Origin of the sequence: Mesorhizobium sp. M1348, from assembly GCF_040317925.1 — a bacterium.
GTDB lineage: Bacteria > Pseudomonadota > Alphaproteobacteria > Rhizobiales > Rhizobiaceae > Mesorhizobium.
The window spans coordinates 223,105-277,856 of record NZ_JAMYLH010000008.1 but is presented as its reverse complement, the minus strand read 5'-3'; the positions used below and the strand labels follow the sequence as shown (position 1 = coordinate 277,856).

Below are 54,752 nucleotides of genomic sequence, written 5' to 3'. Positions count from 1 at the left end.
TTGGTACCTGCCACCCTACTCCCCCGACCTCAACCCGATCGAGCAGGCCTTCGCCAAGATCAAGCATTGGATGCGACAAGCTCAGAAGCGTACCGTCGAGGACGCTTGGCGCCACATCGGCCACCTCGTTGCGACGATCGAACCCGGCGAATGCAAAAACTACTTCGCAAACGCCGGATACGCTTCCGTCAAAACGTGAAAGACTCTAGGCTATTCCCGAAGTGGGGTCGGTTTTGCTGCGATCTCCGGTTCAGATTATGTTGCCTGTCGTCTCGTCGATGGGAACAAGGAAGTCGCGCCATTTGCTGACCTTCGATGCGCCGCGCAAAAGCGGACGTCCGGTAGGAGGCATTCGGGGTTTTTCGTCGGCAGCCTCGATCATGTGCCGGCGCTCACCTGCGTTCGCTCAATCGTTCGGTTTGTCTATCTGACTGGAACAAAAGCGTTCCTGCGTTGTTCTCCAATCGTCCTGATGTTCGACGGGCTGGTTCAAATGCCAGCCAGGGCAGTCCTCGTCGCAGCTACGCGAGGACTAGGGATGGCGAGGCAAATGGATCCTGACGATCTCAACCCGGAACGGATCGTCACCGTGTTCGGCGGAACCGGCTTTCTCGGGCGCAGGATCGTGAAGCGGCTCCTGGAAAGGGGTTTCACGGTCCGTGCCGCATCTCGCCATCCGGCTCGCGTGGCCCTGGTCTTTTCCTCGAGTACAAGGATGCCCGAAGCAGTCGAGGCGGATATATTGGATGCGTCCTCGATCGGGTCGGCCATTACCGGATCACAGGTGATCGTGAATGCTGTCAGTCTTTACGTCGAGCAGGGCGTCCAGACCTTTGAACGCGTCCATGTGAAAGCCGCGGCCGATCTCGCTGCCGCGTCGCGCAACGGCGAGATCGATCAGTTCGTCCAGATTTCAGGGATCGGCTCCGATCCTCAATCGGATTCGAATTATATAAGGGCACGTGGACGCGGAGAAGTTGCCGTGGAAAGCGCATTTCCCGGCGCTTTCATTGTGCGTCCCGCCGTCATGACAGGACCTGACGACGCTTTCCTCACGACCATTGTGAGGATGATACGCCTCCTGCCGGTTTATCCGCTGTTCGGCGATGGTGGCACACGGCTTCAGCCGGTCTATGTGGCAGACGTCGCGGAAGCAGTGAGCCGGCTGATCGACGGGCGGAGCCACATGGGTTCATCCATATTCGAATTCGGTGGCCCGCGTATCTATACCTATAAGGAACTGCTTCGGGAGATCGCCCGACAGCTCGATACGCACGTCAAGCTGATGCCGGTGCCGTTTGCGGTATGGAACGCCTTGGCTGGCGTCGCGGAACTCCTCCCGGCTGCCCCCATAACGCGCAACCAGATCGATCTTATGCGTCAGGATAATGTGGCAGCAAATGACGCGCCGGGCCTGAAGGAACTCGACATCGAGCCGCGGGATATCGACGAGGTGATCCGCGTGATCGAACAGCGCCGTGGCGTAGGCTCGCGCTCGTCTCCGCCTTAGGACGGCCCCCTGATCCCGGCGGGAACCTATCGCCGCGCGACAGGTTGGTCGAGCTTGAAGCCAATGAAAGAAGGAAAAGAACTATGGCCAGATGCGATCAATGCGGGAATGACTACGACAAGGCTTTCAAAGTGACGATGGCCGACGAGACCTACACGTTCGACAGCTTCGAATGCGCGGTCCAGAAACTTGCTCCGACGTGTCCGCATTGCGGATGCCGGATCATCGGACATGGCGTCGAACAGGATGACATCATCTACTGCTGCGCACATTGCGCCGCGGAGGAAGGTGCGAGCGCGCTGACCGATCGCGCGCCTTGATGCACCTCCTTTGGCGTCTCCAGGGCGACCATTCCGAATGACTGCGCCGGCTCACCCCAGATGGCCAGTGCTGTCAGCCCGAAGACGACCAGCCGAGGTCAAGGCGCACCGCACGCTGATGGAGGCAATGGATGCAGTCGGCCGCGAATCGGAGCGCCGCATCGAAGGCGCCGCCGATTTCTGGCTGTCGCGCCAATCCGATTGCGGAAAATTATCGGTGCGCTTCGACAAAGGCAGCGTGCGTCGTCTTGATCGCGCCAGAGCTGTCATGTTCTTGCACGTTCAACAACCCGCGCTCGACGGATCGGTTAGACGTCGTTCCGTGGCAAGTCGGCTCCACCTTGGACAAGTCGCTCCACAACGGCGGCCGCCTCCTCTGGAATGGCTGGTATGGTGCCCGACTTCCGCGTCGATCCGAAATCGAGGCCGGCGAAAAAGAGGCCTGGAACAGCGCTGACGCCATCCTCGTGGACGGGCTGGCCGGCTGCATCGAGCGCGCCGGGAAGCCGAACCCATGAGAAATCGCCGGTGAAGCCCGTGCACCAGACCACCGATCTGATGCCGCTCGCCGTCCAGTCGAGGGAGCGGATCGGCGGATCGGGCAGGCGCGGTTCGATCGTCTCATCCTGATCGTCCTCGGCCAGTGGCGCATCGAGGCCGGCGCGCTCTATGTACTCGTCAACCAGGCGCTTGGCATCCGCCGAAACCTCGTCGGCAAATCGCATATGGTCGTCGAGCTCGTCGCCGAAGACGAGGTTGCCATTCTCCACACCCCTGAAGCGGCCTAGCAGCACCACGCCCTGCGCGCTCAGCGATTGCAGGCTGATCGTGTGGGTCGCGCCGACCAGCGCGCGGGCCTGCAGCTTGCCGGAGGGAAGGACGAGTTCCTTGCGCGGGACGTCGAGAAACCCGGATAGCGTCAGCCATTTAAGTATGTTGCCCCCGCGGTATCGCCGCACCCAACGGCCGTTGCGGCTGGTCGCCAAAAAGACCACACGTCCGGCCAGCGCCAGATCCTCGGCGATCTGGCCGCCCGACTGGCCGCTGCCGACCACCAGCACCGCGCCACTCTCGAACTCGGCCGGGTTGCGATAAGCCGAGGAATCGACTTGGCGAATTGCGGTTGGCAAGTCAGTCGATCCTGGTGGCCGAACCTGCCGATTTTGGTCGCCAGTGGCGATCACCACATTGCGCGCCAGAAACGCCCCGTCCGTCGTGGTGATACGAAAGATCCCATCGTCTCTCGTCAGCTCATGTACTGGATTTTGGGTGCTTACCGGCAGACGGTGCCGCTCGGCATAGCCTTCGAGATACGCGACAAACTCGTGGTGGGTTATCGCGCCCCACGGCTCGGGCCCCTCGTAGGAATCACCGGGTAAGATGGAGCGAATGGTCGGCGAATTCAGTCGAAACGAGTTCCATCGCTGCGTTCGCCACGTTTCGCCGATCCGGCCTCGATCGAGCACACGGTGGTTGCGGCCCCGCCGTTTCAAGAAATAGCTGACGCCGAGCCCCGCCGGCCCGGCGCCAATAACGAGGGCGTCAAGAACTTCGCTCATGCATTCCCCCTGCCAACCATACGTCCACAAGATCGTATGGCTCGGCGTGGGGCAAGAATAGAGTTCCGGCTGGGATTGCGCTATCCGCGCCGGCTCACCCCCAGATGGCCAGCCCCGTCAGGCCGACGATGCCGACGACCAGCCGCCACCAGCCGAACAGCGCATAGCCGTGGCGCGAGACGTAGTCGAGCAGGAAGCGCACGACGATTAGCGCGGTGACGAAGGCGGCGACGAAGCCGACGGCGATTATGGGCAGGTCGGCGCTGCTCAGTACATTGCGGTTCTTGAACAGGTCGAAGGCGAAAGCGCCGACCATCGTCGGGATGGCAAGGAAGAAGGAGAATTCCGCCGCCGCCCGTTTGTCGACGCCGAGCAGCAGCGCGCCGACGATCGTCGAGCCCGAGCGCGACGTGCCGGGGATCAGCGACAAGCACTGAAACAGCCCGATCTGCAGATAAAGCCTGGTCGGAAACCGCTCGACATCGTGGTAATACGGCTTCGGCTTCATGCGATCGACCAGCAACAGGATGACACCGCCGATGATCAGCATGATGCAGATCAGCCGCGGCGATTCGAACAGCACCGTCTTGATGAAATCATGCGCCAGCGCGCCTATGATTGCCGCCGGCAGGAATGCGATGAGGATGCCAAGGACGAAATGCCGCGTCAGCCGGTCGTAGGGCAGCTCGAGCAGCATCTTCCAGAGACGGCGGAAGTAGACGCTGAGGATCGCCAATATGGCGCCGAGCTGGATCAGGATTTCGAAGGCCTTTCCGGTCGAATGAAAGCCGAGGAAATGGCCGGCGAGCAGGATATGACCGGTCGAAGACACCGGAATAAACTCGGTCAGGCCCTCGAGCATGCCGAGCAGCAGCGCTTCGACGACGGTCTGGCTTTCCATGGCTACCTCGGCGTTGGAGTGAGGTCTTGAGAAACGGCTTGCTTGTCACGGCGCGGAACTCCCCCTATAGGTCCCAGCACCCTGACAGCCCCTGAATCGGGCGGCCAAGACTTACCGGCGCAGCCGGCGATTTGCCAGTGCGCTTTATTATCGCGGGACCATGCTGACGCTTTTCCACCATCCGATGTTCGCCAGCTGCCGCTTCGTCCGCCTCGCCTTTGGCGAGTATGGCGAGGAACTGGCGCTGATCGAAGAGAAGCCGTGGACGCGGCGCAAGGAGTTCCTGGCACTGAACCCGGCCGGCACGCTGCCGATCCTGCTCGCCGAAGGCGACGTGCCGATCGTCGGCGCGATGGTCATTGCCGAATATCTCGACGAGACGCGCGGCGTACTCAAGCGCGACAAGCGGCTGTTCGCCGAGGATCCGATGGAGCGCGCCGAAATCCGCCGGCTGACCGACTGGTACCTCAACAAGGCGGAAAGCGAGGTTACCCGGCATCTGGTGCGCGAGCGCGTTCTGAAGCCGGTCATGCCGGAAACGGCAGGCGGCGGCTCGCCCGATTCGGCGGCGATCCGCGCCGCCCGCGCCAATATCCGCCAGCACATGAAATACACCAACTGGCTGGCCGGAACCCGTCATTGGCTGGCCGGCAACAAGGTCACCTATGCCGATCTCGCGGCGGCAGCAGCACTGTCGGTGCTCGACTATCTCGGCGAGATCGACTGGCGCGAACACAGCGCCGCGCGCGAATGGTATACAAGGGTGAAATCACGGCCTTCGTTCCGGCCGCTTCTGTCCGACCGGGTGCGTGGCCTGTCGCCGGTGTCACACTATGCGGACCTCGATTTCTGATACGGCAAAGCTGCGCGCGCTGATCGACCGCGAGGCGCGGAACGCCGGCTTTGACGCCGTTGCCGTCACAACGCCCGATGCGATTCCGCAGGCGCCGAAACGGCTGGCCGAATTCGTTGCCGACGGCTTTCACGGCTCGATGGGCTGGATTGCCGAAACACTCGAGCGGCGAGGCAAACCGACGACGCTTTGGCCGGAGGTCCGCTCGATCATCGTGCTGGCGATGAATTACGGCCCCGACCACGATCCACGCGAGGTGCTGGCGAAGCGCGACCGCGGCGCGATCTCGGCCTATGCGCAGAACCGCGACTACCATGACGTGATGAAAGGCCGACTGAAGGAGATCGCCGGCAAGATCGTGGTGCGCGCCGGCGGTGACGTGAAAGTGTTTGTCGACACCGCGCCGGTGATGGAAAAGCCGCTGGCCGAGGCGGCCGGCCTCGGCTGGCAAGGCAAGCACACCAACCTGGTCAGCCGCGCGCATGGCTCCTGGCTGTTCCTCGGCACCATCTTCACGACGGCCGAACTGGTGCCGGACGCGGCGGAGGACGATCATTGCGGCTCCTGCCGGGCCTGCCTCGACGCCTGCCCGACCGATGCCTTTCCGGCGCCCTATCGGCTCGATGCGCGGCGCTGCATTTCCTACCTCACCATCGAGAACAAAGGGCCGATCCCACATGAGTTCCGGGAAAAGATCGGCAATCGCATCTATGGCTGCGACGACTGCCTGGCCGCCTGTCCGTGGAACAAGTTCGCCCAAGCTGCTTCGGAGGCAAAGCTTGCCGCCCGCGCGGACTTGCGCGAACCGTCGCTCGCCGAGTTGCTGCGCCTCGACGACGCTGCCTTCCGCGCGCTTTTTTCGGGCTCGCCGATCAAGCGCATCGGTCGCGATCGTTTCATCCGCAACGTGCTGATCGCCGCCGGCAATTCTCAGGATTTGTCGCTTGCCGGCGCCGTCCGCGCGCTGCTCGACGACGCCTCGCCCCTGGTTCGCGGAGCCGCGGTATGGGCGCTATCGCGGCTGGTGCCGGGTCGGGAGTTTGCCGAACGTGCCGCAACCGCTTTGCAAGCAGAAGATGACGAGGCTGTGAGAGGCGAATGGCTTCTGGCCCTGCCAAAGCCGATCGAGGCGCATACATGACCAAAAAGCAGGTTTTCATCTTCGGCGCCGGTTATTCGGGCAAGGCCTTCGCCCGCGCCAACAGGGATGCCGACACAACGATCTTCGGTACAACACGGTCGCCGGAAAAATTCGCGGCGCTGCGGCAAGCCGGTATCGTGCCGCTGCGTTTCGATGGCACGCTGACCTCCGAAATCGGCGATGCGCTTGGGAAGACAACCCATCTCGTCGTTTCGGTCGCGCCGGACGAGGCCGGCGACCCGGTGCTGGGCGCGGCTCGCGAGGTGATCGCAGCCAACATGCCGGAGCTCGAATGGATCGCCTATCTCTCCACCGTCGGCGTCTATGGCGACCATGGCGGCAATTGGGTGGACGAGGCCGCCGAATGCCGGCCAGTATCGAAGCGATCAGTGATGAGGGTTGCCGCCGAGCAGGATTGGCTGAAACTGGGCCACGACGTCGGCCGGCCGGTGGCGATCCTGCGGCTTTCCGGCATTTATGGGCCAGGCCGCAACGCCCTGGTCAATCTGGAAAACGGCACCGCCCGGCGGTTGGTCAAGCCGGGCCAGGTGTTCAACCGCATCCATTGCGACGATATTGCCGGCACGCTCTGGCATCTCGCCGAAGGCAATCGCGGCGGCATCTTCAACGTCACCGACGACCTGCCGGCGCCGCCGCAGAACGTCGTCGCCTATGCCGCCAGGTTGATGGGCATCGAGCCGCCACCCGAAATTCCGTTCGAGACCGCCCAACTTTCGCCCATGGCGCGGTCCTTCTATGGCGAAAATAAGCGTGTCGCCAATGCAGCGATCAAGGCGGCCGGCTATGGCTTTCGCTTCCCCGACTACCGCTCGGCTCTCGACGCCATGTGGGCGAGCGGCGACTGGCGCGACGGCGAGGCGCGCAGCCCGATGAAACGGTCGTGATCGATATGTTGCGCGGGGCGTAGTATGATGCGGTTCAAATCGCGGAGGGGTCCAGCTTGGGGAAGACGTTAAAGCGAGCGTTGCCCGGCAAAACGCTGCTGCTTTCGGCAGCACTGGCCGTCGCCGGCTTGACGGCGCTTGCAGCGCAGACGACGAGCGCCGAGGAACGAGCAAAAGACCTGTTCGGCGCCAAAAAGCTGCCGGCACTCGCAGCAGCGCAATCGATCGGCTTTTATTCCAAAGGCTGTTTTTCCGGCGGCGTCGCCCTGCCCCTGGACGGCCGGCATTGGGAGGTGATGCGGCCGTCGCGCAATCGCCGCTGGGGCCATCCGGCAATGATCGCGCTGATCGAGAAACTGTCGCGCGATGCCGCGGCCGACGGCTGGCCGGGCCTGCTGATCGGCGACATCTCGCAACCGCGCGGCGGTCCGATGCTGACCGGCCATGCCTCGCACCAGATCGGCCTCGACGCCGACATCTGGCTGACGCCGATGCCCGACCGCAAGCTTTCTACCGAAGAGCGCGAAAACATCAGCGCTACCTTGATGGTCGATGAAAAGACCCATCTGGTGAAGGACGGGCTGTGGACGCCGATGCATACGCGGCTGTTGAAGCGCGCTGCGAGCTATCCTGAAGTAGAGCGCATCCTGGTCAATCCAGGGATCAAGAAGAAGCTCTGCGACACGGTCAAAGGCGACCGCAGCTGGTTGCGCAAGGTCAGGCCGTTCTGGGGCCACGACTACCACTTCCACATTCGCATCGGCTGCCAGGCTGGATCACCCGACTGCAAGGCGCAGGAAGCGACGGTGCCGGGCGATGGCTGCGACCAGGCGCTGGCGTGGTGGTTCACCGAGGAGCCGTGGCGCCCCAACAAGAACCCGGACAAGCCGAAGGCACGCGACGTGATGACGATGGCGAACCTGCCCAGGCAATGCCAGTTCGTGCTCGACGCGCCGGCTCCGGCCTCGGCGGAAGCAGTCACCTACCATGGCGACGGCGTGCCGATCGCGGCCGTACCTGCTCCCGCGACAGAGCCTTCGCCGCCGCCGACGGTCGCAGCCGGCGCGGCAGCGCTTCCGGCCTCGGCGAACGCCTTTGTGGCGACCCCCGAGATCCGCATTCCACTGCCGCGTCCACGACCGGGGCACTGATGGGGGCGGCGTGCTCGCTGTCTGCATCCGTGCATCTCCACTTCGAAAACCGATTTCCCTTTTTGCGGTCATGCGCTAGTCAACGAGAGAACGGCGATACGCGTCGGGAACGGACGAGAGCATGCCAGGCGTAAGCGACGACGACACTCTGTTGCGATTTCCGATCCTGATCGGCGACATAGGCGGCACCAATGCGCGCTTCTCGATCGTGCTTGACGCGAATTCCGAAGCCGGCGAGCCGACGATCGTCCAGACCGCCAACTTCAATACGATAGACGAGGCGATCCAGTCGGCCGTGCTCGACCGCTCGTCGGTCCGGCCGAATTCGGCTGTGCTGGCGGTAGCCGGTCCTGTCGAAAGCGACGAGATCCCGCTTACCAATTGCCCATGGATCGTCAAGCCGAGACAGATGTTCGCCAGTCTCGGTCTCAGCGACGTCGTCGTGCTCAACGACTTCGAGGCACAGGCGCTGGCTGTCGTCGCGCTCGGCGAAGAGCATATGGAAAAGATCGGCGGTGACGCGCCGGAACCGAATTCCGGGCGGGTGGTGCTCGGCCCGGGAACGGGGCTCGGCGTCGCCGGGCTGGTCTATGCGCTGCATCACTGGATCCCGGTGCCCGGCGAGGGGGGCCATATGGATATTGGGCCGCGCTCGCCGCGCGATTTCCAGGTGTTTCCGCATATCGAGAAGCTCGAGGGCCGCATCTCCGGCGAACAGATCCTGTCCGGGCGCGGCCTGGTCAATGCCTACCGGGCGGTGGCCAAGGCGGACGGCAAGCCGTCGCCCTTTACCACGCCTGCCGAGGTAACCGCCGCGGCGCTGGCAAAGAACGATCCGGTGGCCGAAGAGGCGCTGTCGATCTTCGTCACTTGCCTGGGGCGCACCGCCGGCGACCTAGCTCTGGTGTTCATGAGCCGCGGCGGCGTGTTTCTCACCGGCGGCATCGCGCAAAAAATCCTGCCGGCACTGCGCACCGGCAATTTTCGCGCCGCCTTCGAGGACAAGGCGCCGCACAGCGCCCTGATGCGCAGCATGCCGGTCTATGTCATCACCCATCCGCTGGCGGCGCTTTTAGGACTGGCCGCCTATGCCAGAAATCCGTCGCTGTTCGGCGTGCAGACGGCGGGGCGGCGCTGGCGGGTCTAGGACACAAGCTGCGCCGCGACGAAGTTTCGCCGTCCCCAGCCATAGGCAAGCCGCCATTGGGGCGGTAAGAGGTTGCCGAATTGCAGCCCGGCCGAACCGAAACCACAAAGCGCTCCAACTTGACACTTCCAGCACCAACCAAAGGGAAAGTCCGTCCCAGCGAGATCGTGGCGGTGATCCGCCGCATCATCGCCGAGAACAGCCGCGATTATCGCTGGTACTATGCTCTTGCCGTGCTGTGCCTGGTGACGATCGCGGTGACGACCGCCTTCACAGCCTGGATCATGAAGGATGTCATCGATCAGATCTTCTACCAACAGCGCGGCGATCTTATCGCGCTGATCAGCGTGTCGATCCTGGCCGCCTTCATGCTTCGCGGGCTGGCCAGCTACGGCCAGGCAGTGACGCTGGCCAAAATCGGCAACAATCTGGTGGCGCGCTATCAACGCCGCATCTTCGACCATCTGATGAAGCTCGGCGTCAGCTTCTTCAACGACACCCGTTCGGGCCGGCTCGCCGCGCAGATCAACGAGAACGTCAACGGCATCCGCGATCTCCTGTCGATGACGCTGACATCGCTGGCGCGCGATGCCGTGTCGCTTGTCGCGCTGGTCGGCGTCATGATCTGGCAGGACCCGATGCTCTCGGCGATGTCGCTGCTGATCGGCCCGCCCTTGATCTACAGTGTCACCTATCTGATGCGCCGGGTGCGTCGCATCACCCGTGAATCGGTGCAGATCAACTCGCGGCTGATCGGCGCCATGCAGGAAGCAACCCAGGGCATCGCCATCGTCAAGGCCTTCACCCTGGAAGACGAGCTGTCGCGCCGCATCGGCGGCCTCGTCGCGGGCGCCGAGCAGCGGGCAAACAAGATCGCCCGCGTCTCGGAACGGCTGACGCCGATCTCCGAGATGCTGGCCGGCTTCGCCGTCGCCGGCGTCATCGCCTATTCCGGCTACCGGGCGACCGTCGGCGGCCAGCCGCCGGGCGCGGTGTTTGCCTTCATCACCGCCCTGCTGCTTGCCTATGACCCCGCCAGGCGGCTGGCGCGCATGCAGGTCGGCATGGAAAAGTCGCTGGTCAATGCGCGCATGATTTACGAGCTTCTCGACCTCGAGCCGCAGCAGGGTGACGTGCCGGCAGCCGCCGAGGCGAAATTCACCTCTGGCGAAGTGCGCTTCAACAATGTGTCCTTCCGCTACGTCGAGGAGGCGCCGGTCCTGCAGGATCTGAGCTTTGTCGCCGCCGCCGGCAAGGTGACCGCCATCGTCGGCGCCTCGGGCGCCGGCAAGACGACGCTGGTTGCGCTGCTGCAGCGCTTCTACGACGTCGAGTCGGGGAGCATCGAAATCGACGGCCAGGACATTTCAAAGGTCACCAAGCATTCGCTGCGCGGCTCGATTGCCTATGTATCGCAGCAGCCTTATCTGTTCGAAGGCACCATCCGCGACAACATCCGCTACGGGCGACTGAGCGCCACCGACGCCGAGATTGAACGCGCCGCGCAACAGGCCGCGGCAGACGATTTCATCCGCCAGCAGCCGCAAGGCTATGACACGCCCGTCGGCGAGAACGGCGTGACGCTGTCGGGCGGCCAGCGCCAGCGCGTATCGATTGCCCGCGCCATCGTGCGGCAGGCGCCGATCCTGCTGCTCGATGAAGCCACCTCGGCGCTCGACAACGAGGCCGAGGCCCGCGTCCAGCAGGCGCTGACCCATGTCATGGAAGGGCGCACCACCATCGTCATCGCGCACCGGTTGTCGACGGTGGTCAATGCCGACCATATCATCGTGCTGGAGCAGGGCCGGCTGGTCGAACAGGGCACGCATGCCTCGCTGATGGCCGACCCGCACAGCGTCTATGCGCGGTTCCACCGGGTGCAGGGCAGGAAAGGGCTGGGGCTTGTCGATGACGGCAAGCCAATCCAGACTGCGGCGCAACATGGTCACGCGAAAAAGGCGGCCGGGAGACATTCATGAGTGACACTTCGACCGTTAGTGAAATGGGCCTGGTGGTGGTGGGCGCGGCCGGCCGCATGGGCCAGGCGCTGATCCGCGCCATCCACACGATACCGGGCGCCCGCGTTGCCGGCGCGATCGAGCGGGCCGGTTCGCCCCATATCGGCAAGGATGCCGGCGAGCTGGCCGGCGTCGGCAGGCTCGAGGTGGCGATCGGCGACGATCCGCTGCCGGCCTTCGCCAAGGCCGACGGCGTGCTCGATTTCACCACGCCGGCAGCAACTGTCGAATTCGCCGGCTATGCCGCGCAGGCGCGCATCGTCCATGTCATCGGCACCACCGGCTGCTCGGCCGAAGACAATGCCAGGATCGCGGCGGCGGCGCGCCACGCGACGGTGGTCAAGTCAGGCAATATGAGCCTCGGCGTCAATCTGCTGGCGGTGCTGGTTGAGCAGGCGGCGCGCGCGCTCGATGCTGACGATTTCGACATCGAGATCCTGGAAATGCACCACCGGCACAAGGTCGATGCGCCGTCGGGCACGGCGCTGCTGCTCGGCGAGGCCGCCGCCGCTGGGCGCGGCGTAGCACTTGCCGGCAACGATGTTCGCGTGCGCGACGGCCATACCGGCGTGCGCAAGGCAGGCTCGATCGGTTTCGCCAGCTTGCGTGGCGGCTCGGTGGTCGGCGATCACAGTGTGGTGCTGGCCGGTACCGGCGAGCGCATCACGCTCGCCCATCATGCCGAGGACCGGGCGATCTTTGCCCGCGGCGCGGTCAAGGCAGCCCTGTGGGCGCGCGGCCGCAAGCCGGGCCTATATTCGATGCGGGACGTGCTCGGCCTGACAAGCTGATCCACAGATTTGGCTGATCCACAAAATTTGGCCGATCCACAAAATTTGAAGGAGCAAATATGTCGAGAACTCTCGTGCTCGTGCGCCATGGCCAGAGCGAATGGAACCTGAAGAACCTTTTTACCGGCTGGCGCGACGTCGACCTGACCGAACTGGGTCATGCCGAGGCCAAGGCGGCCGGCGCCAAGCTCAGGGCGCGTGGCATGAAATTCGACATCGCGTTCACGTCGTCGCTGATCCGGGCGCAGAAGACCTGCCAGCATATTCTCGATGCCCTCGGCCAGAGCGAGCTCGAAACCGTACGCGACCAGGCGCTGAACGAGCGCGACTATGGCGATCTCTCCGGCCTCAACAAGGATGATGCGCGTAAGAAATGGGGCGAGGAGCAGGTGCATGTCTGGCGCCGCTCCTATGACGTGCCGCCGCCCGGCGGGGAAAGCCTGAAGGACACCGGCGCGCGCGTCTGGCCCTATTACCTGCACGATCTGCAGCCGCATGTGCTGCGCGGCGGCACCGTGCTGGTGGCGGCACACGGCAATTCGCTGCGCGCGCTGATCATGGCGCTGGACGGCAAATCGGGCGAGGAGATCGTCAAGCTCGAACTCGGCACCGGCGTGCCGGTCATCTACACGCTCAACGCCGATTCCACGGTGGCGTCGAAGGAAGTGCTGGAGCATTGAGCCGGAGAAGGAACGCGGCTTTCAAAAAAGCGCGTTGACACTCATCCCTCGCCCGCTTAATGAGCGCGCACCAGCCCAGATGGCGGAATTGGTAGACGCGCACGGTTCAGGTCCGTGTTCCGCAAGGAGTGGAGGTTCGAGTCCTCTTCTGGGCACCAAATTCCCGTTTCGAACTTTTTGATAGGGTTCAGAAACCCCAAGAAAAAGCCCGGTTTTGCCGGGCTTTTTTTCTGGAGCTGATGCCTAGGCGTCCGCCGTCGTCCATGGCATCCACAAGATATCTAACAATTATCCGTCCGGGTTAGGCAGCGACCTGTCGTTGCGACAGCGCAGCAGCGGAAGGATTTGGCCCGAGATCACTCTGGTGATCTTCTGTTGCTTGGCGTTGGTTACGACGGTCATGCACGCGCATCCGTAGCCGTGGCCCGAACCAGGCACATTGGTCTCGACGAATTGTCGCTCGTTAAAGGCCGGCACATTGTCGATGCCTTTGGGATCCGGCCGTCCCTGCATCTGGATCCACCAATCCCCGTCACTGTCGGTCAGGACGAGGTTGCCGAGTGTCGGGCTGGAGTACCAGCCACAACGACGCTCGGCATAGGCGGCGGCAGGCAAGGACATGATGGCCAGGCAGAAACAGATAGCGAACAATGGGCGCATGAGAACCTTCACCTCCCTTGAGCAAAGCAGGTCATGCCGCCGATAATCTGCGTTGGCGCCGGTAACGAGGCGGCATGATTTTTGTAAGCCTTATGGCCTCAACTTCGTGTCCACATTTTCTTCGATCAATCCGCAATGAAGCGTCACAGGCTTCCTTTGAACATCGCTTAGTGGACCGTCGATGAAATCGCAGCTGAGCAGATTGTCCGGACTGCTCTTGCGCGCCGACGCAACGTTGACGTTGACCTCGGGAGGGCCGGCAAGCCAGTCGAGACGCTTCGTGTCGACCTTTGTGCCGCTGATGTGAGCGTGGCCCGCTGTGCCCGCTATCTCGACCTCTTCGTCCTGCGGCGTGAGATCGATCTGGCCGACTTCGTTGGCGTGCTTCTCGGCGCTCCGCTTCGGGTCACCGTAATAGGAGGCGAGGACAACGATCCCTTCCTTTTTAGCCACGAGCCTGGCGGCTGCCTTTTTGGAAAGCGTGACGTTGACGTCGAAGCCCATATCGCCCTGGGCTGTTGCCGACGCAACACATGCCAACAGCGCAGATGCTGCAATCGTCACTGCGGGCAGTGATCTATAGCGTTTCACAATCCACCTCCTTTAAGGCCCCTCACGCAATGCCGATGCCCCCGCATCCTTTCGTGTCTGGCGCCGGCATGACGCTCGCCGCCGGCTTCACCGTGAAGCGACATTCAGACCAACGCGCGACAGTTGAGAATCTGCTGGAGGCAGGTTCAAACGCTTCAATCTGTCGGCGGTTTCCTGCTCGATGTGCAGCCCCCAATCGGAAAAGAACTGGGTCAGGTCCTGATTTGCGACCGTACTGGCACGCAGGATGAAGGTTTGTACCTTGACCGCATCCTGCTCATTGGCATCATCCAGTGGATGCTCGCGATAATATCGGTGAAGCTTCGGATAGAAATCCTCGCCGAGACCCCGGCGCAATTGATCGAACATGACCAGCCGCGCCCAAAGCTCATCGTCGTCATCCGCGCTGACACGCATCTGTTTTTCATTGTCGAAATCGCGCGTCTTCCGCGCCAGATATCGCGCCGCCAGATCCAGCGGCGTCTTGCCAGTAGAGTCATCGCGCTCTTTCAAGCGGGACGGATGGCCAAAATGTGCCTGGGCGTTGAGCGAGTAGATATTGACCGTAGTTTCTACAATCTCGCCCCAGGTCCAATCTTGCTGCTGGTACATATGGCCGGTTTCATGCCAGATCGACCACGCTTGCCGCAGCTTCTTCACGTTCAGCAAATCACCCATGTTGCTGCCGGGGACACCTATGAAATAGTTGCCTGCGTACATGTATATGCCGTCTTCGAAGACCTTCGCCGGTGTCACCGTGTCCTGCTGATAGTGCATGCGCAAATGGGATGCCCGATGAAGTTTGGACGAACCGTCGAGACCAGATAGTGCATCGTACCAGCCTAGAATTTGCTCGAGGGTGTCGAGAATTTCCGCAGGGTCGTCCTGAGGCGCCCTCATATAGACTTTGCGGGTCGCGGTAATGGCAACACGCTCGCTTATCATCTCGACGAATGGCGCACCGGGCATGTCGGTGAGCATTTTACGCCAGTCTTCGAAGCTTGTTTTTCCCTTGACGTAGAGGGGGATCGAACTGCCGCCACGCGCAATTGCCACGTCGATCGGAGGCAGAGCCGCACTGAAGCCGCTCTCGGCGTAGCGGAAATAGATCAGCCCGTCGCGCTTCGCCGTGAAGTCGGTGCGCCCTTCCTTGGCAATGACCAATTGCGGGTCATCCTGGGGTCTTTCGTCATAGAAGCTGTTCATCGGGCCGATCATGATCATCAAGCCGTCGGGGGAAGGCGGCAGGCCTTCGGCCGTAACCGATACCGCTTCTCCCTTTTTCACGAACACACCGCTTGGCTGATCGTCCATCAGCTTCGTGCGTCTCAGCCTATTGGCGTCGGGTGTGGCTGCAGGCATCGGAGCAAGGCGATAGCGCTTGTTCAGATTGTCGAATTCCGACACCACTGCCGACGCCGCTGCCGGTCGGTCGCCATTGCCGGCCGGATAAAGCAACCACTGGGCATTGTCGTCCAGGCTGGCGTCATAGACGATGATCCGAGCGTCGTCCGCACGTTCATTGGCCCTGACGTTGAGCGTCGTGCCGCTGTCATCCAGCTCGATGCCATAGCCGTTCAGATGCGGCTTGAAGCGCCACCCTCCAGCGGACTGCTCATCCTCGAGGACGACACTCGTATCCCCGTTTTCGTCTTCGTCGCCGCCGGCGAGATACGTTCCGTATCGTAGAGACCGGATCTGATAGGTTGCGCCGTTCGTTTCCCCGGTCGCCCTGGTGATGGTCCACAGCTGCGCGGGACCATCCTTGGGTTTGCGAGCGGACTGACCAAGCACGATCTCGCCATGCCTGCCTTCAAAGGCGGTGAGCGCTTTGTAGGAATGCTTCGCGACGATGTAATAGTCCCCTTCGGGGATCTCAGCGGCACTTGCGACCGTAACAATTGCCGCCAGCAAGAGCCCAGCTATCAAGTGCACTGCAGATACGATGAAGGTCCTCATCCCGGCACCGACGTGTCAATTCGCGGCCGGAACGGGGCAACTCATCGGATCGCCCTGCTTGCCGCATTTCAGGTAACCCTCGAAGGCTTTGACACGGGATTGCGCCAGGCTGTCCATGCACTGCGCGGTGAGCATCGGCATTACGCTTCCTCCGGCCGCTCCTGAAGTCTGGAAACTGCACTCGGCGTCGCGAAATTTGTCCCAATCCCGTTGTGCTTGGACAAGAAGCTTCCTGGTATCCGCGTCGTCCTTCAGGCGGGCTTCGATCTGCTTGTAAAGCTCATTGAGCTTCTTGTCGGATTTCTTGAACGCGGCATCGGCGCACGCATTCAGCGAGGCCTGATCCTTGGCGGCGTCGTAGCACTTGTCCTGGGCAGAGGCGAACGTCGGCATGGCCAGAACCACGGCAGTCAGTATTGCGGTTTTCATCGATTGTCCTCCGTTTAGATTCCACCGATTGACGGGCGGTGGTTTATCCCGCCGTTCACTTCAGATATCCGTCGCCGCCAGGGCCAGCCACTAGTTGGAATCGTCATCATCCGATCCATTACTGTCGTCGCTACTGTCATCCGACGCATCGCCATCCGTGCTGTCATCGTCGGTGTCGGTGCTGTTTTGGTCATCGTCACCGCCCGCTGAATCTTCATCGTCGTTCTGATCGCCAGAATTGTCCTGATCATCGGAACTATTGTCGTCGGTGTTGTCATCCGAGCTATCGTCGTCGGTGTTGTCGTCGTCATCAGTGTCGTCCGACTGCTGCTCATCGTCATTCTGATCGCTTGAATCGTCCTGATCATTTGAACTGTCATCGGTGCTCTCGTCCGAGCTATCGCCATCGGTGTCCGCGCTGGTGTCGTTGGAATCGTCGTCAGCATCGGCAGAAGGCGCGTTGGCGTCTGGACTGGCGTCGCCGGGCAGCGAGTCGTCTTCGCGATAGCTGGTGTCTTCGAGGCTTGTCTCCATCTCGTCGTCGTACTGATCGACGATCTGCGTCCACTCCTCATGGTTATCGACGCTCGTCCATTGCGAGATATTGTTGACCGAGATGTTGGTATTGAAGTTGTTGACGGTGATGTTGGTATTGACCTCGACGACATCTGCGACTTCTGTTCCGCGGTTCACGCCAAACAGAAAACTGGTAGCGCTCACGGCAAGAGCGGCCCAAACGAGTCGGTCGACATCGGTCGGCGTCGAAATCGGTTGATGCCGCACTGTGGCAAGCACGTCACCCGGCCGGATGCCTTGCCGCGCGGCAACGCCATGGGGTGCAACGGCCAAGACATACACCCCGCGAAGCTTGGGCGGGATCTGGTAGCGGTGCCGAGAGGCGTGGTTGATGGGTATCAAAACCGCGTTAAGAGCCCGGGAAACATAGGGTTTCGGCAGATCATATTTGCTGGCATACGCAACATTGATCGTGTGCGGGATGGCTACACTCACAACAGCCGTCATTTTCACTGAAGTTGCCAATGCATGGGCGAACTGAATTATCAGTCTGGATTTTCGAACAGTTTGCATTTTGCACATCCTGCAGCTGATGATTGGAACCGATCTCAGAGGCCCGGCGCCCCGGGTGCTCCCAAATCATTCTCCCCCTGCACCAACGGTCAGCGGCAATTTCCAGCGATCATCACCGTCATTCCGTAACTTCCTCGGCAAAACACTTTGCCAGATCTTGCGGCGCTCCGAGCTTCTTCGCCCAGGATACCAGTTCAGGTTTTTCCGACGGGTCGGCATAGCCGCCCCACACGTCGCGAAATTGCTTTTTTCCGTCGACTGTCTGGAAGAACATCACGCCGTCGTCGCTCACCGGCGTGGAGACGTAGGCAGCGCTCCAGTTGCCGTTCTCCATGATCGTGATGAACTTCACCCGAGCGGGCTTGACCTTGTTGTCCAACGCCGAGGCAACGAGGGGGGCATATTCCTGCTTGCGCGCCTTCGTCACATCGACCTTTACGCCGTCGCAGGCACCATTCGCGGCGAAAGCGAAGGTCAGCGTCGTTGCCAGCCCCATGAGGCCGATCATCACGATTTTGGCACATCGCGGGATAAGACCGTTGGATTCAGACATGAGGGCATTCTCTTCGTTCGTGTTGGAGGGTCCACTAATCGGAATCGTCGTCGTCCGATGAATTGTCATCGTCCGGTGTATCGACCTCGCAGCCGATGCCGCGGCAGCCTTGGTAGTTGCCTTGCGTATCGAAGTTCGGATTGCCTTCCTTATCGTACTGCGGCCTGTCGTCGATGCTTTGATCCCCGTCATCAGGATCGTCGACCTTACATCCGAGCCCATGGCAGCCGATGTAACGGCCCCTGGTATCGAAGTTGGGATTGCCGTTCCTGTCGAACTGCGGCCGGTCGTCTATCTTCCGGCTCCCTTTATGGAACCGATCAACCAGGCAGGTCCTTCCGCGGCAACCATCGTAGTCGTCGATGGTACAACCGGAGATCGCCATCAAAGCAGTGGCCAAGGCCGCACAGATTACGAATTTCATGACTCATTCCTCCGACTGGTTGGCGGCGGACATCGTCCATATCGGAAGGCCATTGCAGGCGGCGATCCCCGCTCTTGCCGCGAAGTCTGGCGCCAATCGGAGGACGGCAAAGCTTCGCCGGCCATCGAACGAGAGCCGGGCTGTGGGCGATGCATTCGACGACTTAGCCGACGGTTGCCGTAATCTCTTACGTAGGAGGAAACGCTCCCGGCGGGGGCCGCCGCATTAGCGAATGTCAATATTCCTCTCCATGCTTAGTGCCCCATCCGCCCAAGCATGTTTCAACAATCCGCTGACGCGGCTGTGCTTCCAAGAAATTGCGTCCGAGTCAGCCTATGACAAGGACAAATCCCAATATCGCAGGATTGAATTTTGCAAATGCTTAATAATTCGGAATCAGCACTGGCTATCTTAGCAGATACTGAAATGTGACCAGTAGCAAGATTCCGGAATACTCCCTTAGTTCTGTTCTCATTAATCCGAGTTAGTACAAGTAATATTCTACGTTGCTGTGAATTTTGCGCCAGCTTTACAAAAAAGGCGCGACGAGACTGCATCTGATATGATCGCCCTAATCGCGATCTATTGTGGTATTTTTTCGAACCCAGCCAGCAGTTGCGCAGGCCGAAAGAAACGCCGCCCGTTTACCGGACTTTCAACGCTGCGGCGTGCCGCATAGAGGCGCAGTGGAGGGCGCCGCGGCCGCGTTGTGAGCATCTTCCCAGTCGGATTGTCATCGGGTAGCCTGCAGGGGCGGCACGTGAAGGCGCTCTCTTTGGCGGACGCACTGCACCTTCAGCCGTTGCCCGTCGGAAGATGGGGCTGGTGTCACAACCCGGTGCTTGCCGCGACAGATTGTTCCCGTCCCGGTTCATTTCAGCACCGAAGCGAGGGGGAAGAGCGCTGGCTGCGGGAACACAGGTTTTCGACCCGAAAACCCACAAATGGGTGGACTACGATCGCACCAAGGCGCAAATACTACGCCGCGCATAATGAGGTGCGAGGCATTTCGTCCGCAGATGGTCAAATTCCGCACCGCGGAAGCGCCAGGCACGATCATTATCGATGGCAACCAGCACTTTCTCTACCTTGTGCAGCCGGGTCAGCAGGCCATGCGCTACGGCATCGGCGTGGGCCGGGAGGGGTTTGGCTGGGCCGGCATCGTGCGCGTCGGCCGCATGGCGGAGTGGCCGACCTGGACGCCTCCGGCCGAAATGGTCGCTCGCGATCCGAAGGCGGTGAAATACGCCGGAGGCATGAAGGGAGGGCCCGACAACCCGCTCGGCGCGAGGGCGTTCTACCTCTATGAGCGCGACCAGGACACGATCTACCGGATACACGGGACCCCGGAGCCATGGACGATCGGGCTCGACGTGTCATCGGGATGCATCCGTATGAGAACGACGACATCGTCGATCTCGCATCCCGCGTCAAAGTTGGGGCCAAGGTCATCGTTCTCATGCAAGGGGCGGCACTTTACAAGGGTGTGTGAGCGGCATTCGGAGAGGGCCAAGCAATGTCGGCAAAAAATGCAGTGAGAACTTCAATCCGGGCGACAGCAATCGCACTCCTGGCTGGAGCCCTCAGCGCTTGCGTCAGCGCGCCACCGCCGCCGCCTCAGGACCAGATGTCCAGGACCAAGGTCGAGACGGCCCCGGCGGACCTTCAGCTGCTTTGCGCCAATGCGGTCGCCAAGGCGAGCGGCGTCGACAGCACGAAGATACTTCCGGTTTCATCGAGCAAGCTCGATTCCAAGACCTATCAGGTCGAACTCGATGCCAGTGGCAAGAAGACAAGCTGCCTCGTGGACACCGACGGCAAAGTCAAATCGGTTGAGCCTGTCTGATCCGCTCTGGTCGATGAATTCGCAACCAATCTGACGATGCGCCTTGGCTGCGGATATGACGATGTTTGGGGCGGCCAGCAGCGATGAGCGGTTTGGAGAACCTGGCTAACGGCGCGGCCTCACCCCAGCCCGATCCGCTTGGCGCCTTGCCGGAACAGCGCCTCGGCGTCCGGCTCGAAGCGGAAGGTGCCGATGAAATCGTCGGCGCAGTAGTTCGGCAGCATCTTGCGCAGCGCAGCGGCGAAACTTCGTGCCTCCTCCAGCCGTCCTGCCAGCGCAAGGCAATGCGCGGCAATCGCCAGGATGATGGCATGGGCGTTAGGACGCGCGGCTGCTTTCAGCGCCCATTCGGCGGCCTCGTCGAACTGGCCGAGCCGGACATGCGACATCGCCCTGGCGCCCAGCATGCCGAACAGCAGCGGATCGAAGGGACTCAGATGCCTGGAATGGTCGGACGAGCCGATCGCGGCCTGCGGATCGCCGGACTGCGAATGGACGAACGAGAGCGCATAGTGGCCGAGCGCGAAATTCGGGCTGAGGTCTACGGCGCGTTCCAGCTCGATGAGGGAGCCGTCCTGCTCGCCGCGCAGCCACAGCGCCCGCCCCATGGCCCAGTGAGCGGCCGGATTGTGATCGTCGACGAGCAGGCTCTGGCCGGCTGCCTCGAAGGCCAGGGCGCTTTCCTGGTCGCGGTCGCCCCAGCGCTGGAAGGCATTTTGCCAATGGGTGAAGGAGAGCCCGGCATAGGCGCGGGCGAAGGTCGGATCGAGCTTCAAGGCTATGTCGAAGAAATGCCGGGCCTGCTCGTTTTCCGTGCGGGTGAAGCGATACATGTGCCAGAGGCCGCGGTGGTAGGCTTCCCAGGCGTTCAGCGAATTGGGCGCCTTCAGCACGGCGCGATTGCGCTCGACGGTCTCGATCTCGGTCGAGATCGACGAGACGATGCTGTTGCCGATGTCGTCGAGCACGGCAAAGATGTCGTCCGGCTTGCGCTCGAACGTCTCGGCCCAGACGATCCTGGCCGTGCGCACTTCGACCAGCTCGACCGCGACGATGACGCGGCCCGCCTGGCCGCGCACCGTGCCGGCGGCGACATAGTCGACGTTGAGCCGCCGGCCGGCATCTTCCGGCGCAATGTTTCTTTCGGCGAGCGCAAACACCGAACCGCGCGCGATGACGAAGAAATCCCTGAGCTTGGCCAGGCGGGTGATGATGTCGTGGGTGAGGCCGTCTGCCAATCCACCGCGCGGGCCGCCGACAGCCGCCTCTTCGGCAAACGGCATCACCGCGAGCGAAGCCTTCTGTGACGCAGCGGTATCGGAACGGGAAAGCATAATTGACGCGTGCGGTGCCGCGGGTACGACTGAAGGTCGGGCCCAGAGCGTTGCTGCAGGTCGTTCGCCGCGGATCGTCCGCCATGCCTCACGAACGGCTCCGAAATCCAGATCCTCCGAAGCAAACAGCTGCGCCGCGGAAGCGAGATGTTCCTCGCCCGCGTCAAACTGGCCGCGCTGCGCCAGCCTGGTCAGAAGAGCCACATGTGCGCGCCCGTCGAACGGAGCGAGTTCCAGCCATTTGTCCAGATGCGAAGACATTTCGTCGGCATCCGCCGGAAGCTTGTTGACGAGGCGTTCCAGGATGGCGGCGTGCCAAGAGCTGAAGCGGCGGCGCTGAGCGTTCAGCCAGCTGTTGAAATGCGGGCTGCGGTCGATCTCCAGCCCATCGAGAAAGTCGCCGGCAAACATTCCGGAAAGAGCCCGCAGCCGCTCTAGATCGAGCGTCTCAACGCCCTTGGCGGCGGCCGAGGCTATGTCGACAGCGTCGACGGAAGCACCTCTCAGATCAAGCGCGATCGTGTCGCCTGGTGTCTCGACCCTGCGATGATGCGGTTCATCGAGGATGCCTCTAAGCTTGCTCAGGCACCAGCGAAGCTCGCCGCGCGGGTCGTTCGGCACATCCCACAAAAGCTCGCAGAGGCGGCTGCGGCCGACCGGATGCGGCGCCAGCGCCAGATAGGCGAGCAGCGCACACAGTTTGCGCGACTTCGGAAGCTCGACGAAGGTGCCGTTGCGGATAATCGTCAGCAGTCCGAGCAGACGCACGGAAAGACCGGCCATCTCGCCGCCGAGGCTCGATCGGGCGGATTCCACGTACGTTTCCACGCCTGCTCCCACGCTGGCCAGTCGGCCTTTGTTTTATCACCAAACGCGACACGGTGCATCCGGCAGCGAATTCCCGCGCCGGATGCTGGCATTGCCGGGAGGCAAATGTAGCGCGGCAAGGTCTCGAAACCTCGCCGCCCAAGCCACCGGTCTGTAACCGGCCCGTGACCACAAGAGACAACGACAAAGCGAGGAGATCGACGTGTTGCATCAACAGAAAATCAGAACCACCGCCGGGCGCGGCCGTCTGTTCGACAGCATTCTCGACACGGTCGGCGATACGCCGGCGATCCGCATCAATAATCTCGGACCGGACCATGCCACGATCTATGTGAAGGCCGAGTTCTTCAATCCCGCCGCCTCGGTAAAGGACAGGCTGGCGCTCAACATCATCGAGGAGGGCGAGCGCAGCGGCGCCTTGAAGCCGGGCCAGACCGTCGTCGAGGCGACCAGCGGCAACACCGGCATCGGCCTTGCCATGGTCTGCGCCCAGAAGGGCTATCCGCTGGTGGTGACGATGGCCGACAGTTTTTCCATCGAACGCCGCAGGCTGATGCGCATGCTGGGCGCCAAGGTGGTGCTGACGCCGCGCGCACAGAAGGGTTTTGGCATGTACAAGAAGGCAGTGGAGCTCGCCGAAGCCAATGGCTGGTTCCTTGCCCGCCAGTTCGAGACCAAGGCCAATGCCGCCATTCACGAAGCGACGACGGCGCGCGAGATCATCAACGATTTCGCCGGCTCGCGGCTCGACTGCTTCGTCACCGGGTACGGCACGGGCGGCACCGTCGCCGGCGTCGGACGCGTGCTGCGCCGCGAGCGGCCGGAGACCCGGATCGTGCTCGCCGAACCGGCCAATGCGCAGCTGATCGGCAGCGGCAAGCCGCAGCAGCGCGGCACCGGCGGCGCGCCTGCCGCAAGCCATCCGGCGTTCGAGCCGCATCCGATCCAGGGCTGGACGCCCGACTTCATTCCGGACGTGCTGCAGGAGGCGATCGACGCCGGCCTCTATGACGAGGTGGTGCCTATTGCCGGGCCCGAAGGCACGAAATGGGCCAAGGCGCTGGCGCAGAAGGAAGGCATTTTCACCGGCATCTCCGGCGGAGCGACATTTGCTGTCGCGCGGCAGATCGCGGAAAAGGCGGCGCCCGGGTCGGTGATCCTGTGCATGCTGCCCGACACCGGCGAGCGCTACATGACGACGCCGCTGTTCGACGGCATCGAAGCGGAGATGGACGCCGAGGAGACTGCGCTTTCGCAGTCGACGCCCGGCTGCCAGTTTCCGGCGTGACGGCGGCGCATCGGGAGCGGCCTGCATGGACACGAAGCCTGGACTGGCCGTCACGGCCACCGAGGAAACGCTTGACCCCTCGAACTGGGCCGACGTGCAGGTCTTGTCGCATCGGATCGTCGACGATGCCGTCGCTTACCTGCGCGATGTCAGAGAGCGTCCGGTGTGGCAGGAGATGCCGGTTGATGTGAGGACCTTCTTCACATCGCCGCTGCCGCGTTCGCCGGCGCCCCTAGCAGAAATCTATGGCGACGTCACCAGGAGCTTGATGCCCTATGCGATGGGCAACATCCATCCGCGCTTCTGGTCCTGGTATATGGGCTCGAGCAATTTCACCGGCGCGCTCGGCGATTTCCTGGCAGCGATCCAAGGCTCCAACCTCGGCGGCGGCAACCATGCCGCCGCGTTGATGGACAACCAGGTCGTCGACTGGTGCAAGGAAATGATGGGCTTTCCGCAATCGGCCAGCGGTACGCTGGTCAGCGGCGGCTCGATGGCCAACATCATCGGGCTGACCGTGGCGCGCAACGCCACAGCGGGTATCGACATACGCGAGCATGGCGTTGCCGGCATCGACAAGCCGCTGCGCTTCTACGGCTCCGACCAACTTCATTCCTGTCACCGCAAGGCGATGGAGGCGCTCGGCCTCGGCAACCGGGCGCTGCGTCGCATCCCGAGCGATGCCGGGCTGCGGATCGATATCGCTGCATTGCGGGAGGCGATCGCCGAGGATCGCGACGCCGGCTTCAAGCCGGTCTGCGTAATCGGTACGGCCGGCACGGTGAACACCGGCGCAATCGACGATCTGCAAGCGCTGGCTGACCTGGCGGCAAAAGAAGATCTGTGGTTTCACGTCGACGGCTGCATCGGCGCTCTGCTTGCGATTGCGCCGGACAATTCGCATCGCGTTGCCGGCATCGAGCACGCCCACTCGATCGCGCTCGATCCGCATAAATGGCTGCACGCGCCCTTCGAGGTCGGCTGCGCGCTGATCCGGGATGCCTCCGCGCATCGCGGCACGTTCGCGGTGACGCCGGAATATCTGGAATCGACGCCGCGCGGCCTGGCCTCCGGCCAATGGCTGCACGATTACGGCCTGCAGACGTCACGCGGTTTTCGCGCGCTGAAGGTGTGGATGGCACTGCGGGAGCACGGCATCGAAAAATTCGGCCGGCTGATCGACCAGAACATCGCGCAAGGGCATTATCTCGGTGCGCTGATCGAGGCCGAACCGGCGCTCGAACTGGTGGCGCCGGTGAACATCAACATCGTCTGCTTTCGCTACCGCGCCGATGGGTTGGACGCTGAGCGCCTGAAAGCGCTCAATACCGAGATCATGCTGAGGCTGCAGGAAGAAGGCATCGCCGCCATTTCCGACACGACGGTGCATGGCCAGCATTGCCTCAGGGTGGCGATCAACAACCACCGCACCCGGCGCAACGATCTGGACCTGCTGATTCAGGAAACAGTGCGGCTCGGAGGAGAGATTTCGAAGGCTGGCGTCGCCGGCTGATCCGTGTGGCGCGAAGATCGATGACACGGCTTCATTCCAGCGTGGGTTCCTCGCCCCGATGCCGACCGATCGAACCTGCGACAAAGCTCACGCGTCAAGCCAGACCTTCTCGAAATGCTGCTCGAGCGACTGGTGTTGCTCGCAGCCATGCACGCCCTTGCGATAGGTGCGATAGACCGAGCGCCAGTAGGGCTGGATGATGACGCCGGAATCGCGCAAATTCTGTTCGATCTTGGCCATGAGCTCTTTGCGGGCGCCGGGGTCGGGCATCGCCAGCGCCTTGTCGAGCAGACTGTCGAATTCCGGATCGGCATAGGCGCTCTCGTTCCAGGCGGCGCCAGACTTATAAGCGAGCGCCAGCACCTGCACGCCCAGCGGCCGGCCGAGCCATTCCGTGCAGGAGAAGGGATATTTGCTCCAATCGTTCCAGAAGGTCGCGGCCGGCAGCACTGTGCGCTTGATCTTCAGCCCTGCCTCGCGCATCTGCGCGGCGATGGCGTCGCCGGTGCTCTTCTGCCAGTCGACGTCGACCGAGATGAGTTCGTATTCGTGGTCGGCCTTGCCGGCCTCGGCGAGCAGGGCCTTGGCTTGATCGGTGTTGCGGACGGCCGGGCCGATATCGGCATATTCGGGATGCATCGGCCCGACATGATGGTTCTCGGCAGGCTTGCCGCGGTTGTCCATGCCGATCTTCAGCACGGCGGCGTTGTCGACGGCCAGTTGTGCGGCGCGCCGCACCTTGATGTCGTCATAGGGCGGGTTGCCGATATTGAAACGCGCGACGATCGTCGAGCCGGTGGCGATCTCGGAATTGCTCAGGCCCATGGAGTCGGTCTGTGAAACCGTGTCGGAGGCGGTTTCATGGTCGGTGTCGACCTCGCCCGATTCGAAGGCCGACAGCATGGCGTTGGGATCGGAGCCGTAGTCGACCCATTTGATGCCGTCGAGATAGAACTCGCCCTTCCACCATGGTTTGGCCTTGCGGCGGACTTCGGCGCCGACCTCGGCGTCCCACGCTACGAGTTCGCAGGGCCCGGTGGTGATCGCCAGCGCTTTCAGCGGATCGCCGTCGCCTTCATAGCTGCGGTGCATGATCAGCGCCGGATAGTCGGCCATGCCGGCGATCAGCGAAATGTCGGGCTTGGGCAAATTGAGCCGGACTGTGAAATCGTCGACGCGCTCGATGCCGCCGTCGACGGCCTTCTTGGTATCGGCGTTGACCAGTGCGCCCATGCGCGCGGCGACCGAATTGCCGGCGACGGACGCATCGCACCAGCGCGTCAGATTGTGAATGACATCGTCGGCATTGAAGGTGTCGCCGTTCGACCAGGTGATGCCCTTGCGGACATGCAGCGTGATCACGCGGGCGTCGTCGCTGGTCTCCCAGCTCTCGAGCAGCCAGGGCTCGAAGGTGAAGTCGCGGCTCCAGCGCACCAGATATTCGTTGCACTGGCGGGCGACGTTGGACATCTCGACGCCGTCGAAGGTGCGCGGATCCTTCCAGCCCTTGACGTTCATGGCGACGCGCAGAACGCCGCCGCGCTTCGGCTCCTCGGCCCTGGCCGGCGACGGCGCAAGCCCGCCAAGCGCCAGCGCGCCGGCCGCACTGACGCCGAACGCGGCCATGGTGGCGAGATATTCGCGCCGGTTCATCTGGCCTTTCTTGAAGCCGTCGGCGACGGGCTCGGCCTGCGGATGCAATTTCCGGTCGGTCAGCATGAACTTCATCGTAAATCCTCCCTGTCGGGCCGGCGCATCGCGGATGCGGGCTCCTTACGTGGTGTGATGATAGGGCTGGCCTGACCGAAGCAGTGTTCGGGTTTCCGCAGTTGTTGTGCGCTGTTCCGCGACAGTGGAGCTTGGAGGACGCTCCGCGTCACTCCGGCCAGTCACCCCGCCCAGCGCGGCTATTGCCGCGATTATGCGCTCGAAGGCCTCGCCGGCGCGCGGCACGGTCTTGCGGGCGCGCAGGAAGCTGTGCACCAGGCGCGGTTCTTCGCGCCACCATGCCATGCCGCCGGCGGCAAGGATGCGGTCGCGATAGCCCTGGCCGTCCGACGACAGCGGGTCGCATTCGGCAGTGATGATGGCCGTCGGCGGCAGGCCGGAGAAGTCGCTATCGCCGAGCGGCGAAAATGTCGGGTCGTCCGGCGACTGCGCCGGGCCTGCGCGGACATGGCGATAGAATTCGACGTCGCGCAATGTCAGCAGTGGCGCCTCGGCGTGCTCGATATAGGAGCCGGTGCGCGCTTTGCCATCCAGCTCTGGGCCGTCTAGCTCGTCACCGCCGAGCTCGGGATAGATCAGCACCTGGCCGATCGCATGGCGAGGATGGCGGCGTGTCGCCTGTGCCACCGCAGCGGCCAGGTTGCCGCCGGCGCTTTCGCCGCAGAGCACGATGGGCAGTTCCGTCGTCGCCGCAGCCCATTCGAATACCGCCAGCGCATCGTCGAAAGCCGCCGGATGCAGATGCTCGGGCGCCAGCCGGTAATCGGCGGACAGCACGGCAAATCCGGTGCCGGCGCATATCTCGGCGCAGATGTCGTCATGGCTGTCGAGCCCGCCAAGGACGAAGCCGCCGCCGTGATAATAGACGACCGCTGCCTGCGGCGCCGTTCCCGCCAACTGGTAGCGCCGCACGGGGATCGCACGGTCGCCGACGCTGCTGTCGTTTGCCTTGACACGGGGCGGATATTGCTCGCGAAACGCCCGGCACATGGCATCATAGACCGCCCGCTGCCTGTCGATTGGCATGTAGACGATCTCGGGCGGATACCACTCGTTGACCCGGTCGATATGGGCCCACAGCTCCAAATCGAGCAGCGTTTGGTATTTTCCGCGCTCTCTCGTTTCGGGTCGATCGGCCTCGGTGATCATCGCTGCGCGATCCCGCTCAGAGCTCGCCGTAGAGCCGGGCAGCATTTTCATAGCTGAAGCGCAGCGGCACCGAGCCCTCGACCTGCCAGGCTTCGACCGTCTCGCCGGCCAGCAGCCGGCAGGCGCCGTCGGTGGTGGTGACGGCGCCGCCATAGAGCCGGTTGGCGAGATTGAGAATGGCCGTCTGGTGCATCGCCGTGCTGCCGCTGCCGCAGGCATCCTTGACCAAGAGCACGCGAAACCCGAGCGCCACCGCATCCTTGACGGTGGCGTCGATGCAGGCCTCGGTCCAGACGCCGGCAACGACCAGCCACTCGATGCCCTCGGCCTTCAGCCGCTGGGCGGCAGGCCCTGCGCGGAAGGCGCTGGCGTCGGTCTTGACCAGCATCGTCTCGCCCGGCGCCGGGCCCACTTCCGCGCAGATTGCAGTCAGCGGATCGTCCTTGTCGGAAAACGCCGACTTGCCGTTGGCCTCGACCGGGTGGAACGGCCGCGCCGTGGCGAGATCGACGATATAGGCCCAGTGGTAAAGGGGCACATTGTTGGCCCGCGCCGCCTCCTGCAGCCGCTGGACGTTGGCGAGGATGTCGCCATAGCCTTCGACCAGATAGCGCTTGTCCCGCCGATGCTCCTCCTGGAGATCGATGAACACCGCCGCCACCTTGCCGCGCTTGATCGAGATCGGGCTTTTCATGCGGATACGCCTGCCTTCCCGGCCAACGCTGTTCCTTTCCGTGGGCTACCGCAAGCCGTGGAGATTGGCTGACTCCTAGCCAGCTTCGTCATCCCAGGGCGAAGCAGGAGCGAAGCTCCGTCGCGGAGACCCTGGGATCCATGCCGTGACCTTAGCCGAAGAGTGCAGCGGAGCAGAATTCTGCACGGCAGCAGCGCTCTGAAGTCACGGCATGGATCCTGGGGTCTGCGCCGCGTCGCTGCGCTCCTTGCTCCGCCCCAGGATGACGAAGCGAACGGTGTTTCCGACAGTCGCCAAAGTACGAGCGTCAAACCTGCTTCTCCAGGAAATCGTCCTCATAGGGAAAGCGCGACAGGAGCTCGGTGCCGGTCTCGGTGATCAGGATCTCGTCCTCCAGCTTGACGCCCTCGCGGCCGCCCTTCTCGCCTATATAGCTTTCGACGCTGACCACCATGCCGGGCACGATGACACCGTCGCGGCCATAGGTTTCATAATCCATGGCATGTGCGATGAACGGCGTCTCGCCATGCATGCCGACGCCGTGCATGACCGAGGTATAGCGCTGGTCGACGAAGCGGTCCGGGATCTTCCAGGCCTTTTCGGCAATCTCGCGAAACGCCATGCCGGGTCTGACGATCGAGATATTGTGCTGAACCTGGTCGTGCGCCATGCGGTAGAGCGATTTCTGGTAATCCGTCGGCTTGCCCGGGCCGCAACGGAAGGTGCGCGAAAAGTCCGAATAGTAGCCGTAGCAGCCGATCGTGTCGGTATCGAGCGCCAAGAGTTCGCCCGGCCTGATCTTGCGGCCGCTCGCCTCGTTGAACCACGGATTGGTGCGCTGGCCCGAGGTCAGCAGCCGGGTTTCGATGAACTCGCCGCCTTGCCGGATCACCTCACCATACATGATGGCGAACAGCTCGTTTTCGGAAACGCCGGGCTTGATCGCCTCGCGCACCGCATAGACCGCAGCCTCGGCGCCAGCCATCGACACCTGCAGGCATTTTACTTCCTCAGGCGTCTTAACCGCGCGCACCGCCAAAACCTCGCCCTGGCAATCGCGGACGTCGCAGCCGCGCTTTTCCAGCGCCAGTGCCTGCAGATGGCTGCAGCGGTCGAGCCCGAGTTTCATCGAGCCGCCGCCATGCGCCTTGAGCAATTCGGCGATCTCATCGGCGAACGGGCCGGCGGTTTCGTCGTCACGGCCCGACACTGAAGACCAGACCAGCTTGGACGGCCGCGCCTCGTCGATCGTGTCGAGCACCATCGAGACATGGTAGCTCTGCGGATATTCGAACAACACGATCGGCCCTTCTGTCGGGATGAAGAAGTAGCGGGTCGAGTTGCGCAGGAAATAGCCGAACATGTTGCGGGAGCCGGTGGCGTAGCGCTGGTTGTAGGGGTCGAACAAAACCACGCCGCCATAGCCGGCCTCGCGCATCCAGGCGCGCAGCCTGGCCAGCCGGCCCTTGCGCAGCGCGTCGGCGTCGATGAAGGACGGCTCGGTATCCGACAACCACATGCCGCCGGCCGGATCGGCCGCAGCCGGATGGCGCATGCGGTCCTTGAAGTCGACATCCTCGGTGCTGTCGGGGTCAAAAACGACGATGCTCATGGGTGCCTCCTGGAAGGCCCTGAACATAGCGGCGCGGCGCCAAGAGCTTATGCGGAATCCCGCAGATGTCGTGCTGAATGCCGCAGGAGCTTGTCGGCAGCCTCGGTGATTAGCCGTAAGCCACCACACTTTCGTCATCCCAGGGCGGAGCAGGAGCGAAGCGACGTCGCGGAGACCCTGGGATCCATGCCGTTACATCAGCCGAGGAATGCAGCGGCTCAGAAGGGGCGCTTGTATCCGCAACGGCGCCAGCTACCCTTCCACCATGGATCGGCTATGCCTACATGACTGCAAGCCAGAAGCGCGGCCCGATCTGCATCGGTGCCACCAATGATCTTGGCCTCCGCATCATCCCAGGCTCGGCCCATCGGTGCGAAGAAGAACTCGGTTCTGGTCCCGCTGGAGCACTGCCGCGAGGTAACGGCATGGATCCCAGGGTCTGCGCCGCGTCGCTTCGCTCCTTGCTCCGCCCTGGGATGACGAAGCGGAAGGGTGGTTCGGCTAATCTCCGAGGTTTGCGCCTTGCAGACGCCCCTAATGCCGCCGCAACACCTTCGGCGCGTGGCCGTGCTCCTCCCGGAACGCCCGGGCAAAGCTCGACATCGAAGCAAAGCCACAGGCCAGCGCGACGTCGCGCACCATCAGCGTCGAATGCGCCAGGAGGTCGGCGGCGCGCTTCAACCGCAGGCGGCGGTAATAGCCGTTGGGCGAGATGCTGAGTTCGGAGCGGAAATTGCGTTCGAGCTTGTCGGAGGAGACACCAAGCCGCCCCGCCAGTTCCGCCATGCCGAGCCGCTCCTCCACCGCATCCTCCATGATGGCGATGGCCGACAGCACCAATTCGTTCTGCACGCCGGTGCGTAGGCGCAGCGGCATCAGCTTGCGGTCGACGCTGGAGCGCAGCGGGCTGTGCACGAACCATTCGGCGACGCCGGCGGCAAGTTCGGCGCCATAATCGCTGGTGATGATCTCCAGCATCATGTCGAGGCTGCCGACGCCACCGGCCGAAGTGAAGCGCTTGCGGTCGATGACATAGAGATCGCGCCTCAGCTCGATATCCGGAAACGCTTCGATGAAAGCCGCCTGGCTGGTCCAGTGCAAGGTGCAGGCATGACCGTCGAGCAGGCCCGCGCGGGCGAGAAAGAACGCCGCGTCAGCCACCGCACCGATATGGGCGCCGCCGCGCAGGCTCTTGCGGATCCAGCTCACGGCATCTTGCGCGACGAGATGATCGGCATCGCCGCCCGAGCAGACGACGACGCGATCGACCTTCGGCGCGTCATGGGCGGCAAAGCCGGGCTGGATGACGACGCCGTTCGAGGCCTCCACCGGACCTTCGGTGGCGCCGACGATGATCCAGCGATAGCAGTCCCGCTTGGCCAGCACGTTGGCGGCGCGCAGCGGCTCGATCACCGAGCTGAACGCCATCATCGGAAAGCCGGGGAAGACCAGGATGGCGAAGGTGAGCGGGGTGTCGTTTGCCGTCGGTTGGTTGCGTTGTCGGTTGTTCATGGTGTGCATTACAATTCTGCCAGATGCCACTTAGTCAATTACATTGCGGGACGGATGGCACCGCCCCTCATTGCCCTGCCGGGCATTTCTCCCCGTATAGTGACGGGGAGAAAGGGGCCGTCGCGACCTCGGCGCTAGTTCTGCTGCGCAGAAGACTTGCGAAACCACAGGCAAAGGCGTCCCTCTCCCCGTCGCTATACGGGGAGAGGATGCCGGCAGGCAGGTGAGGGGCGGCGCCGACATTGGCAATTGTCCGTCTCAGCACGAGTCCTCCGACACGACTGCTCCCCCTCAACTCGCCAACGCCTGATCCAGATCCGCGATCAGATCGTCGCCGTCCTCGATCCCGGCCGACAACCGCACCAGCGAATCGGATATCCCGATCTCGGCGCGTTTTTTCGCCGGGATCGAGCCGTGCGTCATCAGTGCCGGGTGCTCGATCAGGCTTTCGACGCCGCCGAGGCTTTCGGCCAGCGTGAACAGCTGCGTGTGTTCGAGGAAGCGTTTGGTGCCGGCGAGGTCGCGGTCGAGCTCGACCGTGATCATGCCGCCGAAGGCGTGCATCTGCCGCCTGGCGATGGCGTGCTGCGGGTGGCTGGGCAGGCCGGGATAGATAACACGGCGGATGTCGGGGCGGCTTTCCAGCCAGTGCGCAATCTTCTGGCCGTTCGACGAATGACGCTCCATCCTCAGCGCCAGCGTCTTCAGTCCGCGCAGCGCCAGGAAACTGTCGAACGGCCCTGAAATGGCGCCGATGGCGTTCTGCAGGAATTTTAGCCGCTCAGTGAGATCCTTATTGTCGCCGACCACGGCGACGCCGCCGACCATGTCGGAATGGCCGTTGAGGTATTTCGTCGTCGAGTGAACAACGATATCGATGCCGAGCTCCAGCGGCCGCTGCAGATAGGGGCTGCAAAAAGTGTTGTCGGCCACCGACATCACGCCCTTCCGTCTGGCCAGTGCGGCGACGCCTTCGAGATCGACGACGCGCAGCAGCGGATTGGTCGGCGTCTCGACCCAAAGCAGCTTGGTCTCCGGGCGGATCGCCGCCTCGACCGCGGCAAGATCGGTGAAGTCGACGAAGTCGACCTGGAGGTTGGCCGAGCGCTTGCGCACCCGTTCCAGCAATCGGAACGTGCCGCCATAGATGTCGTCGGTGGCGACGATATGCGCGCCTGAATCGAGCAGTTCGAAAATGGTTGCGATCGCTGCCAGCCCCGAAGCGAAGGCGAAGGCGGCTGCGCCGCTTTCGAGGTCGGCCACCGCGCGCTCGAAGGCGAAGCGGGTCGGGTTCTGGCTGCGGGCATATTCAAAACCCTTGTGCACGCCCGGGCTCTGCTGGCCGTAGGTCGAGGTGGCATAGATCGGTACCATCACCGCGCCCGTCGTCGGGTCGTGGCTCTGGCCGCCATGGATGGTGCGGGTCGAGAAGGCGAGGCGGTTTTTGCCCGATACGGTGGCTTTGACGGTCATCGGGCGCGCCTCAGATGGTTGATCAGGTCGATGCGGGTTATCAGGCCAATAAATTCGTCGCCATCGAAGACGATGGCAACCTCGTTGCGGTCGAACACCGGCAGCAGCGCGTCCAGCGTCTGGCTGGCCTGCAGCGTGTGCAGGTTAGAGGTCATGGCCGTCCTGACCGGGGCCTTGAAGCGGTCCCAGCGGCTGTCATAGGGGCCTTCGACCTTGGCGAGGATATCGCTTTCGTCGATGATGCCGACGAGCTTGCCGTCGTCCAGCACCGGCAGTTGCGAGACATCCGAGCGGCGCATGCGGCCATAGGCGTTGAGCAGGCTTTCGTCGGGGCCGACCGACACGACATCGCCGGTGCGAAGCGTGCGCATGACCAGGTCGCGCAGATCGCCATGCTGCTCCTGCTCGGCCAGGCCCTGCTCGACCAGCCAGAAATCGTCGAAGACTTTCGACAGGTACTTGTTGCCGCTGTCGCAGACGAAGGTAACGACGCGCTTCGGCACGGTCTGCTCGCGGCAATAGCGGAGTGCCGCCGAAAGCAGCGTGCCGGACGACGAGCCGGCGAGAATGCCTTCCTTGGAAAGCAGGTCGCGTACCGCAAGCATGCTCTGCTTGTCGGGAATGGAATAGGCCTTCCTGACCAGCGACAGATCGGCATTGGGCGGCACGAAATCCTCGCCGATGCCTTCGACGGTCCAGCTTCCGGCCTCTACCATCTTGCCGGTCTTGATCAGCGGCGCCAGCACCGAGCCGACCGGATCGGCCAAAATCATCTCGGTCTTCGGCGAGACTTTCGCAAAGTAGCGGCCGAGCCCGGTCAGCGTGCCGCCGGAGCCGACGCCGACGACCACCGCATCGACATCGCCTCCGAGCTGTTGAAAGATTTCCGGCCCGGTCGTGGTTTCGTGGGCGTGCGGATTGGCCGGGTTGGCAAACTGGTTGGCATAGAAGGCGCCGGGCAGCTCGGCGGCGATCTTTTCGGCCATGTCCTGGTAATATTCGGCGTGGCCCTTGCCGACGTCGGAACGCGTCATGCGCACTTCCGCGCCGAGCGCGCGCAGATGCTGGATTTTTTCGCGCGACATCTTGTCGGGCACGACGAGGATGATGCGGTAGCCCTTCGGGATACCGACCTGGGCGAGGCCAAGACCGGTATTGCCGGCGGTCGCCTCGACGATGGTGCCGCCGGGCTTCAGTCTGCCCTGTTTTTCGGCGGCGGCAATCATCGACAGCGCGATGCGGTCCTTGATCGAGCCGCCGGGATTCTGGCTTTCGAGCTTGATGAACAGCCGGCACTTGCCGATGTCGAATTTGGTCAGCTCGACGACCGGCGTCTGCCCGATCAGGTCGAGAACCGAGGCATAGGGCGGGCGCAGGCGGGACGATGCATCGTCCGGTGCCACGATCTTGTGCTTGCTCATGTCAGATGCTCCGTTGCCAGAATGAGCAACCGCCCTGGAAGACGGCAACCTACCGTCTTTTCCAGCCGTTTGCAGTTGGAAAGAAGATAGATCGTGCCAATCCGGCCGCCAGCAGGGGAATGGAATTTCGCAAAAGCTTCGCCGGCCTCCAGGCAGGGCAAAAGATTTGCAGAACCTGTTTAGGGCTCAGGCGATCGCCGCCTGGGCTTCCATCTCGATCAGAAAATCCGGATTGCCGAGGCCAGCGACGCGCAGCACCTTGATGATCGGCGGCGCGCCACGGTTTGCCCAGAAGGCCATCCAGGCGCCGAAGGCCGGCCCTATGTCCAGGTCGCCGGCGATATAGACCGAGAGGCTGATGAGGTCTTCAGGCTTTGCCCTACCGGCTTCGAGCACCTTTGCCAGGTTGGAAAGCGCCTGAGCGGTCTGTGCAGCGAGATCGTCCCTGGCGACGATCCGCCCTTGCGCGTCGACGCCATTCTGGCCGCCGACCAGCACGATGCGCGCGGATGCCGGTAGCGACACGCCTTGCGAATAGGCCGGATTGCTGTGCATGCCCTCGGGGTTCAGCCTTTCGATGGTCACCGCGCTTTTCCTCCTCTTCAGCAAAAATTATCCCGCGGCCGCCCGGCCGCCCATAGGGATCGCGCGGCACAGAACGGCAATCGTGCGGCCGTTTCAACGCACCATCTCGTTCGTTGCCGCCGCCGATTCAGCCATGCTACCCGGCGCTGGGCGAACAGCAATGCAAGGAACGGCCGATGAAGATTCTTGCCTATGACAATTTCAGGCCCGGCGTCACGCTCGACGACCTGCGGCCTTATCTGCGCGACGAAGTGTCGAACGTCTGGCGGCTCTGGAAGGCGGGGATCGTGCGCGAGAATTATGCGCGCGGCGATATTGGCGGCGTCATCATCGTCTTCGAGCTCGACAGCGTTGCGGAAGCGCGGCGCTACACCGAGGACTTCCCGCTGTCCAAGGCCGGGCTGCTGGAATGGCACTTCATCGCCTTCGACGCGCCATTGCCGCTGGAATTCCTGTTCGACCCGACCGTCGACATCGCCAAGCCGTGGGACCGGACTGCAGCATGATCCGGTCGAGCGACGGGATCGAAATCCCGGCCAGCCTGGCTGAGTGGTGCGATCCGCGCCGTACCGCGCTGGTGGTCTACGACATGCAGATCGGCATCTGCCGCCAGGTGGCCGGCGCCGCCACCATCATCGAGCGCACCGGCACGGTGCTGGAAGCGGCGCGCGTGGCCGGAATGCGGGTGGCGTTCACGCGCCATCTGTCGCTGCCGCGCAAATGGATGGGCGCGACGCAGCTGCGCACCGCCATGGCCTGGCAGCGGCGCGACAGCCCCGACATGGTTGAGCCGTGGTTCCCGCGCGACGCCGAAGCGACGCGGATCGTGCCCGAGCTGGAACCCCGCGCGGACGAGGCGGTGTTCGACAAGCTCACGATGTCGGCCTTCGATTCCACCGCGCTCGGCTTTGCCTTGCGCGATTGCGGCGCGCGCACGATAGCGCTCGCAGGCATTGCCATGGAGATCGGCATCGAGCCGACCGTTCGCCAGGCGACCGACAATGGCTTTGTCGCCATGGTAATCGAGGATGCCTGTGGCTTCGGCAACCGCGAAGCGCGCGACCGCTCGACGGCGACGCTGCGCTTCCTCGGCGAAGCCGTTGTCACCGATGTCGCAAGCTTCTGCAGCGCGCTTGCCGGTGCGGGTTGAGGACAATCGGCTTGCCAGAGCGATCCACCGTTTCACGGAAACGCCGAACCGCTCCATCGCTTTGTCTTCACGCAATACGCAATTGCGGACGGAAAACCGCTTCGCGCTTTCCCGGAATTGATCTAGGTGGTGGCTGCGCTGTCGGTACGAAAACGCACACCTTCGGCGCGGCCATGCACGCTGCCCCAGTCGTAGAGCGCCTGGAGCGCGGCGGCGAGATCTTCACCGCGCCCGGTCAAGGCGTAGCGTCCCTTGCCGTCCGGCGACGTCTCGAGCGTGACGAAGCCGATCTCGACAAGCTCGGCCAGGCGTTGCGTCAGCATCTTGTCGGAGAGCGAGGGGATCAGCCGGCGCAGTTCGGAATAGCGCATCGGCTGTTCCTTGATGCGCGCCAGGATCACTGTCTTCCATTTGCCGCCGAGCGCGTCGAGCGCGAACTCGACCGGGCAGCCGTAGAGTCTTCCGCGTTGGGTCATGCGCCATGGTAGGCAAGGCACGGTGGCGACGGAAGCAGAATTTGCCCGGTCATCTGGCCAGGGTCGCGGCCTGCTGTCTGGCCGGCTATAAAATTCATGGAGGAGAACGGAGATGAGCGTACGCGACGCCAATCCGGTCAACGCGAAACAGCCGAAACGGGTGGCGATCGTCATCGCCAACCCGGCTGTCTCGACCACCAGAGGCTGGCCGGTCGGCTTTTGGTGGAGCGAGCTCACGCATCCCTGGTTCGCCTTCACCGAGCGAGGTTATGCGGTCGAGATCTTTTCACCCAACGGCGGCGGTGTTGCATCCGGAATTGCGTCAAGACAAAGAGATTCTCATCCGAGCCATCGCTTGCTGAGCCGTGCGCACTGTACGCGAATATCGGGAATGGCGTCGATTTCGAAGAAAGTGCCGCGCGTCAGTGGCCCGACGGCGAGAATCTTGGCCGATACAGTGCCGTCGCTGGCGATGACCTCGCAGTTGGCGGTTACATCGAGGCCGAGCCGCAGCGGATCCGGCCTTGCCAGCCCACGGTCGACCAGCGACCGTACCACGCTGTTCGAGGTGGTCGAGATGTCCCTGGCTATGCCTGTGCAATCATAGATGCGCACGACGTCGAACCTTTCGAGCTGCTGCGTGTGACGCGACTGGACCTGGACGCTGAAGCCGTCGCCGGCGGCGATGTCAACGACGCGCCCGGCGACAAGGCGGATGCGGCCCGCTTGCACCGCCTCGGCAACGCGGGCGTAGACTTCAGGCGCCATGCGATGGCGGTGGATGTCCCACCACGCCTTGGTGTGTTCGACGAAGCGGCGCTTGGCCGAGGACGGCCAGTTCTGCCAGATCTTCTGGTTGAAGGGTCTCAGACCGTCGACCACGTCGCGCCAGTCGATGCCGGCCTTCTGGTTTTCCCGGATCAGGTCGCGGAACCAGCCGACGAAATAGGAAAGCTGGGTGCCGAGCGGAATGTCGGCGACGTCGAGCTTGATCGGATTGCCCTTGCGATGCGGTGACGGCAGCAGGCCGCGCCGCGACACCGCGACGATCGCGCCGCGATGACCGCGCTGCTCGAGCGACAGGAAGGCATCGACCATGCTCAGACCGGTGCCCAGCACCAGGACTGGGGCTTCGGGGTCGAGCGCGGTGTCGGCCTCCGAGCCCATCCTGATCGCGTGGCCCTGACCGGCGCCCGGCTCCTCGTCATGGCCGGTGGCGAGCACGGCAAGGTGCGCAACCACGCTGGTGCCGTTGGCCAGCGCCACTTCGACGCCTGACGCGGTCGGCGAGATCGACAGGCTCTCCTCGCGGATCAGGCGTAGCCGGCCCGTCTGCTGCTCACGCGCCTCGAGCTCGTCGAGCAGCTCCTTGAGATAGCGGGCGTAGACGCTGCGCGGCGCGTAGACCGGCGCCTGCTCTGGCGTCGCCAGGCCGCGTCCAAGCAGCCAGCGCGAGAAATTGCCGGGATCGTCCGCATAAGCGCTCATGCCGGCCGCGCTGACATTCAGCACATGCGCCGACAGCAGCGTTGAATAGGCCATGCCTTGCCCGAAATGCGGGCGTTTTTCGATCAGGCTGACGCGGAGATCGGGATTGGGCGACTTCAGCAGATGCGCGGCAAGCACGACGCCGCTGGCGCCGCCACCGACAATGATGATGGAACTTGGCGTAGCGCGCCCGGTCATGCGCACACCAGCTGTCCTGGCGATCGTCGCCGGCTCAAGGGAGCGTGGTTCAGGCCTGCACTTTCAACGCCGCCGAAAGGTCCTCGTCGCCGGCGATGTCGCGCATTTCGGCGAGGCTGCGCTGGTCCAGCACCTCGGCGATGGCCTGCCGGACCTCCAGCATCAGATGTCGGACTTGGCATGTCGCCTCGTTGCAATCTTCGCAGCGCTGATACTGGGTGCGGCTGGCGCAGGGAATGGGGGCAAGCGGCCCGTCGAGCACGCGCACGACGTGGCCGACCTTGATCTCGTCCGCCGGGCGTGCCAGCCGGTAGCCGCCCTCCTTGCCCTTGCGGCTCTGGACGAAACCGGCATTGCGCAATTCGCCAAGAATGGCATCGAGGAACTTCTTCGGAATATTGTTTCCTGTGGCGATGTCGTTGACGAAGGCGAGCTGTCCAACCGGCAGGCGCGCCAGATGGACGAGCGCCTTGAGGCCGTATTTACCTTTTTTCGTGAGCATAACCCGAACGTTTCTCTGTCATGCGATGGCGCATGGCCACCGGTTGCGAAACGCCTGGCGTGCCTCCCCGCCGCGTCCAAGCTGTCACTACAGATAAATTCTAGTGACATGATATACAAGCCGAGAAACGTTGATTTTGCTTCGTTTTCAAGCCGCAATGGCCATTTTGGCCGGGGCTTGTGCCCTCGGGGGCACAGAAGCCGCCGCCAATGGCACACCGCCAAACTGGCCGGGGACAGAAATGTCCCGACCGGCGAGAATGCCGACAGCAGCTTCTGCCCCTGAATTTGAAGGCCAAAGCATGCCGCGCGCGGCAACAAGGAGGGTGGCGTCGTTCATCGTCCTCTCCAATCCTTCATGTCGATAAGGATACTAGACTTAACGGCGAACACAGGGAACTTGTTTCCAATTTCTTGCCTATCCACAGCATGGGGTTGCCGGTGCAGGGGCGAAAACGGGAAATTCTTGTTGAGCGTGGGAACGTGAAAGAGGTTCCGGGGCACTGACGATGGTTCTTACCCAGGCCATCGCAGAAGCGTGCGAATGGGCAACCGCCATAGCCAGATGACTTTTTCTAACAAGACCGAATCGATTGGAAGGATTTAACTCTACAAGAACGATAGAGTTAGGTGACTATGAAACGCAATCCGGGTTTTTCTCGTTTCCAAGGAGCCTTTCATGTCCACCATTTCGCGACGTATCGTTCTCTTGTCCTCGGCGGCCTTGGCTGGTGCCGCCTTTCTCGGCCCAGCCGATGCGCAGGACCTCAAGATCACTATCGGCTACCAGACGGTCGTCGAACCCTCGAAGGTGCCGCAGGCCGACGGCGCCTATGAGAGCGCGACCAAGGCAGCAATCGACTGGCGGAAATTCGATTCCGGCGCCGACGTGATCGCCGCCATCGCTTCCGGTTCGGTCGACATCGGTTATGTCGGCTCGAGCCCGCTGGCGGCGGCGGCGAGCCGCGAGCTTCCCATCCAGACAATCTTCATTGTCGGGCTGATCGGCGAATCCGAGGCCCTTGTCGCCCGCAGCGGCGCCGGCATCGAGAAGGTCGCCGACCTTGCCGGCAAGAAGGTGGCGGTGCCCTTCGTCTCGACGACGCATTACAGCCTGCTTGCGGCGCTGAAGCATGAGGGTGTCGACCCGAAGTCGGTCGATATTCTCAATCTGCGTCCACCGGAGATCGCGGCGGCATGGGCGCGCGGCGACATCGACGCCGCCTATGTCTGGGATCCGGCACTCGGCCAGATCAAGACGACGGGCAAGGTCGTGCTGGATTCCTCCCAAGTCGCCGCCTGGGGCGCGCCGACCTTCGACGCCTGGATCGTGCGAACCGACTTCGCTGAAAGGAACCCGGAAGCGGTGCGCGACTTCGTCAAAGTGACGGGCGCTGCCTATGCCGACTTCCTGGCCAAGCCGGACCAATGGTCGGTGTCCTCGTCACAAGCGGCCAAGATCGCCAGGATCACCGGGGCCAAGCTCGAAGACGTGCCGCAACTGCTGAGGGGCTATGTCTTCCCGACGCTCGAGGAGCAGGCCTCGGACAAGTTCCTCGGTGGCGGCACGGTCAAGGCGGTCGAGGCGACATCGGCCTTCCTCAAGGAGCAGGGCAAGATTGACGCCGTGTTGCCGGATTATTCGAAATACGTGTCGTCGAAATATGTCGGCGAGGCGCTGGCCTCGAATTAGCGGCTGCTCAATGCGCGCTTCCTCCCTTCCCTGACGCGCGCGTTGCCTGCCCCGGAGCCGCTGACGAGGAACGACTTCGGGGCAGGCAGATTCAGAATATCGGCGACCCCACATGACGCATCTCGTGCTCGACCAAGTCTCGATTCATTATGACGGCCAGCCGGCGCCGGCCGTAGAACGCGTGTCGATTGACATCGCCAAGGATGACTTCGTTGTCCTGGTCGGCCGCTCCGGCTGCGGCAAGACCTCGTTGCTCAATGTCGCTGCGGGCCTGGTCGAGCCTGTGCGCGGACGCGCCACGATTGGCGGCAGGCCGATCTCGGCGCCAGGCTCGGACCGCGCCGTCGTGTTCCAGAACGACGCGCTGTTTCCGTGGCTGACCGCGCGGGAAAATGTCGCCTTTGCTCTCAGGCTGCGCGGTGTCGGGCCAAGTGAACGGGCGCGGCGCGCCGACGACCTTCTGGCGCTGGTGAAGCTCGACGGCGCCGGCGACAAGCGCATCTGGGAGCTTTCCGGCGGCATGCGCCAGCGCGTCGGCCTGGCCCGGGCGCTGGCGGCCGAGCCGCAATTCCTGCTGCTCGACGAACCGCTGGGCGCACTCGATGCGCTGACACGCGAACGCATGCAGACAACGCTGCTCGATCTGTGGACGGCAAGCCAGGTCGGCGTGCTGATGGTCACGCACGGCATCGAGGAAGCGCTGGTGCTGGCAACCCGTATCATTGTGCTCGCTCCGGGGCCGGGGCGGGTGGTGCGGAGTTTCGAGGCCGGCTTCAGCCGGCGCTATGCAGCCGGCGAGGCCATTCGCAGCATCAAGGCCGATCCCGCCTTCGCCGCGGCGCGCGGCGAGCTGACCGATGCGATCTTCGAAGGGGAGGCAGCATGACCGTTACCTCCTATACCGAGCGGCCGCAGCGCTCCAAGGTCGACGATGGAGCCGACGCGCTGTCGGTGCCATGGTCGCGGCCGCGGCCGAGACGCAGCCGCGTTTCGGCCCGCGTGGTTAGCGCGATCACCATTCTGATGGTGCTGGCAGTGTGGACGGTATCGGCCCGCCTGCAACTGGTGTCGCCGGTTTTCCTGCCGTCGCCTGTGGCAGTCTGGAACAAATTTGTCGTCGTCGCCCGTGACGGCTTTGTCGACGCGACGCTGCTCCAGCATATTGCCGCCAGCCTGTGGCGCGTGTTTGCGGCGTTGATCGTCGCCCTTGTCCTCGGCGTTCCCATCGGGCTGGCGATCGGCGTCAGCACGATCGGGCGGGGCATCTTCGATCCGCTGCTCGAATTCCTGCGGCCGATCCCGCCGCTCGCCTATCTGCCACTGATCATTATCTGGTTCGGCATTGGCGAGCCGTCCAAGATCCTGGTGATTGCCATCGCCATGCTGGCGCCGGTCGCGCTGTCGACGGCATCGGGTGTTCGCGGCGTCTCGCAGGAACGCATCAATGCAGCGCGCTCGCTTGGCGCCACGCAGCGCCAAGTGATCAGGCACGTTATCCTGCCCAGCGCGCTGCCCTCGATCCTGACCGGTCTGCGCATCGCGCTTGGCGCCGGCTGGTCGACGCTGGTTGCCGCCGAGCTGGTGGCAGCGACGCGCGGGCTCGGATTCATGATCCAGTCCGCTGCCCAGTTCCTCGTCACCGACGTGGTGGTGATGGGCATACTGGTGATCGCGGCCATTGCCTTCGTGCTTGAATTCATCATCCGCAGGATCGAGCGGGTGCTCGTCCCGTGGGCAGGGCGGGAGTGACCGACAATGCCCCATTCCATCGCTGTATTGTTTGCGCATTTCGGCCATTGGCTCCGCCTGATCAAGGCCGGAGACAAACTGCTGCCTGGGGACGAACGCAAAACGCCGACGCCGGTGCAGCTGGACGCGGAGCGCAACCGCCTGCCGCCGCGCGACGAAAGTTTCTACTGGGGCTGGCAATACTGGTCGCGGTGACCGACCGCCACGGTCCGCTGTGCGCTGCTCTGGAGGGAACTTGACGATGAACGCCTGCTCAAACGCGTGAACGGTTCGCCCAAGCCAAGCCGACCAGGCCGACCAGCACCGTCACGATGCCGACATAGAGCCATTGCGACTGGCCGGTCATGAAGCTGCCCCCGATGAAGCCGATGCCTTGCAACGTCCACAGCATGCCGATGGCGAGCACAATCAAGGCCAGCAGATTTTTGATCAATCTCATTTCTAAAACTCCGTTCCAAGTCGATCATCAGCCCGGCTCCGGCCGGAATGGAACAGCGAAAAGAAGCCGCTCGAATACACCAACTTCTACTTAGATGCTAACCTCTGATCTTGCGCAAGACATGCGGAGATCGGCGCAAATATCATCAAGGAAGCTGCGCTGCGCTGCGGAAAGTCTCTGACAAATTGTTTCGCGCCGACTCCAAACGTGTAACATTGCCATGGAACCGACAGATCATTGCCGCATTTGCTGCCTCATTCGTCCCTAACCGCTGCGGGTCTGTCAACGGAGCCAGTCCCCAACACATGAACAAAAGCAACCAGACCGCGCTTGTCGCGGCCACGATCGCGGCTGGCCTGATGGTCGGCGCATCGACTGCCAGCGCCGCCGCGCAGTGTGGCCGTGCCTCCTGGTATTCACTGCATTCCAGAACCGCTTCCGGCGAGCGCATGAACCCGTCGGCGCTGACCGCCGCGCACCGCAGCCTGCCGTTCGGCACCAAGCTGAAGGTGACCAACCGCAACAATGGCCGCAGCGTCGTCGTGCGCATCAATGACCGCGGCCCGTTTATCAGGGGCCGCATGCTCGATCTGTCGAAGGGCGCCGCCAGCCAGCTTGGCTTCATCAGCTCGGGCCATACCGCTGTCTGCATGGCACGGGTCTAACTGCTCGGCCCGTCGCCGCGGCCGGACACCTCGTCCAACGATCGTCCCAATAGCCTTCGCAGATGCACATTGAGCCGGCTGTTGCCGTTCTAGGCGGATTCTCAACGCCTTGGACGAAAGAACGAGCATAAATCACGCAAGTTGACGTATTGCATCGCAGCAGATTGTTGCTAACTTCCCGCAAGGCATTCAAGGCTCGGCGCTGCTCGTCGGCCCTTCGATCGCAGTCGGCAGCGGGGTTCTCGATGTTCTACCAGCTCTACGAACTGAACCACGCCGCCTTGCAGCCGGCGCGCCTCTATGCCGATGCGGTGCGCCTGTTCTACTCCAATCCGCTCAATCCGGTCTCACACACGTCCTGGGGCCGCTCGGTTGCGGCAACGGCCGAACTGTTCGAGCGCACGACGCGCCGCTACGGCAAGCCGCAATTCGGCCTGACCAAGACCGTGGTCGACTGGAAAAACGTCGAGGTCAGCGAACGCACCGTCTGGTCGCGGCCATTCTGCAACCTGGTTCACTTCGAGCGCGCAGTTCCGGCCGGGCGCCGGCCCGATCCGAAGCTGTTGATCGTCGCGCCGATGTCGGGCCACTACGCGACGCTGCTGCGCGGCACGGTGGAGGCGATGCTGCCCTATGCCGACGTGCATATCACCGACTGGGTCGACGCGCGCATGGTGCCGCTGGCCGACGGCAGCTTCGATCTCGACGACTATATCGACTACATCGTCGACATGCTGCATGCGCTAGGCCCCGACACCCATGTGATGGCGGTGTGCCAGCCTTCGGTGCCGGTGCTGGCGGCGGTGGCACTGATGGAAGCCAAGGGTGATCCGTTCGTGCCCTCGACGATGACGCTGATGGGCGGCCCGATCGACACCCGCCGCAGCCCGACGGCGGTCAATCTACTGGCCCAGGAAAAGGGCATCGACTGGTTCCGCGACAACGTCATCATGCGCGCGCCCTGGCCGGTGCCGGGCTTCGGCCGCGAGGTCTATCCCGGCTTCCTGCAGCTTTCGGGGTTCATGAGCATGAACCTCGACCGCCACATCATCGCCCACAAGGACTTCTTCATGCATCTGGTGAAGCATGACGGCGACAATGCCGAGAAGCACCGCGAGTTCTACGACGAATATCTGGCGGTGATGGATCTGACGGCGGAATTCTACCTGCAGACCGTCGACACCGTGTTTGTCCGCCAGGCCTTGCCCAAGGGCACGATGACGCACCGCGGCGTGGCGGTCGACCCTTTGGCGATCAGCAATGTCGCCCTGTTCACGGTCGAGGGCGAGAACGACGACATCTCCGGCCTCGGCCAGACCAAGGCCGCGCACGACCTTTGCATCAACATCCCGGCCGACAGGCACGCCCATTACATGCAGCCGGCGGTCGGCCATTATGGTGTGTTCAACGGCTCGCGCTTCCGCTCCGAAATCGTGCCGCGCATCGTCGATTTCATTACCAGCTACGGCCGTCAGAACCGGGTTGCGGTGAAGCCCAAGCTGGTGAGGACCGGCAAGAAATAGGCGACCAGTGATGATGCCCGCCAATCCGCATCAGGTCGGTCAATGCCAAGATCATCGGTTGGCGGCCGTGCGGCCGGTCAACCTGTTGCACAATAGTCGCGTTGGCGCCACGCGGGTAACCATGCCGCAAAAATCAATCCATCCTCATAATTGACACGGACTGTAAATACCCCTTAACGTTTCGTTAATAACAAGGGACAAGCGGGGACAATGATTTCCTCACCAATGGCGAGAACGCTGCGCCTGTGCGCGCTGGCTGGACTTACTGTGGCGGCAGGTTGGGCCAGTTCGGCCTCGGCAGCCAGCCCGATGATAACAGGTGGCCCGACCTCGCAGCCGATCGGCCATTATGATTTCTGCAAGAGCTACGCGTCCGAATGCTCGATCCGCCCGAAGGATCTGTCGCCCGCCAGCCTGACCGGCTCGCTGTGGCGCAAGCTGCTCAGCGTCACGACAAAGGTCAACGCCGCCGTCAAGCCGGAGAGCGACTTCGACATCTACGGCAAGGACGAGGTCTGGGCCTATCCCGACAAGGGCGTCGGCGATTGCGAGGACTATGTCCTGGAAAAGCGCCGTGAGCTGAACCGGCTGGGCGTCTCGTTTGCCGATCTGCTGATGACCGTCGTCCGCAAGCCGGATGGCGAAGGCCACGCTGTGCTGACGGTGCGCACCGACAAGGGCGACTACATCCTCGACAATCTGACCGACCAGGTCCGTTCCTGGGACCAGACCGGCTATCGTTTCCTCAAGCGGCAGGCGATCGACAATACCGGCCGCTGGGTCTCGATCCGCGGCGGCCAGCAGGTTCTGGTCGGCTCGGTCCAGTAACAAAGCAACTCATTTCGGCCGGTTCAGCGCGGCGCGGATCGACGCAATGATGCGGCGAAGCTCCACTTCGTCGAGCTTTTCGATGTTGTCGGCCAGGAGATTCGCAAGTTCGGTCGCCGCCGGACTAAGGCCCGACGTGTCGAGCTTGACACGCGGATGCGAGGTTTCGGCCAATCGCGCCAGTTCCTCGGCGTCGTCCCAAATGATGTTGAAATAGCCGATGATCTTCTGGATCAGCGTCCAGCTCGGCGCACCGCGGCGGCCGTGCTCCAGCGCCGAGAGATAGGCTGCGCTGACGCCGATCGCCTTGGCCATGTCCTTCTGGCTGACGCCGCGCTCGTTTCGCAGCACCCTGAGCCTTTCGCCGAACGGAGTCACAAGCACATCCTCATGGGCACATCCTCATGAGCGCGCACGCCGCAAGCGGACATAGAGCGCGCCCGAGCCGCCATGGTTGCGGGCGGCATGGTCGTGGCTGGAGACGAGGGGCCGGAAGGCGGGTGTCGACAGCCATGACGGCACGGCGCGCCGCAAGACGCCATCGCCGCCCGACGAGGAACCCTTGCCGGTGATCACCAGGACATAGCGGATGCCGCCGGCATGCGCCCGGCGCAGGAAGGAAAACAGCAGCGAATAGGCTTCGTCCTGGGTCAGGCCATGCAGGTCGACACGGCCCTCGATCGGCAGCCGGCCCTTCGACAGCTTGTCCAGCGTCGGTTCGTCGAGTGCGTGGGAAACATGCTGCGCCTTCGGCTTTGCGGCCGTGGCAGGATTGCCCGCGACCTGTGCCGGCGGCGGCTGCCTGGTTTGGTCGATCTCCGGCCCAATGTCAGGAATGTCGACGGCGATTTTGCCCTTCAGCGGCTTTGCCGTGCGCGCCACCAGGTTCCACAGCACCCGGTCGTCCTCGCTCAGCCTGTCGATGCGCCGGGTCATCGGCCTGCTCCTGAAACCAGCGACCGGGGGATCAGCGCATAAAAATCGGCGGCGTTGCGGATAACGCCGGCGATCTCGCCGGCCGCATCGCCCGACCCGGCAAACAGATCACCGCGGGCCGGCCCGGTGATCGCCGAGCCGGTGTCCTGCGCGATCATCAGCCGCCGGAACGGTTTTCCGTCGAAGGCGGTCAGCGACGGCGCATCGATATGGAAGGGCGTGCCGAAAGTGTGCAGCAGCCGGTCGACGGCGATCGAGCGGCCGGGTGTCAGCGGTACCTTGGCGGCAGCGATCGGGCCGAGCTCTGGGTCGTCGACGCCCATCTCGCGGAAGAAGATATAGGAGCGGTTGCGCCAAAGGATCTCGTCGACGCGCTCCGGATGCGCCTTGAACCAGGCACGGATCGACTGCATCGTCACTTTCTCCAGCGGGATCTCGCCTTCGTCGCTCAGGATCGTGCCCGGTCCGGTAAAGCGCTGGCCGGATTTGGCGGCGTAGGTGATGCGGCGAAGCCTGCCGTCGGTCATGTTGAGCCGTGCCGCGCCCTGCACGTGGATGAAGAAGGCATCGACCTTGTCGGCGAGCCAGGCGATTTCCAGCCCTTTTCCGGCAAGCACGCCGCGTTCGATCTCGCCGCGGTCGAAATATTCGACCGGGCCGTTCGGCGCCGCACGAGCGAAGGCGACATAAGGATCCAAGCCGAAAGGACGATTGCCGTCGTCGATGTCGACAAGGTCGGCCGGGCGCGACAGCAACGGCACCGAAAATCGTTGCGTGCGCACGGGCGAGGCTTCGACCTCCGGTTCATAAAAGCCGGTGACCAGGCCGGGACCACCATCTTCGGCATCGATACGAGCCGGAACGAAATGGCGCTCGAAAAAGCTTCGGGCCTCCAACCGATTCGCCGGCGAAACGGTACGCGCTTCGGTATAGGCATCGGCAAAGCCATTGTAATCGACGCCGAGTGCGCCGGAGCGGTAGGGTTTGGTCAGGATATGAAAGGCCGAGCGGCGAAAGGCGTCAAAGGCAGGGAGATGGTCGTCCTCGCCCCAGCCCGGCAATTCGCCAAAGGATTTTTCGCTGAAGGCTCTAGAGAGCGACACGACAGCCCCCGCCGCCGTCCAGTTCAGTCTTCTTCTTCGGTGGCGACGAGCTTCCAGTTCGGATCGCGCGAGCGCGCGTCGCGGGCGAAGGTCCAGACGTCCTTGACCTCGGCGACGGTCTCCGGATCGCCGTCGATGACGGCGCCGGCCTTGTCGCGGGTCGCCGAGATCAGTTCGCTGACGATGCGCAGCGTGATGTGCGCCTCGCTGCCCTTCATTTCGGCCGAAACGATGTCGGCCTTGTCGATGCCGACGAAGGAGGACTGGATCTTCTCGGCTTTCGCCTCACGGTCGCCGATGGCCGCGACGAAGCCGTCATAGACCTCGCGCGACAAAAGGTTCTTCAAGGTTTTGCGGTCGCCATCGGCGTAGGCCATGACGATCATCTCATAAGCCATCTTGGCGCCGTCGACGAAGGTCTTCGGGTCGAAGGTCGGATCATTGTCCTTGATCGCCCGCAGACCCCGGTTGAGATCGGTGTCGGGCTTGGCAAAGGCATCGATCGCCACATAGGTGTCGGCCGCCGGCTCTCCCGCCAGCCGCTTGCGCGGCAGCGAAACCACGTTCTCGGGTTTCTGGGCGGCATCCTTGTCGTTCTTGCGCGCTGCCGTATATGGATCGAAGGGCGGGCGCTCGTTGCCCGTGCGTCGGCCAAGCACGTTGCGCAGCTGAAAGAAGATCACCACCGCCGCAATCAGAAAGAAAATCGTGCCGAAGTCGAAGAAGCCCATATCTTGCGCCAATCAATCCCTGCTTTGGCCGGACCGCGGCCAAGCAAGGGCCGCGATCACATAGCGTTCAGTATCCAAAGCATATAGAACGCATGGCGCAATCATTCAAATCAAAGGCAGCCATACCTATCTAACAGCTCTGGTGCCAGCGGCGATTGCTCGCCGGCCGGCAAAACATCGAAACGATCGGTCAAGATTTGCGTATCTCGCTGCTTCCCCTGTTCATTCTCGCGCTTCCGCTGCTGGAGATAGCCGGTTTCGTCATTGTCGGCCGCCAGGTCGGCGCGCTGGCGACGGTCGGGCTGGTGCTGGCCTCAAGCGTCGCCGGCGCCCTGCTGCTGCGGCACCAGGGTTTTGGCGTCATGGCCAGGGTGCGTGCCGAAATGGATGCCGGGCGTGACCCGAGCGGCCAGCTTGCGCATGGCGCCATGATCGTGCTGGCCGCGATCCTTTTGATCATCCCCGGCTTCATCTCGGATATTTTCGGCATTCTGCTGTTCCTGCCGCCAGTGCGCGATCTTGCCTGGCGGATGCTGAAAGGCCGCATCGTGCTGGCAACCGATTTCAGCAGTGGTTTGCGGGCAAGGCAACGCGGCAAGACCATCGATCTCGACGACGGCGACTATTCGCGCGCCGACGACCATACGCGCGGACCGGATTCTCCCTGGCGCCGCCTCAAGGACGAGTAGCCGCAAGGCAACCAGCGTCTTTTGCAAACCTTGTCTTGTCGGGCCGGCCATGATAGCGAACCCCGAATTTCAATCCGGTCAGCAACGCTGCCCAGGCAAAAGGACCACAGCTTATGGCCAGCAACGACGACGCGCCGACCGGCGCAGCCAACGGTAATGGAAATGCGGCGCAGCCTTCGCTCAACGTGCTTGCGCAATATGTGAAGGACCTTTCCTTCGAAAGCCCCGGCGCACCGAACTCGTTGCGCGGCCGCGACAAGGCCCCCGGCATCGCCATTAATGTCAACGTCAACGCCAACCCGCTTTCGGACAAGCAGTTCGACGTCAATTTGACGCTGAACGCAAAAGCGTCGTTCGACCAGGAAGTGCTGTTCAACGTCGAGCTGGTCTATGGCGGCGTCTTTGCCATCAGCGGCTTCCCGCAGGAGCACATGCTGCCGATCCTGTTCATCGAATGCCCACGGCTGCTGTTCCCGTTCGCCCGGCAGATCATTGCCGAGGCAACACGCAATGGCGGCTTCCCGCCGCTGATGCTAGACCCGATCGATTTCGCGCAGATGTTCCAGCAGAAGCTGGCCGAGGACCAGGCTGCCGCCGCCAAGGTCAAGGTGAGCTGAACGCGGCTGTCTCGCTAGCGTTTGAAAAACCCGGCCTTGCGCCGGGTTTTTTGTATACCCGCTGGCGGGACAGTACCCCCCTCTGGCCTGCCAGCCATCTCCCCCTCAAGTGGGGAGATCGGACTTCACGTCAGCCTTCGCCAATCCTTCATCGTCGCAGGAATGAGCCAAGCGCTGGGACTGCCCAATCTCCCCCCTTGAGGGGGAGATGTCCGGCAGGACAGAGGGGGGTGCGACGGATCACTCCGCTCAAAATCACTATGCCGCGGAACTCGCTTCCGGGGCGACGCGCAGCCAGAGCGCCTTTTCGCCCAATGTACCAACCATGCTTGCGTGTGCTGTGCGCTCGGCATCGGTCAGGCGCGGGGGCAACGCGATCGGCCGCACACCGATCGAAATGTCGATGTCGTCGACATTCTGCCTCCCGCCCGCCGGAGTCAGGATGCTGTCGAGGATAAGGCTTGCCTGCTTGCCGCCGATAAGCTCGATATAGACCTCGGCTAGCAATTCCGAATCGAGCAGCGCGCCGTGCTTGGTGCGGCGGCCGTTGTCGATGCCGTAGCGGCGGCAAAGCGCGTCGAGCGAATTGGGGCCCATCGGATGCTTGTGGCGCGCCAGCGCCAGCGTGTCGACGATCCGTCCAGGATCGATGGCCGGATGACCAAGCCGGCCGAATTCGAGATTGAGGAAGCCGATGTCGAAGCCGGCATTGTGCGCGACCAGCTTGGCGCCGTCGATGAAGGCCAGAAACTCCTCGGCGATCTCCATGAAAGTCGGCTTGCCCTGAAGATCGGCGGCGCTGATGCCGTGCACGGCCTGCGCCTCGTGATGGATCTGGCGGCCTTGCGGGTTGATGTATTTGTGGAAGGTTCGGCCGGTCGGGAAGCGGTTGACCAACTCGACGCCGCCAAGCTCGATGACGCGGTCCTCGCGCGTGTCGAGCCCGGTGGTTTCCGTATCGAAGATGATCTCACGCATCGAATCAGTCCATTGGTTCCGGTGTCATTCTAGCCGAATCACACCCGGAACAAAATGGCAACGAGTAATGTGGGCTGCAAGCCTCTTAACCAGGCCTGGCTGCCTTATCCCCGACTAGTTCGGCGATGATGGCCTTGACGGCAGCGCGAGCGGCGTCAAAGCCCTGGCCGGTGTCGATGACGAAGTCGGCGCGCCGGCGCTTTTCGGCGTCGGGAACCTGCCTGGCCAGGATCGACGCAAACTTTTCCTCGCTCATGCCCGGGCGTGCCAGCACGCGGGCGCGCTGGACTTCAGGCGGCGCGGTGACGACCACGACCTTGTCGACACGGTTCCGGCCGCCGGTCTCGAACAGCAGCGGTATATCGAGCACGGCAAGCGGTGCGCCGGCGGCACGATTTTCAGCCAGGAACGCATCGGCATCGGCACGGACCAGCGGATGGATGATCGCTTCGAGCCGTTTCAGCGCGGCGGCGTCGCCGAGCACCCGCTCCGCCAGTGCCGCGCGGTCGACCGCACCGGATCTGGTGGTCCCGGGAAAGGCCGCCTCGACCAAGGGCGCGGCCTTGCCGGCATAAAGCCGATGCACCGCCTCGTCGGAATCATGGACCGGCACGCCGGCCTCGGCAAACATCTTGGCTGTGGTCGACTTGCCCATGCCGATCGATCCGGTGAGGCCGAGTACAATCATTTTATCGCGCCGATATCGGCAATGATCATTTGCCGCAGCTCGGCGGAGACCTGCGGCCTGATGCCGAACCAGCGCTCGAAGCCGGGCACCGCCTGGTGTAGCAGCATGCCGAGCCCATCGACGGTTCTCAGGCCGCGCGCCTTGGCTGCGGCAAGCAGCGGCGTCTCCAGCGGCACGTAGACGATGTCGGTGACGATGGCGCGGTCCGGCAGTCTGCCCGGATCGGCGGACAGGCCTTCATTGCCATGCATGCCGAGCGCTGAGGTGTTGACCAGCAGGCCGGCATCCTCGAGCAATTCGCCGGTTGCCGCGATGTTGTGGGCGGAGACGCCGGCACCGAAGCGGTCGCGCAGCTCCTGCGCCCTCGCAAGCGTCCGGTTGACGATGCGGATGTCGCTGACGCCGCGCTGCTTCAGCGCATGGATGACCGCGCGAGCGGCGCCGCCGGCACCGAGCACCACGGCGGGGCCGTTGGCCGCCCAGCCCGGTGCATACTCGTCCAGATTGGCGGCAAAGCCATGGGCATCGGTATTGCCGCCCCACAATTCGCGATCCTCGAACCACAGTGTGTTGACCGCACCGATCTGTTCGGCGTCGGCGTCCCGCCGCTTGGCCAGAGCGAAGGCGGCTTCCTTGTGCGGGATGGTGACGTTGCCGCCACGATAGTCTTGTGCCTGCAGCGTTCGCAGGAATTCCGCAAACGCTTCCGGTGCAACGTCGATGGCCTGATAGAGGCCGTCGATGCCGTATTTCGCCAGCCAGTAGCCGTGGATCTTCGGGGACCTGGAATGTGCGATCGGGTGGCCGGTGACGAAGGCTTTTTTCGGGGCCTCAGCCATCGATCGCCCCGAACTCACGCAGCTTGGCCAGCACCGGCAAAAGCGGCAGGCCGACAATGGTAAAATAGTCGCCTTCGATTTTTTCGAACAGCTGGATGCCCTCGCCTTCGATCTGGTAGGCGCCGACGCTGGACGACGCCTTGGCGCCGACGCGCGCCAGATGGCGGCCGATGAAGGCCGGATCGAGCTTGCGCATGGTCAGGTTGGCGATGCCAACATGCCGCCACAGAACCTGGCCGTCACGGGCCAGCACGACGGCGCTGTTGAGCTGATGCGTCTTGCCCGACAGTGCCAGCAGATGACGGCGCGCGTCTTCCATAGTGGCCGGCTTGTGGAACAGTTCGTCGCCGAGCGACAGCGTCTGGTCGCAGCCGAGCACCAGGGCGCCGGGCTTGCGCTCGCTGACTTCGGTGGCCTTGGCTTCGGCAAGCACCAGGGCGACATCCTCCGGCGACACGCCACTATTTTGCAGCGGCGCCTCGAGCGCGCGTTCGTCGACAGAAGCCGGAACCGCTTCGACCGTAACGCCGGCATTGACGAGCAGCGCCTTGCGGAACGGACTGCCCGAGGCAAGGATGATTTTTTCGGCCATTTTTTTCGCCCGTTTCCTGGCGCTCGCTAGGGTGTGTCGAGATTCAGGTCAGGCCGAGTCGAGAATGGTGGGTTCCGAGAACCGGAACGGAGCGGACATTTGGGTCCGTGAGTACCGGAAGCGCAGGAAACCGCCGTTCGCAGGCCGGCATCACCTGAATATCGACATGCCCTACCGCGTCTTGCCGCGCAGGGCAACGATCGCCGCCGCCGTCTCCTCAATCGAACGGCGGCTGACGTCGATCATCGGCCAGCCATGCCGCGTGCATATCTGGCGGGCATAGGCGAGCTCTTCGGCGATCGCAGCGCGGTCGACATAATCGGTCGGCTCATAGGCGCTGGTGCCGAGAATGCGGTTCTGCCGGACTTGCGATATGCGTTCGGCGGTGGCGACCAGGCCGACGATCAGCGGCCTCCTGGCATCGACCAGGCTTTCGGGCACCGGCACGCCGAGCACGATCGGAATGTTGGCGGTCTTGATGCCGCGATTGGCGAGATAGATGCTGGTCGGCGTCTTTGAGGTGCGGGAGATGCCGACAAGCACGATGTCGGCATCGTCCATATTGGCCGGCAGCTGGCCGTCATCATGCTCCATGGTGAAATTGAGCGCGTCGATGCGGCGAAAATATTCAGCGTCCAGCACATGCTGGGCTCCGACGCGGCGGCCGGCCGGCGTGCCGAGATAGGACTGGAACACCGTCAGCACCGGCTCGAGCACCGAGACGCAAGGTAGGCCCATCGCCGCGCAGCGTTCGTCGATGCCACGGGCAAGCTTCTGGTCGACCACCGTGTAGAGGATGATGCCCGGCTCCTCCTCGATGTCCTCGAACACCTTCGTCACCTGCTTTTCGGTGCGGATGAGCGGGTAGATATGTTCGATGGCGCGCGCGTCCTTGTACTGCGCGGAAGCCGCGCGGCCGGCGGCCAGCAGCGTTTCGCCGGTGGCGTCGGAAATCAGATGAAGGTGAAAGAAGCTCTGCGGTTTGTTCACAGGATACATTCCAGGCTGTGGGCCGATGTGGATAAGCCGGGCGGAAAACTCGGCCACCGCGAAGCGACTGTATCAGATGCCGGTTTGTCCACAATTCGATGTGCTGTCGGCTTCTCAGGGCGGTTGGGGACAAGTCCGGGGACGGAGCTTTTTACCTTCGCGTCATCCACAGGGGCAATTTCCCTGGCCTGGCGGCAACGCATTGACTCCAGTCG

57 protein-coding genes, 1 tRNA gene and 3 pseudogenes are annotated in these 54,752 nt (G+C 63.1%); 28 read left to right on the top strand and 33 right to left on the bottom strand.

The genetic code is table 11. The features are described from left to right. Positions 1 to 199 (top strand): transposase (locus NKH13_RS17025; RefSeq protein WP_352913171.1); only part of this gene is annotated, 199 nt, incomplete at its 5' end. 51 nt (positions 200 to 250) lie between these two features. Here the strand turns inward: NKH13_RS17025 and NKH13_RS17020 are convergent. Continuing rightward, positions 251 to 382 (bottom strand): hypothetical protein, encoded by a 132-nt coding sequence (locus NKH13_RS17020; protein ID WP_352913170.1) that lies wholly within the window; start codon positions 380 to 382, stop codon positions 251 to 253. Here NKH13_RS17020 and NKH13_RS17015 point away from each other — a divergent pair, their 5' ends adjacent. The 3 genes and pseudogenes from NKH13_RS17015 to NKH13_RS35635 form a co-directional block, all read left to right on the top strand. Further along, positions 383 to 1,510 (top strand): complex I NDUFA9 subunit family protein, encoded by a 1,128-nt coding sequence (locus tag NKH13_RS17015; protein ID WP_352913168.1) that lies wholly within the window; start codon positions 383 to 385, stop codon positions 1,508 to 1,510. A gap of 83 nt (positions 1,511 to 1,593) precedes the next feature. Continuing rightward, entirely contained in the window at positions 1,594 to 1,830 is a 237-nt protein-coding gene (locus NKH13_RS17010) for a metallothionein (RefSeq protein WP_352913167.1), read from the top strand. A 94-nt stretch (positions 1,831 to 1,924) separates the two neighbouring features. Then, positions 1,925 to 2,071, top strand: a pseudogene (locus NKH13_RS35635) (PDDEXK family nuclease); the annotation flags it as partial. A gap of 67 nt (positions 2,072 to 2,138) precedes the next feature. On the opposite strand, the gene NKH13_RS17005 reads toward NKH13_RS35635, so the two are convergent. Both NKH13_RS17005 and NKH13_RS17000 read right to left on the bottom strand, forming a co-directional pair. Beyond that, positions 2,139 to 3,389, bottom strand: coding sequence for a flavin-containing monooxygenase (locus NKH13_RS17005; RefSeq protein WP_352913166.1), 1,251 nt, complete (start codon positions 3,387 to 3,389; stop codon positions 2,139 to 2,141). Positions 3,390 to 3,483: 94 nt separating this feature from the next. After that, positions 3,484 to 4,290 carry an undecaprenyl-diphosphate phosphatase gene (locus NKH13_RS17000; protein ID WP_352716003.1) on the bottom strand — a complete coding sequence of 269 codons (807 nt, stop codon included), beginning with the start codon at positions 4,288 to 4,290 and terminating at the stop codon, positions 3,484 to 3,486. 160 nt (positions 4,291 to 4,450) lie between these two features. Between NKH13_RS17000 and NKH13_RS16995 the strand changes: the two genes are divergently transcribed. The 9 genes from NKH13_RS16995 to NKH13_RS16955 all read left to right on the top strand — a co-directional run bounded on the left by NKH13_RS16995 (position 4,451) and on the right by NKH13_RS16955 (position 13,134). Then, a complete protein-coding gene (locus NKH13_RS16995) occupies positions 4,451 to 5,143 on the top strand; it encodes a glutathione S-transferase family protein (protein ID WP_352476844.1) in 693 nt (230 codons plus the stop codon). Next, positions 5,124 to 6,284, top strand: coding sequence for a tRNA epoxyqueuosine(34) reductase QueG (gene queG, locus NKH13_RS16990; RefSeq protein ID WP_352913164.1), 1,161 nt, complete (start codon positions 5,124 to 5,126; stop codon positions 6,282 to 6,284). Before NKH13_RS16995 ends, queG begins: the two co-directional genes overlap by 20 nt. Further along, positions 6,281 to 7,189 carry an SDR family oxidoreductase gene (locus tag NKH13_RS16985; RefSeq protein WP_352715997.1) on the top strand — a complete coding sequence of 303 codons (909 nt, stop codon included), beginning with the start codon at positions 6,281 to 6,283 and terminating at the stop codon, positions 7,187 to 7,189. The genes queG and NKH13_RS16985 overlap by 4 nt, the downstream gene beginning before the upstream one ends. Before the next feature lie 56 nt (positions 7,190 to 7,245). Then, entirely contained in the window at positions 7,246 to 8,340 is a 1,095-nt protein-coding gene (gene mepA / locus NKH13_RS16980) for a penicillin-insensitive murein endopeptidase (RefSeq protein ID WP_352715994.1), read from the top strand. Between the two features lie 121 nt (positions 8,341 to 8,461). Next, positions 8,462 to 9,487: a glucokinase gene (locus NKH13_RS16975; RefSeq protein WP_352466604.1), complete on the top strand. Its 1,026-nt coding sequence runs from the start codon at positions 8,462 to 8,464 to the stop codon at positions 9,485 to 9,487. Between the two features lie 119 nt (positions 9,488 to 9,606). Beyond that, a complete protein-coding gene (locus NKH13_RS16970) occupies positions 9,607 to 11,466 on the top strand; it encodes an ABC transporter ATP-binding protein (protein WP_352913161.1) in 1,860 nt (619 codons plus the stop codon). Beyond that, entirely contained in the window at positions 11,463 to 12,296 is an 834-nt protein-coding gene (dapB, locus tag NKH13_RS16965; protein WP_352913159.1) for a 4-hydroxy-tetrahydrodipicolinate reductase, read from the top strand. Before NKH13_RS16970 ends, dapB begins: the two co-directional genes overlap by 4 nt. Before the next feature lie 59 nt (positions 12,297 to 12,355). Continuing rightward, the gene (locus NKH13_RS16960) at positions 12,356 to 12,976 is read left to right on the top strand and encodes a 2,3-bisphosphoglycerate-dependent phosphoglycerate mutase (RefSeq protein WP_352913157.1); all 621 of its coding nucleotides are present in this window, start codon (positions 12,356 to 12,358) and stop codon (positions 12,974 to 12,976) included. A gap of 73 nt (positions 12,977 to 13,049) precedes the next feature. Further along, positions 13,050 to 13,134: transfer RNA gene (locus NKH13_RS16955), tRNA-Leu, on the top strand. 130 nt (positions 13,135 to 13,264) lie between these two features. Here NKH13_RS16955 and NKH13_RS16950 read toward each other — a convergent pair. The 7 genes from NKH13_RS16950 to NKH13_RS16920 all read right to left on the bottom strand — a co-directional run bounded on the left by NKH13_RS16950 (position 13,265) and on the right by NKH13_RS16920 (position 18,681). Beyond that, complete coding sequence (locus tag NKH13_RS16950) at positions 13,265 to 13,636, bottom strand: DUF4087 domain-containing protein (RefSeq protein WP_352913155.1); 372 nt, start codon at positions 13,634 to 13,636, stop codon at positions 13,265 to 13,267. Between the two features lie 90 nt (positions 13,637 to 13,726). Continuing rightward, entirely contained in the window at positions 13,727 to 14,140 is a 414-nt protein-coding gene (locus NKH13_RS16945) for a hypothetical protein (RefSeq protein WP_352913153.1), read from the bottom strand. A 174-nt stretch (positions 14,141 to 14,314) separates the two neighbouring features. Then, complete coding sequence (locus NKH13_RS16940) at positions 14,315 to 16,186, bottom strand: M60 family metallopeptidase (protein ID WP_352913151.1); 1,872 nt, start codon at positions 16,184 to 16,186, stop codon at positions 14,315 to 14,317. Between the two features lie 15 nt (positions 16,187 to 16,201). Further along, positions 16,202 to 16,615 carry a lysozyme inhibitor LprI family protein gene (locus NKH13_RS16935; protein WP_352913150.1) on the bottom strand — a complete coding sequence of 138 codons (414 nt, stop codon included), beginning with the start codon at positions 16,613 to 16,615 and terminating at the stop codon, positions 16,202 to 16,204. A gap of 90 nt (positions 16,616 to 16,705) precedes the next feature. Beyond that, positions 16,706 to 17,704: a PDZ domain-containing protein gene (locus NKH13_RS16930; protein WP_352913148.1), complete on the bottom strand. Its 999-nt coding sequence runs from the start codon at positions 17,702 to 17,704 to the stop codon at positions 16,706 to 16,708. Positions 17,705 to 17,822: 118 nt separating this feature from the next. After that, positions 17,823 to 18,326, bottom strand: coding sequence for a hypothetical protein (locus NKH13_RS16925; protein ID WP_352913146.1), 504 nt, complete (start codon positions 18,324 to 18,326; stop codon positions 17,823 to 17,825). Beyond that, positions 18,292 to 18,681, bottom strand: a complete 390-nt coding sequence (locus tag NKH13_RS16920) for a hypothetical protein (protein WP_352913144.1) — start codon at positions 18,679 to 18,681, stop codon at positions 18,292 to 18,294. The genes NKH13_RS16925 and NKH13_RS16920 overlap by 35 nt, the downstream gene beginning before the upstream one ends. Positions 18,682 to 19,536: 855 nt before the next feature. On the opposite strand from NKH13_RS16920, the pseudogene NKH13_RS16915 reads away from it, so the two are divergent. Together NKH13_RS16915 and NKH13_RS16910 are read left to right on the top strand one after the other, a co-directional pair. Continuing rightward, positions 19,537 to 20,173 (top strand): annotated as a pseudogene (locus tag NKH13_RS16915) (L,D-transpeptidase). 135 nt (positions 20,174 to 20,308) lie between these two features. Beyond that, positions 20,309 to 20,527, top strand: coding sequence for a hypothetical protein (locus NKH13_RS16910; RefSeq protein ID WP_352913142.1), 219 nt, complete (start codon positions 20,309 to 20,311; stop codon positions 20,525 to 20,527). 119 nt (positions 20,528 to 20,646) lie between these two features. Here the strand turns inward: NKH13_RS16910 and NKH13_RS16905 are convergent, their stop codons facing one another. Further along, on the bottom strand, positions 20,647 to 22,644 hold the full coding sequence (locus NKH13_RS16905) for a transcriptional regulator (RefSeq protein WP_352913191.1): 1,998 nt from the start codon (positions 22,642 to 22,644) through the stop codon (positions 20,647 to 20,649). A gap of 247 nt (positions 22,645 to 22,891) precedes the next feature. Here NKH13_RS16905 and NKH13_RS16900 point away from each other — a divergent pair, with 247 nt between their 5' ends. Beyond that, complete coding sequence (locus NKH13_RS16900) at positions 22,892 to 23,977, top strand: PLP-dependent cysteine synthase family protein (RefSeq protein WP_352913140.1); 1,086 nt, start codon at positions 22,892 to 22,894, stop codon at positions 23,975 to 23,977. A gap of 25 nt (positions 23,978 to 24,002) precedes the next feature. Then, on the top strand, positions 24,003 to 25,490 hold the full coding sequence (locus NKH13_RS16895; RefSeq protein ID WP_352913138.1) for a pyridoxal phosphate-dependent decarboxylase family protein: 1,488 nt from the start codon (positions 24,003 to 24,005) through the stop codon (positions 25,488 to 25,490). Between the two features lie 87 nt (positions 25,491 to 25,577). Here NKH13_RS16895 and NKH13_RS16890 read toward each other — a convergent pair whose 3' ends face one another. The 8 genes and pseudogenes from NKH13_RS16890 to NKH13_RS16855 all read right to left on the bottom strand — a co-directional run bounded on the left by NKH13_RS16890 (position 25,578) and on the right by NKH13_RS16855 (position 35,664). Beyond that, positions 25,578 to 27,218 carry an ABC transporter substrate-binding protein gene (locus NKH13_RS16890; protein ID WP_352913136.1) on the bottom strand — a complete coding sequence of 547 codons (1,641 nt, stop codon included), beginning with the start codon at positions 27,216 to 27,218 and terminating at the stop codon, positions 25,578 to 25,580. A gap of 148 nt (positions 27,219 to 27,366) precedes the next feature. Then, positions 27,367 to 28,367: pseudogene (locus NKH13_RS16885) on the bottom strand (alpha/beta hydrolase). Positions 28,368 to 28,383: 16 nt separating this feature from the next. After that, positions 28,384 to 29,061 (bottom strand): isochorismatase family protein, encoded by a 678-nt coding sequence (locus tag NKH13_RS16880; RefSeq protein WP_352913134.1) that lies wholly within the window; start codon positions 29,059 to 29,061, stop codon positions 28,384 to 28,386. A 307-nt stretch (positions 29,062 to 29,368) separates the two neighbouring features. Next, entirely contained in the window at positions 29,369 to 30,673 is a 1,305-nt protein-coding gene (locus NKH13_RS16875; RefSeq protein ID WP_352466585.1) for a M24 family metallopeptidase, read from the bottom strand. A 534-nt stretch (positions 30,674 to 31,207) separates the two neighbouring features. Next, positions 31,208 to 32,185, bottom strand: coding sequence for a GlxA family transcriptional regulator (locus NKH13_RS16870; RefSeq protein ID WP_352913190.1), 978 nt, complete (start codon positions 32,183 to 32,185; stop codon positions 31,208 to 31,210). A gap of 291 nt (positions 32,186 to 32,476) precedes the next feature. Then, the gene (locus NKH13_RS16865; RefSeq protein WP_352913133.1) at positions 32,477 to 33,658 is read right to left on the bottom strand and encodes a cystathionine gamma-synthase; all 1,182 of its coding nucleotides are present in this window, start codon (positions 33,656 to 33,658) and stop codon (positions 32,477 to 32,479) included. Continuing rightward, entirely contained in the window at positions 33,655 to 35,079 is a 1,425-nt protein-coding gene (locus tag NKH13_RS16860) for a pyridoxal-phosphate dependent enzyme (RefSeq protein ID WP_352715942.1), read from the bottom strand. Before NKH13_RS16860 ends, NKH13_RS16865 begins: the two co-directional genes overlap by 4 nt. Before the next feature lie 186 nt (positions 35,080 to 35,265). Then, on the bottom strand, positions 35,266 to 35,664 hold the full coding sequence (locus NKH13_RS16855; RefSeq protein WP_352913131.1) for a RidA family protein: 399 nt from the start codon (positions 35,662 to 35,664) through the stop codon (positions 35,266 to 35,268). A gap of 176 nt (positions 35,665 to 35,840) precedes the next feature. Here NKH13_RS16855 and NKH13_RS16850 point away from each other — a divergent pair, with 176 nt between their 5' ends. Next, a complete protein-coding gene (locus NKH13_RS16850) occupies positions 35,841 to 36,170 on the top strand; it encodes a hypothetical protein (protein WP_023675896.1) in 330 nt (109 codons plus the stop codon). Next, on the top strand, positions 36,167 to 36,814 hold the full coding sequence (locus NKH13_RS16845) for a cysteine hydrolase family protein (RefSeq protein ID WP_352913128.1): 648 nt from the start codon (positions 36,167 to 36,169) through the stop codon (positions 36,812 to 36,814). The genes NKH13_RS16850 and NKH13_RS16845 overlap by 4 nt, the downstream gene beginning before the upstream one ends. A gap of 122 nt (positions 36,815 to 36,936) precedes the next feature. Here the strand turns inward: NKH13_RS16845 and NKH13_RS16840 are convergent, their stop codons facing one another. From NKH13_RS16840 to NKH13_RS16825, 4 genes are all read right to left on the bottom strand, one after another. After that, entirely contained in the window at positions 36,937 to 37,290 is a 354-nt protein-coding gene (locus NKH13_RS16840) for a winged helix-turn-helix transcriptional regulator (protein WP_352869700.1), read from the bottom strand. Between the two features lie 339 nt (positions 37,291 to 37,629). Then, entirely contained in the window at positions 37,630 to 38,976 is a 1,347-nt protein-coding gene (locus tag NKH13_RS16835) for an FAD/NAD(P)-binding protein (RefSeq protein ID WP_352913126.1), read from the bottom strand. A 49-nt stretch (positions 38,977 to 39,025) separates the two neighbouring features. Next, a complete protein-coding gene (locus NKH13_RS16830) occupies positions 39,026 to 39,478 on the bottom strand; it encodes an RrF2 family transcriptional regulator (protein WP_352665233.1) in 453 nt (150 codons plus the stop codon). 147 nt (positions 39,479 to 39,625) lie between these two features. Next, positions 39,626 to 39,817 carry a hypothetical protein gene (locus tag NKH13_RS16825; RefSeq protein WP_352913124.1) on the bottom strand — a complete coding sequence of 64 codons (192 nt, stop codon included), beginning with the start codon at positions 39,815 to 39,817 and terminating at the stop codon, positions 39,626 to 39,628. Between the two features lie 339 nt (positions 39,818 to 40,156). Here NKH13_RS16825 and tauA point away from each other — a divergent pair, with 339 nt between their 5' ends. The 4 genes from tauA (at position 40,157) to NKH13_RS16805 (ending at position 43,114) form a co-directional block, all read left to right on the top strand. Continuing rightward, positions 40,157 to 41,170: a taurine ABC transporter substrate-binding protein gene (gene tauA / locus NKH13_RS16820; protein ID WP_352913122.1), complete on the top strand. Its 1,014-nt coding sequence runs from the start codon at positions 40,157 to 40,159 to the stop codon at positions 41,168 to 41,170. Between the two features lie 112 nt (positions 41,171 to 41,282). Beyond that, the gene (locus NKH13_RS16815) at positions 41,283 to 42,056 is read left to right on the top strand and encodes a taurine ABC transporter ATP-binding protein (RefSeq protein ID WP_352913120.1); all 774 of its coding nucleotides are present in this window, start codon (positions 41,283 to 41,285) and stop codon (positions 42,054 to 42,056) included. Beyond that, positions 42,053 to 42,919 (top strand): ABC transporter permease subunit, encoded by an 867-nt coding sequence (locus tag NKH13_RS16810; protein WP_352913119.1) that lies wholly within the window; start codon positions 42,053 to 42,055, stop codon positions 42,917 to 42,919. Before NKH13_RS16815 ends, NKH13_RS16810 begins: the two co-directional genes overlap by 4 nt. 6 nt (positions 42,920 to 42,925) lie before the next feature. After that, positions 42,926 to 43,114: a hypothetical protein gene (locus tag NKH13_RS16805; RefSeq protein WP_352715916.1), complete on the top strand. Its 189-nt coding sequence runs from the start codon at positions 42,926 to 42,928 to the stop codon at positions 43,112 to 43,114. A gap of 58 nt (positions 43,115 to 43,172) precedes the next feature. Here the strand turns inward: NKH13_RS16805 and NKH13_RS16800 are convergent, their stop codons facing one another. Continuing rightward, positions 43,173 to 43,358: a hypothetical protein gene (locus NKH13_RS16800; RefSeq protein ID WP_352715913.1), complete on the bottom strand. Its 186-nt coding sequence runs from the start codon at positions 43,356 to 43,358 to the stop codon at positions 43,173 to 43,175. A 305-nt stretch (positions 43,359 to 43,663) separates the two neighbouring features. Here NKH13_RS16800 and NKH13_RS16795 point away from each other — a divergent pair, with 305 nt between their 5' ends. From NKH13_RS16795 to NKH13_RS16785, 3 genes are all read left to right on the top strand, one after another. After that, positions 43,664 to 44,023: a septal ring lytic transglycosylase RlpA family protein gene (locus tag NKH13_RS16795; protein ID WP_352529976.1), complete on the top strand. Its 360-nt coding sequence runs from the start codon at positions 43,664 to 43,666 to the stop codon at positions 44,021 to 44,023. A 245-nt stretch (positions 44,024 to 44,268) separates the two neighbouring features. Beyond that, positions 44,269 to 45,546 (top strand): polyhydroxyalkanoate depolymerase, encoded by a 1,278-nt coding sequence (locus tag NKH13_RS16790; protein WP_352913116.1) that lies wholly within the window; start codon positions 44,269 to 44,271, stop codon positions 45,544 to 45,546. A gap of 210 nt (positions 45,547 to 45,756) precedes the next feature. Continuing rightward, positions 45,757 to 46,374 carry a transglutaminase-like cysteine peptidase gene (locus NKH13_RS16785; protein WP_292659644.1) on the top strand — a complete coding sequence of 206 codons (618 nt, stop codon included), beginning with the start codon at positions 45,757 to 45,759 and terminating at the stop codon, positions 46,372 to 46,374. A gap of 9 nt (positions 46,375 to 46,383) precedes the next feature. Here the strand turns inward: NKH13_RS16785 and NKH13_RS16780 are convergent, their stop codons facing one another. The 4 genes from NKH13_RS16780 to NKH13_RS16765 are packed head-to-tail and all read right to left on the bottom strand — an operon-like array spanning position 46,384 to position 49,144. After that, complete coding sequence (locus tag NKH13_RS16780) at positions 46,384 to 46,752, bottom strand: helix-turn-helix domain-containing protein (RefSeq protein WP_292659646.1); 369 nt, start codon at positions 46,750 to 46,752, stop codon at positions 46,384 to 46,386. A gap of 24 nt (positions 46,753 to 46,776) precedes the next feature. Further along, positions 46,777 to 47,310, bottom strand: a complete 534-nt coding sequence (locus NKH13_RS16775) for a Smr/MutS family protein (protein WP_352466565.1) — start codon at positions 47,308 to 47,310, stop codon at positions 46,777 to 46,779. Further along, a complete protein-coding gene (mltA, locus tag NKH13_RS16770) occupies positions 47,307 to 48,413 on the bottom strand; it encodes a murein transglycosylase A (RefSeq protein WP_352913114.1) in 1,107 nt (368 codons plus the stop codon). Before mltA ends, NKH13_RS16775 begins: the two co-directional genes overlap by 4 nt. A 23-nt stretch (positions 48,414 to 48,436) precedes the next feature. Continuing rightward, positions 48,437 to 49,144, bottom strand: coding sequence for a Tim44/TimA family putative adaptor protein (locus NKH13_RS16765; protein WP_292659652.1), 708 nt, complete (start codon positions 49,142 to 49,144; stop codon positions 48,437 to 48,439). Positions 49,145 to 49,341: 197 nt separating this feature from the next. Between NKH13_RS16765 and NKH13_RS16760 the strand changes: the two genes are divergently transcribed. Next, positions 49,342 to 49,833: an FxsA family protein gene (locus NKH13_RS16760; RefSeq protein ID WP_352913112.1), complete on the top strand. Its 492-nt coding sequence runs from the start codon at positions 49,342 to 49,344 to the stop codon at positions 49,831 to 49,833. Between the two features lie 113 nt (positions 49,834 to 49,946). Beyond that, positions 49,947 to 50,450: a protein-export chaperone SecB gene (secB, locus tag NKH13_RS16755; protein ID WP_292659655.1), complete on the top strand. Its 504-nt coding sequence runs from the start codon at positions 49,947 to 49,949 to the stop codon at positions 50,448 to 50,450. A gap of 258 nt (positions 50,451 to 50,708) precedes the next feature. On the opposite strand, the gene dnaQ is transcribed toward secB, so the two are convergent. The 5 genes from dnaQ to NKH13_RS16730 form a co-directional block, all read right to left on the bottom strand. Continuing rightward, entirely contained in the window at positions 50,709 to 51,428 is a 720-nt protein-coding gene (gene dnaQ / locus NKH13_RS16750; protein ID WP_352913110.1) for a DNA polymerase III subunit epsilon, read from the bottom strand. Between the two features lie 85 nt (positions 51,429 to 51,513). Further along, positions 51,514 to 52,116 carry a dephospho-CoA kinase gene (coaE, locus tag NKH13_RS16745; RefSeq protein ID WP_352715893.1) on the bottom strand — a complete coding sequence of 201 codons (603 nt, stop codon included), beginning with the start codon at positions 52,114 to 52,116 and terminating at the stop codon, positions 51,514 to 51,516. Next, a complete protein-coding gene (locus tag NKH13_RS16740; RefSeq protein ID WP_352913107.1) occupies positions 52,113 to 52,955 on the bottom strand; it encodes a shikimate dehydrogenase in 843 nt (280 codons plus the stop codon). The genes coaE and NKH13_RS16740 overlap by 4 nt, the downstream gene beginning before the upstream one ends. Then, complete coding sequence (locus NKH13_RS16735; protein ID WP_352715887.1) at positions 52,948 to 53,547, bottom strand: Maf-like protein; 600 nt, start codon at positions 53,545 to 53,547, stop codon at positions 52,948 to 52,950. The genes NKH13_RS16740 and NKH13_RS16735 overlap by 8 nt, the downstream gene beginning before the upstream one ends. A gap of 171 nt (positions 53,548 to 53,718) precedes the next feature. Then, positions 53,719 to 54,537 carry a pyruvate, water dikinase regulatory protein gene (locus tag NKH13_RS16730; RefSeq protein ID WP_292659665.1) on the bottom strand — a complete coding sequence of 273 codons (819 nt, stop codon included), beginning with the start codon at positions 54,535 to 54,537 and terminating at the stop codon, positions 53,719 to 53,721. Between the last annotated feature and the right edge of the window lie 215 nt (positions 54,538 to 54,752).

Coding starts and splice junctions, on each gene's coding strand:
- NKH13_RS16785 (WP_292659644.1), top strand. CDS start 45,757: ATGATTTCCTCACCAATGGCGAGAACGCTGCGCCTGTGCGCGCTGGCT.
- queG (WP_352913164.1), top strand. CDS start 5,124: ATGCGGACCTCGATTTCTGATACGGCAAAGCTGCGCGCGCTGATCGAC.
- NKH13_RS16910 (WP_352913142.1), top strand. CDS start 20,309: ATGTCCAGGACCAAGGTCGAGACGGCCCCGGCGGACCTTCAGCTGCTT.
- NKH13_RS17010 (WP_352913167.1), top strand. CDS start 1,594: ATGGCCAGATGCGATCAATGCGGGAATGACTACGACAAGGCTTTCAAA.
- dnaQ (WP_352913110.1), bottom strand. CDS start 51,428: ATGCGTGAGATCATCTTCGATACGGAAACCACCGGGCTCGACACGCGC.
- NKH13_RS16805 (WP_352715916.1), top strand. CDS start 42,926: ATGCCCCATTCCATCGCTGTATTGTTTGCGCATTTCGGCCATTGGCTC.
- NKH13_RS16870 (WP_352913190.1), bottom strand. CDS start 32,185: ATGAACAACCGACAACGCAACCAACCGACGGCAAACGACACCCCGCTC.
- NKH13_RS17020 (WP_352913170.1), bottom strand. CDS start 382: ATGATCGAGGCTGCCGACGAAAAACCCCGAATGCCTCCTACCGGACGT.
- NKH13_RS16840 (WP_352869700.1), bottom strand. CDS start 37,290: ATGACCCAACGCGGAAGACTCTACGGCTGCCCGGTCGAGTTCGCGCTC.
- secB (WP_292659655.1), top strand. CDS start 49,947: ATGGCCAGCAACGACGACGCGCCGACCGGCGCAGCCAACGGTAATGGA.
- NKH13_RS16830 (WP_352665233.1), bottom strand. CDS start 39,478: ATGCTCACGAAAAAAGGTAAATACGGCCTCAAGGCGCTCGTCCATCTG.
- NKH13_RS16860 (WP_352715942.1), bottom strand. CDS start 35,079: ATGAGCAAGCACAAGATCGTGGCACCGGACGATGCATCGTCCCGCCTG.
- NKH13_RS16930 (WP_352913148.1), bottom strand. CDS start 17,704: ATGCAAACTGTTCGAAAATCCAGACTGATAATTCAGTTCGCCCATGCA.
- NKH13_RS16940 (WP_352913151.1), bottom strand. CDS start 16,186: ATGAGGACCTTCATCGTATCTGCAGTGCACTTGATAGCTGGGCTCTTG.
- NKH13_RS16945 (WP_352913153.1), bottom strand. CDS start 14,140: ATGGGCTTCGACGTCAACGTCACGCTTTCCAAAAAGGCAGCCGCCAGG.
- NKH13_RS16875 (WP_352466585.1), bottom strand. CDS start 30,673: ATGAGCATCGTCGTTTTTGACCCCGACAGCACCGAGGATGTCGACTTC.
- NKH13_RS16775 (WP_352466565.1), bottom strand. CDS start 47,310: ATGACCCGGCGCATCGACAGGCTGAGCGAGGACGACCGGGTGCTGTGG.
- NKH13_RS16925 (WP_352913146.1), bottom strand. CDS start 18,326: ATGACAATTCATCGGACGACGACGATTCCGATTAGTGGACCCTCCAAC.
- NKH13_RS16890 (WP_352913136.1), bottom strand. CDS start 27,218: ATGAAGTTCATGCTGACCGACCGGAAATTGCATCCGCAGGCCGAGCCC.
- NKH13_RS17000 (WP_352716003.1), bottom strand. CDS start 4,290: ATGGAAAGCCAGACCGTCGTCGAAGCGCTGCTGCTCGGCATGCTCGAG.
- NKH13_RS16905 (WP_352913191.1), bottom strand. CDS start 22,644: ATGGCCGGTCTTTCCGTGCGTCTGCTCGGACTGCTGACGATTATCCGC.
- NKH13_RS16920 (WP_352913144.1), bottom strand. CDS start 18,681: ATGAAATTCGTAATCTGTGCGGCCTTGGCCACTGCTTTGATGGCGATC.
- NKH13_RS16880 (WP_352913134.1), bottom strand. CDS start 29,061: ATGAAAAGCCCGATCTCGATCAAGCGCGGCAAGGTGGCGGCGGTGTTC.
- NKH13_RS16835 (WP_352913126.1), bottom strand. CDS start 38,976: ATGACCGGGCGCGCTACGCCAAGTTCCATCATCATTGTCGGTGGCGGC.
- coaE (WP_352715893.1), bottom strand. CDS start 52,116: ATGATTGTACTCGGCCTCACCGGATCGATCGGCATGGGCAAGTCGACC.
- NKH13_RS16865 (WP_352913133.1), bottom strand. CDS start 33,658: ATGACCGTCAAAGCCACCGTATCGGGCAAAAACCGCCTCGCCTTCTCG.
- NKH13_RS16975 (WP_352466604.1), top strand. CDS start 8,462: ATGCCAGGCGTAAGCGACGACGACACTCTGTTGCGATTTCCGATCCTG.
- NKH13_RS16985 (WP_352715997.1), top strand. CDS start 6,281: ATGACCAAAAAGCAGGTTTTCATCTTCGGCGCCGGTTATTCGGGCAAG.
- NKH13_RS16740 (WP_352913107.1), bottom strand. CDS start 52,955: ATGGCTGAGGCCCCGAAAAAAGCCTTCGTCACCGGCCACCCGATCGCA.
- NKH13_RS16850 (WP_023675896.1), top strand. CDS start 35,841: ATGAAGATTCTTGCCTATGACAATTTCAGGCCCGGCGTCACGCTCGAC.
- NKH13_RS16895 (WP_352913138.1), top strand. CDS start 24,003: ATGGACACGAAGCCTGGACTGGCCGTCACGGCCACCGAGGAAACGCTT.
- NKH13_RS16950 (WP_352913155.1), bottom strand. CDS start 13,636: ATGCGCCCATTGTTCGCTATCTGTTTCTGCCTGGCCATCATGTCCTTG.
- NKH13_RS16800 (WP_352715913.1), bottom strand. CDS start 43,358: ATGAGATTGATCAAAAATCTGCTGGCCTTGATTGTGCTCGCCATCGGC.
- NKH13_RS16815 (WP_352913120.1), top strand. CDS start 41,283: ATGACGCATCTCGTGCTCGACCAAGTCTCGATTCATTATGACGGCCAG.
- NKH13_RS16935 (WP_352913150.1), bottom strand. CDS start 16,615: ATGAAAACCGCAATACTGACTGCCGTGGTTCTGGCCATGCCGACGTTC.
- NKH13_RS16765 (WP_292659652.1), bottom strand. CDS start 49,144: ATGGGCTTCTTCGACTTCGGCACGATTTTCTTTCTGATTGCGGCGGTG.
- NKH13_RS16960 (WP_352913157.1), top strand. CDS start 12,356: ATGTCGAGAACTCTCGTGCTCGTGCGCCATGGCCAGAGCGAATGGAAC.
- dapB (WP_352913159.1), top strand. CDS start 11,463: ATGAGTGACACTTCGACCGTTAGTGAAATGGGCCTGGTGGTGGTGGGC.
- NKH13_RS16810 (WP_352913119.1), top strand. CDS start 42,053: ATGACCGTTACCTCCTATACCGAGCGGCCGCAGCGCTCCAAGGTCGAC.
- NKH13_RS17005 (WP_352913166.1), bottom strand. CDS start 3,389: ATGAGCGAAGTTCTTGACGCCCTCGTTATTGGCGCCGGGCCGGCGGGG.
- NKH13_RS16790 (WP_352913116.1), top strand. CDS start 44,269: ATGTTCTACCAGCTCTACGAACTGAACCACGCCGCCTTGCAGCCGGCG.
- NKH13_RS16995 (WP_352476844.1), top strand. CDS start 4,451: ATGCTGACGCTTTTCCACCATCCGATGTTCGCCAGCTGCCGCTTCGTC.
- NKH13_RS16825 (WP_352913124.1), bottom strand. CDS start 39,817: ATGAACGACGCCACCCTCCTTGTTGCCGCGCGCGGCATGCTTTGGCCT.
- NKH13_RS16845 (WP_352913128.1), top strand. CDS start 36,167: ATGATCCGGTCGAGCGACGGGATCGAAATCCCGGCCAGCCTGGCTGAG.
- NKH13_RS16735 (WP_352715887.1), bottom strand. CDS start 53,547: ATGGCCGAAAAAATCATCCTTGCCTCGGGCAGTCCGTTCCGCAAGGCG.
- NKH13_RS16795 (WP_352529976.1), top strand. CDS start 43,664: ATGAACAAAAGCAACCAGACCGCGCTTGTCGCGGCCACGATCGCGGCT.
- tauA (WP_352913122.1), top strand. CDS start 40,157: ATGTCCACCATTTCGCGACGTATCGTTCTCTTGTCCTCGGCGGCCTTG.